General features: G+C 67.3%; 53 protein-coding genes and 1 tRNA gene (1 of these 54 running past the window's edge). 25 read left to right on the forward strand and 29 right to left on the reverse strand.

The features are described from left to right. From AAC997_RS19455 to AAC997_RS19470, 4 genes are all read left to right on the forward strand, one after another. The coding region (locus tag AAC997_RS19455) for a hypothetical protein (protein ID WP_340645304.1) at positions 1 to 115 on the forward strand (115 nt) is incomplete at its 5' end. Positions 116 to 169: 54 nt separating this feature from the next. After that, positions 170 to 1,669, forward strand: coding sequence for a PAS domain S-box protein (locus tag AAC997_RS19460; protein ID WP_340647360.1), 1,500 nt, complete (start codon positions 170 to 172; stop codon positions 1,667 to 1,669). Continuing rightward, positions 1,659 to 2,267, forward strand: coding sequence for a response regulator FixJ (gene fixJ, locus AAC997_RS19465; protein WP_340647361.1), 609 nt, complete (start codon positions 1,659 to 1,661; stop codon positions 2,265 to 2,267). Before AAC997_RS19460 ends, fixJ begins: the two co-directional genes overlap by 11 nt. Before the next feature lie 78 nt (positions 2,268 to 2,345). Next, positions 2,346 to 2,723 carry a response regulator gene (locus AAC997_RS19470; protein ID WP_340647362.1) on the forward strand — a complete coding sequence of 126 codons (378 nt, stop codon included), beginning with the start codon at positions 2,346 to 2,348 and terminating at the stop codon, positions 2,721 to 2,723. An 18-nt stretch (positions 2,724 to 2,741) separates the two neighbouring features. Here the strand turns inward: AAC997_RS19470 and hemN are convergent, their stop codons facing one another. The 9 genes from hemN to ccoN all read right to left on the reverse strand — a co-directional run bounded on the left by hemN (position 2,742) and on the right by ccoN (position 11,761). Further along, positions 2,742 to 4,079: an oxygen-independent coproporphyrinogen III oxidase gene (hemN, locus tag AAC997_RS19475; RefSeq protein ID WP_340647363.1), complete on the reverse strand. Its 1,338-nt coding sequence runs from the start codon at positions 4,077 to 4,079 to the stop codon at positions 2,742 to 2,744. 86 nt (positions 4,080 to 4,165) lie between these two features. Continuing rightward, positions 4,166 to 4,357 (reverse strand): cbb3-type cytochrome oxidase assembly protein CcoS, encoded by a 192-nt coding sequence (gene ccoS / locus AAC997_RS19480; RefSeq protein ID WP_340647364.1) that lies wholly within the window; start codon positions 4,355 to 4,357, stop codon positions 4,166 to 4,168. Next, positions 4,354 to 6,483, reverse strand: coding sequence for a heavy metal translocating P-type ATPase (locus tag AAC997_RS19485; protein WP_340647416.1), 2,130 nt, complete (start codon positions 6,481 to 6,483; stop codon positions 4,354 to 4,356). Before AAC997_RS19485 ends, ccoS begins: the two co-directional genes overlap by 4 nt. 32 nt (positions 6,484 to 6,515) lie before the next feature. Beyond that, positions 6,516 to 7,001 (reverse strand): FixH family protein, encoded by a 486-nt coding sequence (locus AAC997_RS19490; protein ID WP_340647365.1) that lies wholly within the window; start codon positions 6,999 to 7,001, stop codon positions 6,516 to 6,518. Then, positions 6,998 to 8,494, reverse strand: coding sequence for a cytochrome c oxidase accessory protein CcoG (gene ccoG / locus AAC997_RS19495; RefSeq protein ID WP_340647366.1), 1,497 nt, complete (start codon positions 8,492 to 8,494; stop codon positions 6,998 to 7,000). Before ccoG ends, AAC997_RS19490 begins: the two co-directional genes overlap by 4 nt. Before the next feature lie 6 nt (positions 8,495 to 8,500). Then, entirely contained in the window at positions 8,501 to 9,367 is an 867-nt protein-coding gene (gene ccoP, locus AAC997_RS19500) for a cytochrome-c oxidase, cbb3-type subunit III (RefSeq protein ID WP_340647367.1), read from the reverse strand. After that, a complete protein-coding gene (locus AAC997_RS19505) occupies positions 9,354 to 9,533 on the reverse strand; it encodes a cbb3-type cytochrome c oxidase subunit 3 (protein ID WP_340647368.1) in 180 nt (59 codons plus the stop codon). Before AAC997_RS19505 ends, ccoP begins: the two co-directional genes overlap by 14 nt. Further along, positions 9,530 to 10,273, reverse strand: coding sequence for a cytochrome-c oxidase, cbb3-type subunit II (gene ccoO / locus AAC997_RS19510; protein WP_340647417.1), 744 nt, complete (start codon positions 10,271 to 10,273; stop codon positions 9,530 to 9,532). The genes AAC997_RS19505 and ccoO overlap by 4 nt, the downstream gene beginning before the upstream one ends. A 6-nt stretch (positions 10,274 to 10,279) precedes the next feature. Further along, positions 10,280 to 11,761: a cytochrome-c oxidase, cbb3-type subunit I gene (gene ccoN / locus AAC997_RS19515; protein WP_340647418.1), complete on the reverse strand. Its 1,482-nt coding sequence runs from the start codon at positions 11,759 to 11,761 to the stop codon at positions 10,280 to 10,282. 662 nt (positions 11,762 to 12,423) lie between these two features. On the opposite strand from ccoN, the gene AAC997_RS19520 reads away from it, so the two are divergent. The 3 genes from AAC997_RS19520 to sppA all read left to right on the forward strand — a co-directional run bounded on the left by AAC997_RS19520 (position 12,424) and on the right by sppA (position 15,783). Then, positions 12,424 to 13,122, forward strand: coding sequence for an alternative oxidase (locus AAC997_RS19520; protein WP_340647369.1), 699 nt, complete (start codon positions 12,424 to 12,426; stop codon positions 13,120 to 13,122). Positions 13,123 to 13,378: 256 nt separating this feature from the next. Continuing rightward, on the forward strand, positions 13,379 to 13,843 hold the full coding sequence (locus AAC997_RS19525; RefSeq protein WP_340647370.1) for a chemotaxis protein CheW: 465 nt from the start codon (positions 13,379 to 13,381) through the stop codon (positions 13,841 to 13,843). A gap of 158 nt (positions 13,844 to 14,001) precedes the next feature. Then, positions 14,002 to 15,783 (forward strand): signal peptide peptidase SppA, encoded by a 1,782-nt coding sequence (sppA, locus tag AAC997_RS19530; protein WP_340647371.1) that lies wholly within the window; start codon positions 14,002 to 14,004, stop codon positions 15,781 to 15,783. Between the two features lie 8 nt (positions 15,784 to 15,791). Here the strand turns inward: sppA and AAC997_RS19535 are convergent, their stop codons facing one another. Continuing rightward, positions 15,792 to 16,874 (reverse strand): retroviral-like aspartic protease family protein, encoded by a 1,083-nt coding sequence (locus AAC997_RS19535; RefSeq protein WP_340647372.1) that lies wholly within the window; start codon positions 16,872 to 16,874, stop codon positions 15,792 to 15,794. Positions 16,875 to 17,005: 131 nt separating this feature from the next. Between AAC997_RS19535 and AAC997_RS19540 the strand changes: the two genes are divergently transcribed. Further along, positions 17,006 to 17,803 (forward strand): hypothetical protein, encoded by a 798-nt coding sequence (locus AAC997_RS19540; RefSeq protein ID WP_340647373.1) that lies wholly within the window; start codon positions 17,006 to 17,008, stop codon positions 17,801 to 17,803. A 26-nt stretch (positions 17,804 to 17,829) separates the two neighbouring features. On the opposite strand, the gene AAC997_RS19545 is transcribed toward AAC997_RS19540, so the two are convergent. Further along, the gene (locus AAC997_RS19545; protein WP_340647374.1) at positions 17,830 to 19,482 is read right to left on the reverse strand and encodes a peptide ABC transporter substrate-binding protein; all 1,653 of its coding nucleotides are present in this window, start codon (positions 19,480 to 19,482) and stop codon (positions 17,830 to 17,832) included. A 10-nt stretch (positions 19,483 to 19,492) separates the two neighbouring features. Between AAC997_RS19545 and AAC997_RS19550 the strand changes: the two genes are divergently transcribed. After that, positions 19,493 to 20,026 carry a hypothetical protein gene (locus AAC997_RS19550; protein ID WP_340647375.1) on the forward strand — a complete coding sequence of 178 codons (534 nt, stop codon included), beginning with the start codon at positions 19,493 to 19,495 and terminating at the stop codon, positions 20,024 to 20,026. Between the two features lie 44 nt (positions 20,027 to 20,070). Here AAC997_RS19550 and AAC997_RS19555 read toward each other — a convergent pair whose 3' ends face one another. Further along, positions 20,071 to 20,931: an ABC transporter permease subunit gene (locus AAC997_RS19555; RefSeq protein WP_340647376.1), complete on the reverse strand. Its 861-nt coding sequence runs from the start codon at positions 20,929 to 20,931 to the stop codon at positions 20,071 to 20,073. Between the two features lie 44 nt (positions 20,932 to 20,975). After that, positions 20,976 to 21,899 carry an oligopeptide ABC transporter permease OppB gene (gene oppB, locus AAC997_RS19560; RefSeq protein ID WP_340647377.1) on the reverse strand — a complete coding sequence of 308 codons (924 nt, stop codon included), beginning with the start codon at positions 21,897 to 21,899 and terminating at the stop codon, positions 20,976 to 20,978. A gap of 113 nt (positions 21,900 to 22,012) precedes the next feature. On the opposite strand from oppB, the gene AAC997_RS19565 reads away from it, so the two are divergent. Beyond that, complete coding sequence (locus AAC997_RS19565; RefSeq protein WP_340647378.1) at positions 22,013 to 22,426, forward strand: TIGR01244 family sulfur transferase; 414 nt, start codon at positions 22,013 to 22,015, stop codon at positions 22,424 to 22,426. A 279-nt stretch (positions 22,427 to 22,705) separates the two neighbouring features. After that, positions 22,706 to 23,605 carry an MBL fold metallo-hydrolase gene (locus AAC997_RS19570; RefSeq protein ID WP_340647379.1) on the forward strand — a complete coding sequence of 300 codons (900 nt, stop codon included), beginning with the start codon at positions 22,706 to 22,708 and terminating at the stop codon, positions 23,603 to 23,605. A gap of 38 nt (positions 23,606 to 23,643) precedes the next feature. On the opposite strand, the gene AAC997_RS19575 is transcribed toward AAC997_RS19570, so the two are convergent. From AAC997_RS19575 to pdxH, 7 genes are all read right to left on the reverse strand, one after another. After that, complete coding sequence (locus AAC997_RS19575) at positions 23,644 to 24,639, reverse strand: calcium/sodium antiporter (protein ID WP_340647380.1); 996 nt, start codon at positions 24,637 to 24,639, stop codon at positions 23,644 to 23,646. A 153-nt stretch (positions 24,640 to 24,792) separates the two neighbouring features. Then, positions 24,793 to 27,534, reverse strand: a complete 2,742-nt coding sequence (locus tag AAC997_RS19580) for a long-chain-fatty-acid--CoA ligase (RefSeq protein ID WP_340647381.1) — start codon at positions 27,532 to 27,534, stop codon at positions 24,793 to 24,795. Between the two features lie 113 nt (positions 27,535 to 27,647). Next, the gene (locus AAC997_RS19585; RefSeq protein ID WP_340647382.1) at positions 27,648 to 29,087 is read right to left on the reverse strand and encodes a sulfatase-like hydrolase/transferase; all 1,440 of its coding nucleotides are present in this window, start codon (positions 29,085 to 29,087) and stop codon (positions 27,648 to 27,650) included. 71 nt (positions 29,088 to 29,158) lie between these two features. Then, positions 29,159 to 29,596: a response regulator gene (locus AAC997_RS19590; RefSeq protein ID WP_340647383.1), complete on the reverse strand. Its 438-nt coding sequence runs from the start codon at positions 29,594 to 29,596 to the stop codon at positions 29,159 to 29,161. Positions 29,597 to 29,629: 33 nt separating this feature from the next. Further along, on the reverse strand, positions 29,630 to 30,022 hold the full coding sequence (locus tag AAC997_RS19595) for a hypothetical protein (protein ID WP_340647384.1): 393 nt from the start codon (positions 30,020 to 30,022) through the stop codon (positions 29,630 to 29,632). A 93-nt stretch (positions 30,023 to 30,115) separates the two neighbouring features. Beyond that, entirely contained in the window at positions 30,116 to 31,609 is a 1,494-nt protein-coding gene (locus tag AAC997_RS19600; protein ID WP_340647385.1) for an AAA family ATPase, read from the reverse strand. Next, the gene (gene pdxH, locus AAC997_RS19605) at positions 31,606 to 32,271 is read right to left on the reverse strand and encodes a pyridoxamine 5'-phosphate oxidase (protein WP_340647386.1); all 666 of its coding nucleotides are present in this window, start codon (positions 32,269 to 32,271) and stop codon (positions 31,606 to 31,608) included. The genes AAC997_RS19600 and pdxH overlap by 4 nt, the downstream gene beginning before the upstream one ends. 105 nt (positions 32,272 to 32,376) lie before the next feature. Here pdxH and AAC997_RS19610 point away from each other — a divergent pair, with 105 nt between their 5' ends. The 4 genes from AAC997_RS19610 to AAC997_RS19625 all read left to right on the forward strand — a co-directional run bounded on the left by AAC997_RS19610 (position 32,377) and on the right by AAC997_RS19625 (position 35,212). Continuing rightward, a complete protein-coding gene (locus AAC997_RS19610; RefSeq protein ID WP_340647387.1) occupies positions 32,377 to 33,063 on the forward strand; it encodes a DnaJ domain-containing protein in 687 nt (228 codons plus the stop codon). A gap of 33 nt (positions 33,064 to 33,096) precedes the next feature. Further along, positions 33,097 to 34,218 (forward strand): chorismate synthase, encoded by a 1,122-nt coding sequence (gene aroC, locus AAC997_RS19615; protein WP_340647388.1) that lies wholly within the window; start codon positions 33,097 to 33,099, stop codon positions 34,216 to 34,218. Between the two features lie 191 nt (positions 34,219 to 34,409). Then, positions 34,410 to 34,919, forward strand: a complete 510-nt coding sequence (locus tag AAC997_RS19620; protein WP_340647389.1) for a response regulator — start codon at positions 34,410 to 34,412, stop codon at positions 34,917 to 34,919. Between the two features lie 77 nt (positions 34,920 to 34,996). After that, on the forward strand, positions 34,997 to 35,212 hold the full coding sequence (locus AAC997_RS19625) for a hypothetical protein (RefSeq protein ID WP_340647390.1): 216 nt from the start codon (positions 34,997 to 34,999) through the stop codon (positions 35,210 to 35,212). Here AAC997_RS19625 and AAC997_RS19630 read toward each other — a convergent pair. Beyond that, positions 35,209 to 35,829, reverse strand: coding sequence for a TetR/AcrR family transcriptional regulator (locus tag AAC997_RS19630; protein WP_340647391.1), 621 nt, complete (start codon positions 35,827 to 35,829; stop codon positions 35,209 to 35,211). The two genes, AAC997_RS19625 and AAC997_RS19630, sit on opposite strands and share 4 nt — an antisense overlap. Positions 35,830 to 35,941: 112 nt before the next feature. Here AAC997_RS19630 and AAC997_RS19635 point away from each other — a divergent pair, with 112 nt between their 5' ends. After that, the gene (locus AAC997_RS19635; RefSeq protein ID WP_340647392.1) at positions 35,942 to 36,358 is read left to right on the forward strand and encodes a GFA family protein; all 417 of its coding nucleotides are present in this window, start codon (positions 35,942 to 35,944) and stop codon (positions 36,356 to 36,358) included. A gap of 16 nt (positions 36,359 to 36,374) precedes the next feature. On the opposite strand, the gene AAC997_RS19640 is transcribed toward AAC997_RS19635, so the two are convergent. The 3 genes from AAC997_RS19640 to queC are packed head-to-tail and all read right to left on the reverse strand — an operon-like array spanning position 36,375 to position 38,136. Further along, the gene (locus tag AAC997_RS19640; protein WP_340647393.1) at positions 36,375 to 36,749 is read right to left on the reverse strand and encodes a 6-carboxytetrahydropterin synthase; all 375 of its coding nucleotides are present in this window, start codon (positions 36,747 to 36,749) and stop codon (positions 36,375 to 36,377) included. Positions 36,750 to 36,784: 35 nt separating this feature from the next. Then, positions 36,785 to 37,417, reverse strand: a complete 633-nt coding sequence (gene queE / locus AAC997_RS19645) for a 7-carboxy-7-deazaguanine synthase (protein ID WP_340647394.1) — start codon at positions 37,415 to 37,417, stop codon at positions 36,785 to 36,787. Beyond that, positions 37,414 to 38,136 carry a 7-cyano-7-deazaguanine synthase QueC gene (gene queC, locus AAC997_RS19650; RefSeq protein WP_340647395.1) on the reverse strand — a complete coding sequence of 241 codons (723 nt, stop codon included), beginning with the start codon at positions 38,134 to 38,136 and terminating at the stop codon, positions 37,414 to 37,416. The genes queE and queC overlap by 4 nt, the downstream gene beginning before the upstream one ends. Before the next feature lie 381 nt (positions 38,137 to 38,517). On the opposite strand from queC, the gene AAC997_RS19655 reads away from it, so the two are divergent. From AAC997_RS19655 to AAC997_RS19680, 6 genes are all read left to right on the forward strand, one after another. Continuing rightward, positions 38,518 to 41,265, forward strand: coding sequence for a TonB-dependent receptor (locus AAC997_RS19655; RefSeq protein ID WP_340647396.1), 2,748 nt, complete (start codon positions 38,518 to 38,520; stop codon positions 41,263 to 41,265). 423 nt (positions 41,266 to 41,688) lie between these two features. After that, positions 41,689 to 44,184, forward strand: a complete 2,496-nt coding sequence (locus AAC997_RS19660; protein WP_340647397.1) for a TonB-dependent receptor — start codon at positions 41,689 to 41,691, stop codon at positions 44,182 to 44,184. A 206-nt stretch (positions 44,185 to 44,390) separates the two neighbouring features. Further along, positions 44,391 to 45,500, forward strand: a complete 1,110-nt coding sequence (locus AAC997_RS19665; protein WP_340647398.1) for a response regulator — start codon at positions 44,391 to 44,393, stop codon at positions 45,498 to 45,500. A gap of 217 nt (positions 45,501 to 45,717) precedes the next feature. After that, positions 45,718 to 46,341 carry a class I SAM-dependent methyltransferase gene (locus tag AAC997_RS19670; protein ID WP_340647399.1) on the forward strand — a complete coding sequence of 208 codons (624 nt, stop codon included), beginning with the start codon at positions 45,718 to 45,720 and terminating at the stop codon, positions 46,339 to 46,341. An 87-nt stretch (positions 46,342 to 46,428) separates the two neighbouring features. After that, positions 46,429 to 48,021: a M10 family metallopeptidase gene (locus AAC997_RS19675; protein WP_340647400.1), complete on the forward strand. Its 1,593-nt coding sequence runs from the start codon at positions 46,429 to 46,431 to the stop codon at positions 48,019 to 48,021. Further along, the gene (locus AAC997_RS19680) at positions 48,021 to 48,533 is read left to right on the forward strand and encodes a GNAT family N-acetyltransferase (protein ID WP_340647401.1); all 513 of its coding nucleotides are present in this window, start codon (positions 48,021 to 48,023) and stop codon (positions 48,531 to 48,533) included. The genes AAC997_RS19675 and AAC997_RS19680 overlap by 1 nt, the downstream gene beginning before the upstream one ends. Here AAC997_RS19680 and AAC997_RS19685 read toward each other — a convergent pair. The 3 genes from AAC997_RS19685 to AAC997_RS19695 form a co-directional block, all read right to left on the reverse strand. Beyond that, positions 48,500 to 49,000 carry a hypothetical protein gene (locus tag AAC997_RS19685; RefSeq protein WP_340647402.1) on the reverse strand — a complete coding sequence of 167 codons (501 nt, stop codon included), beginning with the start codon at positions 48,998 to 49,000 and terminating at the stop codon, positions 48,500 to 48,502. The two genes, AAC997_RS19680 and AAC997_RS19685, sit on opposite strands and share 34 nt — an antisense overlap. Before the next feature lie 81 nt (positions 49,001 to 49,081). After that, a complete protein-coding gene (locus AAC997_RS19690; RefSeq protein ID WP_340647403.1) occupies positions 49,082 to 49,525 on the reverse strand; it encodes a hypothetical protein in 444 nt (147 codons plus the stop codon). 132 nt (positions 49,526 to 49,657) lie between these two features. Then, positions 49,658 to 49,734: transfer RNA gene (locus AAC997_RS19695), tRNA-Met, on the reverse strand. A 96-nt stretch (positions 49,735 to 49,830) separates the two neighbouring features. Here AAC997_RS19695 and AAC997_RS19700 point away from each other — a divergent pair. The 3 genes from AAC997_RS19700 to AAC997_RS19710 are packed head-to-tail and all read left to right on the forward strand — an operon-like array spanning position 49,831 to position 53,807. Further along, on the forward strand, positions 49,831 to 50,856 hold the full coding sequence (locus tag AAC997_RS19700; protein WP_340647404.1) for a glycosyltransferase: 1,026 nt from the start codon (positions 49,831 to 49,833) through the stop codon (positions 50,854 to 50,856). Continuing rightward, positions 50,856 to 52,544 (forward strand): asparagine synthase (glutamine-hydrolyzing), encoded by a 1,689-nt coding sequence (gene asnB, locus AAC997_RS19705; RefSeq protein ID WP_340647405.1) that lies wholly within the window; start codon positions 50,856 to 50,858, stop codon positions 52,542 to 52,544. Before AAC997_RS19700 ends, asnB begins: the two co-directional genes overlap by 1 nt. A 39-nt stretch (positions 52,545 to 52,583) precedes the next feature. Next, on the forward strand, positions 52,584 to 53,807 hold the full coding sequence (locus AAC997_RS19710) for a PQQ-dependent sugar dehydrogenase (protein WP_340647406.1): 1,224 nt from the start codon (positions 52,584 to 52,586) through the stop codon (positions 53,805 to 53,807). A gap of 44 nt (positions 53,808 to 53,851) precedes the next feature. Here AAC997_RS19710 and AAC997_RS19715 read toward each other — a convergent pair whose 3' ends face one another. After that, on the reverse strand, positions 53,852 to 54,856 hold the full coding sequence (locus AAC997_RS19715; RefSeq protein WP_340647407.1) for an LLM class flavin-dependent oxidoreductase: 1,005 nt from the start codon (positions 54,854 to 54,856) through the stop codon (positions 53,852 to 53,854). A gap of 31 nt (positions 54,857 to 54,887) precedes the next feature. Further along, positions 54,888 to 55,922 carry the 3' portion of an NAD(P)/FAD-dependent oxidoreductase gene (locus AAC997_RS19720; RefSeq protein WP_340647408.1) on the reverse strand. The gene runs 78 nt beyond the window's last position, so only the last 1,035 of its 1,113 coding nucleotides appear in the window; the start codon falls outside the window, past its right edge — the gene reads right to left on this strand; it ends in the stop codon at positions 54,888 to 54,890.

Here is a 55,922-nt window from a genome sequence, read left to right on the forward strand (position 1 = left end):
GCGCTTCACCCCATCACCGGCTCACACCGACGCCATGATGGACGACCTGGCCGCGACCCTGGAAATGCTCTGGGCCCACTGCAACATCAAGCGCGTCGGCGGCTACGCCGCCTGAGCGCAGGCTCAGTTGGCTCTTGCGTGTGCCAAGAGGGCGGCCTAGCCCAGAGGAATGCGGACCTCGCTTCCCGTCGCCGTCTCTACGCGCTCCATACGCGCGACTCTGACCGGCTACGGCGCCGCGGTACTGCTGTCGGCTCTGGCCATTGTTGTTCGATGGGCCCTGACGCCCATCTTTCAGGATCGTCCATTCTTTCTGTTGTTTATGCCCGCCGTCATCCTGAGCGCCGCATTCTGGGGGCCCGGCCCCGCCCTGCTAGCCACGGCGCTCACCATTGGGTTTGGCCTCGCCCCAAGCGGTTTCATCCTGCTCTCTCATCCTGCAGATCAGGTGAACGCCTTGCTGTTTCTGGTGATGGGCTTGGCCATCGCTTACGGAGGCTGGCGCCTACGCCGCCAGAGCGACCACACGGCCGACGCCCTCACGCACCTCGGCGAACGTGAGGCCCACCTGAGGTCCATCCTCGACACCGTACCTGACGCCATGGTGGTGATCGATGAGCAGGGGACGATGCAGTCCTTTAGCACCACCGCCGAGCGGTTGTTCGGCTGGCGAGCAGACGAGGTGATCGGGCGCAATGTCAGCATGCTGATGCCGCAGCCTTACCGCGACGCTCACGATAGCTATCTGCTGCGGTACCTGACCACCGGCGAGCGGCGCATCATCGGCATCGGTCGGGTTGTGGTGGGCGAGCGAAAGGACGGCTCCACCTTTCCAATGGAGCTTTCGGTGGGGGAGATGCAATCCCGATCCGAGCGCTATTTCACCGGCTTTGTCCGCGATCTTTCCGAGAGCCAGGCCACCGAGCGGCGGCTGCAGGACCTGCAGGCAGAGCTTGTGCACGTCTCCCGGCTAACCGCCTTGGGCGAGATGGCCTCGGCCCTGGCACATGAGCTGAACCAGCCGCTGTCGGCCATCGCCAACTATGTAAAGGGGTCGGTCCGGATTCTTGACCAGGACCAGCCGGATGTCGCCAAGGCTCGCAACGCCCTTGTGCTTGCCGGCGACCAGGCCCTGCGTGCGGGGGAAATCATCCGCAGGCTTCGTGACTTTGTCTCCAAGGGCGAAACCGAGCGGCGGGTCGAGCCTCTGGCCAAGTTGATAGAGGAAGCCGGCGCCCTAGCCGTGATCGGCGCCAAGGAAAGTGGTGTCCGGGTCACTTTCCAGATTTCTCCTCAGACGCCCTTTGTGCTGGCCGACCGGGTACAGGTGCAGCAGGTCCTGCTAAATCTCATGCGCAACGCCATGGAAGCGATGCAGGAGAGCCCTCGCCGTGAATTGACCGTCACCTCGGCTCCCGCAGAGGACGATACCGTCCTCGTACAGGTGATAGATACCGGCCCGGGCCTCATTCCGGAGGTTGCCGCGCGCCTCTTCCAACCCTTTGTCACCAGCAAGAACAACGGCATGGGAGTCGGACTTTCCATTTCCCGCACGATCATCGAAGCTCATGGCGGTCGCATCTGGGCTGAGGCCGCGCCTGAAGGCGGGACGATCTTCTCGTTTACGCTGCGAACGCTCCCCGAGGAGGACCTGAACGGTGGCGTCTGAGGCTCTCGTGCACGTGATCGACGACGATGACGCCATGCGCGACTCCCTGGCATTCCTGCTGGAAAGCGCAGGCTTCGAAGCGCGCACCTACGATTCGGCCACCACCTTCCTTGAAGGTGTCACCCGCTTGTCGGGGAGTTGCATCGTCACGGATGTGCGGATGCCGGGGATGAACGGCCTGGAGATGACCCGTCATCTGAAGGGCCTCCATGTCGACCTGCCGATTGTGATGATCACCGGCCACGGGGACGTACCGCTGGCGGTGGAGGCCATGAAGGCCGGCGTCGCCGACTTCCTAGAAAAGCCCTTCGACGACGAGGCCCTGCTACGCGCGATCCGCGCCGCAATAGACCAGGCTCGACCGGGCGCGGTCCGCGGCGGCGCCGAACCCTTCCACGCGCTCCTGGCTAGCCTGTCGCCACGGGAGACCGAGGTTCTTCGCGGTGTGGTGGATGGCAAGGCCAACAAGGTCATCGCCTTCGACCTGGGGATCAGCCCGCGCACGGTGGAGGTGTACCGGGCCAATGTCATGACCAAGACAGGCGCCTCAGGCCTCTCCGAACTGATCCGAATGGCGCTGATTGCCGGGTTTGCCTGACCGCCGGCGGGATTGCGCTGGATCAATGCGCCTCTCGAGGCCGCCGTCTAGGCTCGCCAGACTATCTGGAGCCTGTCCTTGTCATCGCCCCCACCCTTCGCCCGCAACGTGGTCCTCGTCGACGACGACAGTGCGTTGCGCATGGCTCTGACCTTCATGTTGGAACTTGACGGATTCGCCGTCACCGCCCTTGAGAGCGGCGAAGCTCTGCTTCAGTCGGCTCTGCCCGACGCACCCGTCTGCCTGGTCCTGGATCAGAACATGAGGGGGCTCACTGGCCTGGAAGCTCTGGCGGTCCTGCGTGCCAACAACCAGCATCTGCCCGCCCTGTTGATCACCAGCCACCCCCGCGCGAGCGTCAGGGACGCCGCCGCCGCCTTGGGCGCGGTGATCGTCGAAAAACCTCTGCTGGGCGACTCCCTCAACGCCGCGATCAACGCGGCGCTGCTGATCTGATCGACGATCCCTGGCCTCTTAGAGCGCCTTGGAATGCCGCCCGGCGTCGGGCGCGAAATAGGCGTCAAACACCGCACAGACCGATCTGACCACGAGGCGACCGACCTCAGTGACTGTCAGCCTATTGCCCTCCAAAACCACAAGCCCATCGTTGGAGAAGTCACCCAACGCGGCGATTTCGCTGGCAAGTTCGTGCAGCGTGCGGCCGTGGTCTCCGCAAACCGCCGCCAGATCGACGGACAGGTCGCACATCAAACGCTCGATGATTTCGGCCCTGAAGCGATCTTCGTCCGTGACCACGACGCCACGGGCGACGGGCAAGTCCCCTTGGTTTACGGCGCTACGCCAGGGCAGCTCTTGAGCGATATTTTGCACGAACCCTTGGGGCAAGCTGCCGATCGAGGAGGCCCCCAGGCCCAGCAAGGTCTGCGCGCTGTCGGTGGTGTAGCCTTGGAAGTTGCGCCGCAGGCGACCCTCCCGCTGGGCGACAACCAAGCTGTCGCTCGGCAAGGCGAAGTGGTCCAAACCGATGCGGACATAACCTTCCGACACGAGGCGTTCGGCGGCGGCCTCGCTCTGGTCCAGACGTTCCGCGGCGCCGGGAAGAGCGGCCTCGTCGATCAACTGTTGGTGGGCCTTCATCCAGGGCACGTGGGCGTAGCCGAACAAGGCGATCCGTTCGGGCCGCAGGATCAGGATTTTGTCGACGGTCGCCAGGGTGTTGCCCGTTGTCTGGTGCGGCAGGCCGTACATGAGGTCCAGGTTGATTGAGGCGATCCCAAATTCCCGCAGCCAGGCCACGCACTGCGCGATCTCCTCGAAGCTCTCCTGACGATTTACCGCCGCCTGAACTTCGGGCGTCAGGTTCTGTACCCCCAGGCTGCCGCGTGAAAGGCCGTGGGAAGTCGCGGCGCGGACCCATTCCCGGGTAAGGACTGCGGGGTCGAGTTCGGCGGCGATCTCGGCCTCTGGAGTGACCTGGAAGATGCGCCGAAGCGCGCCGAAGATGACGTCCATTTCCTCCGGGGCCAGCATGTTGGGCGTACCGCCCCCCAGGTGTATGGCGTTGACCGGCAACCGTCCCGGCAATGCGCCCTGCAACAAGGCCGCCTCGGCCAACAGATGATTGACGTAGTCGCCTACCGGCTCATGACGGTTCACCGCCCGGGTGTTGCAGCCGCAGTACCAGCAGAGGCGCGCGCAGAAGGGGATGTGGAGATACAGCGACACCGGCTCGGTCCGCGGAAGCGCCGCCAGCCAGCCGCGATAGGTTTCCGCGTCGACCTGCGGCGTGAACTGCACAGCGGTCGGATAGCTCGTATAGCGCGGCGCGCGGCCGTCATACTTGGCGATCAACTCGTCCAGGGCCAGGGTGACGGGCTTGGGAGCGTGCAGGACGGAGGGTGAGGTCACGGCGGGATCTCCAGAAGCGATCGGGCCATTCAGCTCGGATCGGCCTCCCCTGCCCTGACCTGGATCAAAGCCGGCGCGTCATCGCCATCGGCAATCAGGATTCGGGCGGCGTCGCCGGCCGGGTCGTCATACTGGCCGCTGCGCACCGTCCACCAGAACCCTCCGAGTCCCAGCAAGGCCAGCAGCAACGAGAACGGCGCGAGCAGGAAGAAGATGGTCATCGGCCGGCTCTGTGCATGCGCAGGGCGTTCAATGTCACCACCAGGGACGAGCCCGACATCGCCAAGGCCGCGAGGAAGGGGTTGATCAGACCGAACATGGCCGCGGGCGCGGCGATCAGATTGTAGAGCGCTGAGAAGCCGAAGTTCTCCAGGGCCCGCCGCCGAGCCGCCCGCGCCACGTCAATGGCCGCAACCACTGAGCCAAGCGCGTCGCCGGAGAACACCAGGTCGGCGGCGTTCTGGCTGGCGTCCAGCGCGGTCCCAGGCGCCATGGCGGCGTGAGCGACAGCCAGCGCGGCCGTGTCGTTGAGGCCGTCCCCGACCATCAGAGACCGATGCCCCACCGTCGCCAGGCTCTGGATCCAGGCCGCCTTGTCAGCGGGTGTCATGCCACCGCACCACTGTCGCACATCGAGCGCCTCCGCCACGGTGCGCACGGCCTGCGGCAGGTCACCCGACAGTATCTCCACACTCAGTCCTCTGGAGCGTAGAGCCTCGATCGTCTCACGGGCGTCAGGTCTGATCCTGTCGGCGAAGCGAAAGCGGATCTTGATGTCGTCGTCGAAGCCGAACCAGAGTTCAGTCTCCGAGCCCCTGGTGTCATCGCACCCGACAAAGGATGCACGACCGAGACGGGCGCGTCGCCCCTGGATGACGCCTTCGACGCCTTGGCCCGCCGTCTCCACCACGTTCAGAGCCAGGTCCGTCCCCGCGTCCTCCGCCACGAGGGCCCGGGCGAGGGGGTGAGACGACGCTCGCGCCAGCGGCGCGGCCAGGGCCACCGCGTCAGGGTCGGGGTCGATAAGCGTCGGACGGCCAAGGGTCAGAACCCCCGTCTTGTCGAAGACCACGTGGGTCACCTCAGCAAGGCGCTCCAGCGCCGCGCCGGACTTCACCAGGACCTGCCTGCGGAACAGCCGCGCCGAGGCCGCGACCTGTACCGCCGGCACCGCGAGGCCCAGCGCACAGGGACAGGTGATGATCAGGACCGCGACCGCCCGAAGCAACGCCTCGCGAGGCCCCAGGCCCAGGCTCCAGCCAAGCACAAACGTCAGGGCCGCGGCGGTATGGACCACCGGCACGTAGACAGAAGCGGCGCGGTCGGCCAACCGGACATATCGCGACTTCGATTGCGCCCCGGCTTCCACGAGCCGCGCGATGGCGGCCACAGCGGAGTCGTCTGATCGGGCCTCGGCCCGCACAGTGAGCATCCCCGACAGATTCAACGCTCCGGCACGGCAGAGTTCGCCTATGGCGACGCGTACCGGGCGCGACTCCCCGGTCAGCAGAGCGTTGTCGAGTTCGGAATTGCCAACCTCGACCCGTGCGTCCACCGGCAGTCGTTCGCCAGGCCGCACCAGGATCAGGTCGCCCACCTCGATCTCGGCGAGGGGGCGGCGATGCTGAACGCCGTCGGCGGTCAGGACCGTTGCTGCTGGCGCCTGCATGGCCAGCAGGTCGGCGGCGGCGCCCCGCGCCCGGCTGCGCAGTTTGTGATCCAGCCAGCGGCCGATGAGCAGCAGGAAAAGCAGGGAGATGGCGGCGTCGAAATAGGTGTCCTTCCCGTGTAGCAAGGTCTCGGTGAAACTGATCCCTAGGGTCAGGATCACCCCGATGGAGATCGGCACGTCCATATTGGCCCGGCCCACCCGAAGCGATCGCCACGCCGACTGGAAAAAGGGCATGCCTGCATAGAGCGCGCAGGGCGTGGCGATCAGACCGCTCGCCCACTGCATCATGGTCAGCGCCGCTGGACCCAGTTCCTGGCCAAACAGGCCCGCCCAGATCGGCACCGAGAACATCATCGCGTTGCCCGCGCCGAAGGCCGCGACCCCCAGGGCCAGGGTCAGACGCCGGCCCTCGCGATCCTGGGCCGCCGCCGCCTGGCTGGGATCATAGGGCGCGGAGTCATAGCCCAGCTTCTTCAGGGTCGACATTATCAGGCCGGGATCGCCCGAGCGGCTCTCGAAGGCCACTGAAAGCTTGCCGCTGGTGAGGTTGAGGCGGGCGTTGCGGACCCCCGGCAGCGCGGCGACTCCGGTCTCGATCTTGGCCATACAGGCGGCGCAGCGTGCGCCCTTCACCAGCAGGTCGAAGGTGGCCCCACCGTCCTTGGCGAGCTTCAGGAAGGCCGAATAGTCGGGCGCAGCGTCATAGGTCAGGGCCACGTCAACCTCCGCTCAGCCTCGAAGCGCGCGCCGGCGGCGTCATGGGCGACCAGGCTCAGGTCCCACGCGCCGCTGAGGCCGCCAAGCCGCGCCGAATAGGCCCCGGGCGCGGTCTCCGGCAGGAAGGCGTTCTTGCGACCCGTTTCAGTGGCCGGACGCTCCAACTTGGCGGCGACCTTGAGGCCCGTTACTGGCCGGCCGGCCCGGTCGAGGAAGGTGACCATCACCGCACCGTCGTCGCCCGCCCGCGCAGCCGCGCGCCAGCCCAGCCGCGCCTGAGCATTCAACTGGGCGAGTTTGGCGTTGTAGGCGACCCCGTCCTCATACGGCGTCCGCGACACCTGGCCGGGATAGGTACGGATGGCCATGACCGTGAAGGCGACATTCACGACGATGACCACCAGGAAGAAGCTGACGAAGAGGCTCAGGACATGCCAGCCGTTCAGCTCGAAGTTCTTGTTCGGGACGTCAGTCATGGCGCGTTCGCGGCTCCCGAAAGGAAGTTGGTCTTCACCGTCATGGCGTCACGCCCGGCCCGCAACGAGAAGACGGCGGGCATGTTGGGCGCCTCGATGGCCGCGGCGGCGACGGTGACGAAGACCCGCACAGCGCGGACCTCGTTGGGCTCGACGCGCACGCTCAGGGTCTCGCCAGTCGCCTTGGCGCCGGGGGTGCGCAGCTTCGCGCCGCGCGGCCCCTTGAACGTCACCTGGACGTCCTCGGCCTCGAAGCCCCGGTTGGCGATCTTCAGCGTGTAACCGTCGCGGATCGCGCCATCGTGCAGCCGGACGAACATCGGATTGCGGTCGCGCAGAACGTGGACGTCCAGAGCGCTTCGGTGGGTCAGGCCCCAGATCATGAGGCCGCTCACCAGGGTCAGGGCCACGGCGTAGTAGGCCGTCCTCGGACGCAGCAACTTGTAGATGGGCGGCTGCCGCTCCTCGCGGGCGGCCACCGCCGCATCGGTATCATAGGCGATCAGCCCCCTGGGCCGCTCCACCCTGTCCATGATCTCGTCGCAGGCGTCGATGCACAGGCCGCAATTGATGCATTCCAGCTGCGAACCGTCGCGGATGTCGATGCCCATGGGACAGGCGACCACGCAGGCGTTGCAGTCGATGCAGTCGCCGCGCCCTTCCCAGGTCTGGCCCTTCTTGTGCGGCCCGCGGGTCTCGCCCCGGTCGCGCAGATAGGTCACCTGCAAGGAGTGCTGGTCCAGCATGGCGCCCTGGATGCGCGGCCAGGGGCAGAGATAGATGCAGACCTGCTCGCGCATGAAGCCGGCGAAGGCGTAGGTGGTCACCGTCAGCAGGGCGCAGAAGATGTAGGCGGTGGCCGGGGCCTGTCCGATCCAGAAGTGGGTGATCAAGGTCGGGGCGTCGTGGAAGTAGAAGATCCACGCCCCGCCGGTGCCGAAACCGATGCCCAGCCAGACGGCGTGCTTGCCGATCTTGCGCCAGGCCTTGTCGAAGGACCAAGGGGCCGCATCCAGCTTCATCCGAGCATTGCGATCGCCCTCGAAGGCGCGCTCCACATAGATGAAGAGATCGGTCCAGACCGTCTGGGGACAGGCGTAGCCGCACCACAGACGGCCGAACAGGGCGCTAACCAGGAACAGGGCAAGGGCGGCCATCACCAGCAGGCCGGTGATGAAATAGACCTCCTGCGGCCAGAGCTGGATGCCGAAGAAGTAGAACCGTCCGCCGGCGAAATCGACCAGCGCCGCCTGGTCCGGCAAGGCGCCTGGCCGCTCCCATCGGATCCAAGGCGTGACGTAGTAGATCGTCAGCATGACGATCATCAGGATCCACTTGATGCGCCGCCACTGGCCATGGACCAGCTTGGGATAGATCGGGGTCCGGGGCTTGTAGAGGCCCAGGGTGAAACCCTTGGCCCGAACCCGGGCCGCCGCCGAGACGGGTCCCGTCTTCGGGGCTTCAGGCTTGGTCCGATCGATGACGACGGTCATGGGGTCCTACTGACCGCCGGCGTTGGCGTGGACGTAGACCGCCAGGGCCTTGATGGTCTCCGGACTGAAGCGGCCTTCCCAGGTGGGCATGACCCCGCCGCGGCCGTTCCAGATCTGCTCGCGGATGTCGGCCTGGGTGGAACCGTACAGCCAATCGGCGTCGGTGAGGTCGGGCGCGCCCAGGGTGACATTGCCCCTCCCCTGCGGACCGTGGCAGACGGCGCACTGCTCGGCGAACATCGGCGCGCCGCGCGCCACGGCGGCGGCCCGCGCGGGACGCCGTGAGAGGGCGACGACGTACTCGGTCAGATCGTCGATCTGGGCCGGCTTCAGGATCTGGTCGCGGCCGAAGGCCGGCATCTGCGACTGCCGGGTGTGAGGATTGTCCGAGCGCACCCCGACCTGAATGGTGTGCTGGATGTCCTCCAGGCTGCCGCCCCAGAGCCACACATCATCGCGCAGGTTGGCGTAGCCCTTCGACCCCGTGCCCCCGACGCCATGACAGGTGGCGCAGTTGTCGCCGAACACCGACTGGCCGACGGCGAGCGCATAGGCCTGGAGCTTGGGATCGGTCTCGATGGTCTCCAGGGAGGCGCTGCGCAGCATCGCCCCCTCGGCGCCGCGCTGTGTCTGCAGGGCCTCCAGCTGCTTGGCCACGTCGACCCGGTCGGACTGGTTCAGCACCCCCTTGGCGTAGGAATTCACGCCGGGCCAGGAGGGCATGAACACCCAGTAGATCGCCGCGATGACGATGCTGCCGTAGAAGATGTAGAGCCACCAGCGCGGCAGGGGATTGTCCAGCTCGCGGATGCCGTCCCACTCATGGCCGGTGGTCTCGACGCCGGAATGTTCGTCGGTTTCACGATGGGACATGGTCGTCCTCGCAGTCCTCCAGCGGCAGGGCCGCCAGGCGTTTGAAGGTCTCTGTGTGGCGGGGCCAGAGGGCGTAGATCACACCGGCGAGGAAGAGCAGGCCGAAGTAGACGGTCCCTCCCTGCTGGGCGAAACGGGCGACCGCTTCGTAGGAGAGGCCGCTCATCGCTGGTTCTCCGGGGCGTCGGCGCGATAGGTTCGGAAGTCCACCAGGCCGCCCAGCATCTGCAGATAGGCGATCAGGGCGTCCATCTCGGTGACCCGATCCGGATCGCCGTCGAAGTCCCGCTGGGCCAGCTTGGCGCCGTAGCGCTTCTTGAGGGCGGTGGCGCGGCTGTCGAAGGGATCGGCCTGGGCTTCCAGATCGTCCTTGGCGTGGTCGATCTGATCCTGGGTGTAGGGCACCCCGACCTTGGTCATGGCCGACAGCTTGGCCTGCACCTCGCGGTAGTCGAGATCCTTGTCGCGCAGGAAGGCGTAGGGCGGCATCACCGATTCCGGCACTACCGAGCGGGGGTCGGTCAGGTGATCCTTGTGCCAGCTGTCGGAGTACTTGCCCCCGACCCGGGCGAGGTCGGGCCCCGTACGCTTGGAGCCCCACTGGAAGGGATGGTCGTACATGCTCTCGGCGGCCAGGCTGTAGTGGCCGTAGCGTTCGACCTCGTCGCGCAGCGGGCGGATCATCTGCGAGTGGCAGGTGTAGCAGCCCTCCCGGATGTAGATGTCGCGGCCTTCAAGCTCGAGGGGCGTGTAGGGGCGCATCCCCTCCACCTTCTCCACCGTGCTCTCCAGGTAGAAGAGCGGCGAGATCTCCACGAGACCGCCGATGGAGACGACGATGACGATGCCGATGATCATCCAGAGCGAGTGACGCTCGAACTTGGCGTGTTTGGTCCACATGGTCAGGGCCCCCTACTCAGCCGCCGCGAGGGCGGGCAGGGAACTCAGGCCTTGAGGCTGGGCCTCATGACCCGGCATCCTGACGGTCCGCCACAGGTTGTAGGACATGATCACCGCGCCGGAGAGGTACATGAGCCCCCCCACCGTGCGGATGATGTTCTCGATGTGCTTGGCCGCGACGGTCTCGACGAAGCTGTTGGCGAGGAAGCCCTGCGGCGTGTACTCGCGCCACATCAGGCCCTCCATGATGCCCGAGACCCACATCGCGGCGATGTAGAGCAGGATGCCCGTCGTCGCGATCCAGAAATGCCATTCAATCAAGGCGTTGGAGAAAATCTTCTCCTTCTTCCACAGCCACGGGACCATGCAGTAGACCGCGCCGAACGAGATGAATCCGACCCAACCCAGAGCGCCGGAATGGACGTGCCCGATGGTCCAGTCGGTGTAGTGGGAGAGCGCATTGACCTCCCGCAGGCTCATCAGCGGGCCCTCGAAGGTGGACATGCCGTAGAAGGCCAGGGCCACCACCATCATCCGGATGACCGCGTCAGTGCGCAGCTTGTCCCAGGCGCCCGAGAGCGTCATCAGGCCGTTTATCATGCCGCCCCAGGAGGGCATCCAGAGCATGATGGAGAAGGTGGCCCCGAGCGTCTGGGTCCACTGCGGCAGGGCCGTGTAGTGCAGGTGGTGCGGACCCGCCCAGATGTAGATGAAGATCAGCGACCAGAAGTGGACGATGGACAGTCGGTACGAATAGACCGGCCGCTCGGCCCGCTTGGGCACGAAGTAGTACATCATCCCCAGGAAGCCGGCGGTGAGGAAGAAGCCGACCGCGTTGTGGCCGTACCACCACTGCACCAGGGCGTCCTGGACCCCGGAATAGACCGAGTAGCTGCGGTGGTTCAGCAGCCCCACCGGCAGGGCCATGTTGTTGACGATGTGCAGGATCGCCACGGTGATGATGAAGGCCAGGTAGAACCAGTTGGCCACGTAGATGTGGGGTTCCTTGCGCTTCCAGATGGTGCCCAGGAAGACCAGCAGATAGGCGACCCAGACCACGGCCAGCCAAAGGTCCACGTACCATTCCGGCTCGGCGTATTCCTTCGACTGGGTGATGCCCGCCAGATAGCCGGTGGCCGCCAGCACGATGAAGAGCTGGTAGCCCCAGAACACGAACCAGGGCGCGACGCCGCCAGCCAGGCGTGCGCGGCAGGTGCGTTGCACGACCCAGAAGGAGGTGGCGATCAGGGCGTTGCCCCCGAACGCGAAGATCACGCCTGAGGTGTGGAGCGGGCGCAGCCGGCCAAAGTTCAGCCAGCCGGCCTCCGGGAAGTAGAAGATGGTGGGCCAAGTAAGCTGGGCGGCGATCACCACCCCCACCAGCATGGCCACCATCGCCCAGAACATCGTGGCGATGACGCCTGCCCGGATCACCCCGTCGGCGTATCGGGTCGGTTCCGACCGGAACTTTCCGTAGCCGACGCCGGCCGTCATCACACCAGCGGCCAACACGAAGGCCGCCAGGAAAATATAGCTGTGAAAGCGGAACAGGGGATCCTGAGTGAAGGCTGCGGCAAGTAGCGCCGCGAGGGCCCCAACCCCTGTGAAGATGTAGAGCAGCACCACGTCGAATGGCGCGCCCTCATCTTGGTTGACAGACAGCTGTGTCATCGATCGCCCATCCGAACTTACGAAGTTGGGTGCGCAATGCCGGGGATCGCCGCCGGGCACATTGATGAAGATCAAGGCGGCTGAACCGTCGCATCCTTTATCGTGTGTCCCAGCCGATCTCCGGTGTGGAGCCCTGCCTATGGCGCAGCCTGACCCGTCCCATCCCTCGCCCTGGCGGGCAATGGCCCCGATCTTGGGCGCGAGCGCCCTGGCCACGGCTGCGGTGGCGGCGATGCATATGTGGACGACTGCTCACCGCGGGTTGATGTGTGGCGCTCAGCAAGCTGAGCACTGCTGGGCCTGCTATGTCGCGCCACTGCTGGCCATGGCCGCGCTCGCCGCCTGGTCGGCTCACGGTCGACATCTTGTCCCCGCCAAAGCTCGGGCAAGGTAGGGCCTCCGTAGCGACCCTTAGGTGTCACTCCCGAATTTCTGATCCACGGGGACGAGGGTAGATCTCCGTCATCTAGTTTCCGGAGCTCGTCATGACCCTCGCCACGCCGCCCCTCGTCGATCTGAGCGTTCACTTTCCGCCGACCAACATGTCCGACCGGGTTGCCCTGGGGGTCACCAAATTCCTGCGCCTATTCGCCGACACCTTCTTCGCCAAGCGCTACGGCCACCGGGCTGTGGTCCTGGAGACCGTCGCTGCGGTGCCGGGCATGGTCGGCGCCACGCTCAACCACCTGAAGTGCCTGCGCCGCATGGAGGATGACCGCGGATGGATCCGCACCTTGATGGATGAAGCCGAAAACGAGCGCATGCACCTGATGACCTTCATCGAGGTCGCCCAACCTACCGCCTTCGAGCGGTTCATGGTCATCGCCGCCCAGTGGGTCTTCTACCTGTTCTTCTTCGGCCTCTACCTCGTCGCGCCCAAGACCGCGCACCGGTTGGTGGGCTATTTCGAGGAAGAGGCTGTGATCAGCTACACACACTACCTGGCCGAGATCGACGAGGGCCGCTCCCCCAACGTGCCGGCGCCCGCCATCGCCATCCGCTATTGGAATCTGCCGGTCACCGCCACACTTCGTGACGTGGTCCTGGTGGTCCGCGCCGACGAGGCCCATCATCGCGACGTGAACCACGGCTTCGCCAATGACTTGGTGGGCTTGCCTCAGGGCGCGGTCGCCCCCTGCCCCCCGCACGTCGAACTGCAGCCCCACTGGAAGACCGCGGCTTGATCCCGCAGCGCTTGTCGTCGCGGCGGCGGTCGACCGTCGGCTCGCCGGGCGCTGTTGGTCGGCCAAAAGCTCGCGTGATCTGATCTGGCGGCCGGGCGGTCCCCGACTCGGGGCCCGGCCAGCGCGACAACGCGCCGCGCCATCCGCCGCCCCGGCCCAACGCGGGATTTCCGAAACATTAACCACAGCGGTTCAGACCTTGCGGGGTGGCGACGTGCGCAACGGCGCCCACAGGCGATCTAGCGGGGAAGTTCTGATGCAAGCGTCCGGGGGTTTGCCGCATGTCGGCGCCGAACTGATCTCCATCATGGCCGGCGGGCAGCAGTTCGCCATCGACATCATGTCGGTGCGCGAGATCCGTGGCTGGACCGCCTCGACCCCCCTTCCCCACGCCCCGAGCCATGTGCTGGGGATGATCAATCTGCGCGGCTCCATCCTGCCGGTGGTGGACCTGGCCTCGCGCCTGGGTCTGGGCATGGCGACGCCGAACCAGTCCTCGGTCGTGGTGGTGACCCAGATTCATGACCGGGAGGTCGGCCTGCTGGTGGACGCGGTCTGCGACATCCTCACGGTCACCGAGAACATGCTGCACGAGCCGCCGGACGTTGGCGCCGACCAGGTGCGCGAATTCGTCGACGCAGTGATGTCGACCGACGAAGGCATCGTCAGCCTGCTGTCCCTGGACAATGTCCTGCCCAAGAGCCTCGCGCTGGCCGCTTAACAAAATTCCGCTCATCCCGGCCTTGGCAGGGACGAGCGGGTTGGGGTGACCCGCACGCCACCCTCGCAAACCAATTCTCCCGCGCGGATTGCAGGGCCTTCATTTCAACGAAACGCGCCGCCATATAGCGTAAGGCGACTTTCTCGCGCGGGATTCCCATGAAGCAGTTTCTGATCACCGCGGCCGGCGTCTTCGCGGGCCTGGTGCTGTTCCTTGTGGGCGTGCCCTTCCTGCTGATCTCGATGGCCGCCAGCGCGACTCGGCCCGAGGCGACCCCGGCCCGCGCTGTGCTGTCCCTGGACCTGCGCAGCCCGCTGTCCGACCAGGACCCCTCCAATCCCTTCGCCGCCTTCGGCCGCCGGTCGATGTCGGTGATGTCTGTGATCGAGACCCTTCGCCGGGCGGAGACCGACGGCAAGGTGAAGGCCGTCATGGTGCGCCTGCCCGAGGGTGGCATGGAGCCCGCCCAGGCCGACGAACTGCGCCTGGCCTTCCGGCACTTCCAGGCGGCCGGCAAGCCGATCCTGGCCCATAGCCAGGGGCTCTACCCTTCGGGCGTGGTGACCGCGACCTACATGCTTGGCGCGTCCACCGGGGACCTGTGGATGCAGCCGGGCGCCTCGTTCCAGGTCACGGGCCTGGCGAGTGAGGAGGTCTTCTTCAAGCGCCTGTTCGACAAGTATGGCGTCAAGGCCGACTTCGAGCAGCGCCACGAGTACAAGAACGCGGTCAATCCGTACCTGCACGACGACTATACGGCCGCTCACAAGCAGGCCACGCAGTCCTGGATGGGCTCGGTCTACCGCACCGGCCTGACCACGGCGGCCCTGGACCGCAAGAAGAACCCCGCCACCCTGCAGGCGGCCATCGAATCCGGGCCCTATCTCGCCGAGGACGCCGCCAAGCTGGGGCTGATCGACAAGGTTGGCCAGGTGAAGGAAGCCCAGACCGCGATCCTGGCCAAGGCCGGCGACGGCGCCAAGCTGGTGGACTTCGACGACTACATGCGCGCCAGCCACGACCGCGGCGGCGGCTCGGGTCCGGCCATCGCGGTGATCGAGGGCGAGGGCGCGATCGTCACGGGCAAGAACGGCGCCCGCAATCCGTTCTCCGGCGGGTCGACCATCTATTCCGACGACCTCTCCAAGGCGATCTACGACGCCGTCGAAGACAAGGACATCAAGGCCATCGTCCTGCGGGTCTCATCGCCGGGCGGCTCCGACACCGCGTCGGAGCAGATCCTGGCCGCCGTGCGCGCGGCCAAGGCGGCCAAGAAGCCGGTGGTGGTCTCCATGGGCGCCTATGCGGCCTCGGGCGGCTACTGGATATCCTCCCAGGCCTCGGCGATCGTCGCCCAGCCCACGACGCTCACCGGCTCCATCGGCGTCTATGGCGGCAAGTTCGCGCTCGGCCCCGCGCTGGCCAGGTACGGGGTCGACGTGCGCGAGACCACGGTGGGCAGCCCCTATGCGGGCGCCTTCGGCATGGGCCAGGAGTTCTCGGCCGCCGACCGCGCGGCCTTCGCCGGCTGGATGGACCAGATCTACGCCAACTTCATCACCCGCGTGGCCGAGGGACGACGCCTGCCCGAGGCCCGGGTGCGGGAGATCGCCAAAGGCCGGGTCTGGACCGGCGCCCAGGCGCGCCAAATCGGCCTCGTCGACGAGATCGGCGGCTTCTACCAGGCGGTGGACAAGGCCAAGGCCCTGGCCGACCTGAAGGGTGACGTTCGCCTGAAGCGGATGACCAAGCAGAAGTCGCCCTTCGAGGCCCTGGAGAGTGCGCTGGGGGTGTCTGCCACCTCGCTTCAGACCCTGGCGGCCGCGGCCTGGATCATGGGCGATCCGCGGGCCCAGAGCATCCTGGACGGCCTCGTGGACGAACGCCTGCGCAGCGGCGGCAAGGCCGCCGTCCTCGCCCCTCGACCCGGCGCTTTCTAAGACCCGGCTCAGGTCGGCGGCGCGGCCCCCGGAAGTCCCACGACGGCGGGGGCCGGCTTCGCGCCGGTCTCGAAAACCACCTCCCGGCGGCCGAAGTCCAGCTCGATGGTCTTGAAGTGGCGCATGACGTCCATGCCGATCAGGATGGCCGGGCGATCCACCAGGTCCCAGATCTTGAAGGTGTGCAGGTCGGCGAAGACGCAGGACAGGTTGCCAATGCGCAACCCACCCAGCCGCAGGCCGGGCAAACGCGCCAGGTCCCCCGAGACTGTCTGGCCCGTGGCGCTGACCAGTTGAACCCGCGTCGTTCTGAGGGCCAGGCCCGGCTCCTGCAGGAAGGCGGCGTCGCGCAGGGCCAGGTTGCCCACCGTCGACTGGGCGCCTGAGTCCAGGAAGGCGGTGATGGGCAGGCCGACCCCGACCTCGGCGTCGATGATGGTGAGCTGACCGAACCGGTATCGGGCCGGAACCACCACGATATTGGGATCGACCACCGGCGCGGCCAGCCGGCCCGTGCCGCCGGTGGTGGCCGCCTGACGGAAGCTGGAATTGGAGGGGGCGATGTTGAAGCGGTTGCGCTCGAAGTCGAGCTGAACGTCACGGCGGGTGAGAACGTCCACCCCCAGAAGACCGTCGGCGCCCAGGTTGCGGCGTGACACCAGCGGCATGCGGATTCGCTTGGTCACCACGGCGCCGACGGTCAGCTGCCGTACATACACGGTCTCGGCGGGCTCAACCCCGGCGATGCCATGGATCGCCGCGCCGCCGCCGCTGGGCAGGTTCAGCCCCGCGGCGGTCTCTATGGCCAGCACCGAGTGGTTGGCGCCGGTGTCGACGACGAAGGTGAAGGGGCCCTTGCCCTCGATCATCACCGGCACGGTCATCCGCTGAACCGGATCGAACCCGGCCTGCAGCACGGCGTCGTCGGTGGGCGCCACCTTGTCCGCGGGGGCGGGAGGCAGGGGCGTGTCAGTCAGATTGACCTGGATCATGCGGCGCGGACCCGGCAGAGCCGTGGCGCAGGCGGCCAGCGGCCCGGTCGCCGCGAGACCACCGATCAGGCCCCGTCGCGTCTGGTCGAAGCCATTCATGATCTCAGCGCCGCCCCCTAGGCCGTTTGGACGAGGCTAGCGGATTTTCCGCGTGCGGAGCGCGTCTTATTTTGGGTTGCGTGAGGACCGCCCGGCGCCTAGCGATAGGGCCTGTCTCCAGGAGCGTCCCCATGGCTCAACCGGTCGCCATCATCCGCAGCAAGCCCGACACCCTGGGCCCCGAGGTGCGGAAGTTCGCCCAGGCGCCGCTGCGCCAGACCGCCTTCCTGAACAGCGTGCCGAAATGCGGCACCCATCTGCTGCGCAACATCGTGCGCATGTTCGTCCCCACCGAGCAGCACTACGACCGCGAGTTCATCCAGGTGCAGAACCTGCAGCAGCACATCGGCGCGCTGAACCCCGGCCGGCCGTCGTTCAGCGTCGGGCATCTGCTGTTCGCCGACATCTCGCTGATGGCCCTGAAGCATGCCAATCAGGTGATCCTGGTCCGTGATCCCTACGACTATGTTCTGGCCCGGGCGAGGTTCAGCCTGTCGGACCAGCTGGATCACCCCGAGCTGAACCCCCTGAAGAACGGGGCGGTCACCGTCGAGCAGATGATGAACATGATGATCTTCGGCATCCCCGGGAAGGCGCCGGCGCTGCGGGAGGCCTTCACCTTCCATGCCGTGGCGTGGCTGGGGACCGGGGCGCACTTGGTGCGCTACGAGGACATCGTCGGCCATCTGAAGGATCTGGACGCCCAGGCCGCGGAAACCTACTTCGCCGATCTGCTGGCCAAGTTCGGGGTCGCCGTCACCGATGACTGGCGCGACCGCGTGCGGGTGGGCTCGGCGCGCGAACACAGCGCCACCTCGCGCGAGAAGCTGTCGGTGGGCATGGCCCTGCCCGAGGTTCTGCCGGACGCGCAGAAGCGGGCCGTGGACTTCATGGCGCCGGGTCTGCGCGAGTTGCTCGGCTACGCCTGAGGCGCGGCGCGGCCGACCGCCCCCGATCAGCCCCCTGCGCGCGGCATGCAGAGGAATCGCGAGCGGTGATGATCGACGAGGTTGTCTTTCCAGCCCGTGATCTTCGGCGAGACCAGGTTCTTGTTCACGTAGAAGTAGATCGGGGCCACAGTGGCGTCTTCCAGCATGATGTGCTCGGCCTGTGCAAGGTAGCCCGCCCGCAGGTTGACGTCCGGCTCGTTGTCGGCCCGGGCCAGCAGGGCGTCGAACACCGGGTTCTTGTAATCGCCGTAGTTCTGCGACCCCGTGGAGGACTGCTGCAGATAGAGGAAGCTCATGGCGTCGTTGTAGTCGGCGATCCAGGCGGCGTCGGCCACCTGGAAGTCCCGTGAGCGATAGGCCGCATAGGCGATCTGGGTCTCGTTCTGCATCAGGGCGGTCTCGACGCCGATCTCCTTCCAGTCGGCCTGGACGGCCGGCATGAACAACATCGGATCAGGACTGTTCCGGTGCTTGATCTCGACTTTCAGCGGATTCTTGGGGCCATAGCCCGCCTGGGCCAGGAGACGGCGGGCCTCGGCCTGGCGCTGCTCCAGCGTCCAGGTGGACCAGACCGGCGGCGCGGCGGCGGTGTAGTTGGCCACGCCCGGCGGCACGAAGGTATAGGCCGGCGTCTGGCCGCCCCGCAGCAGCTTGCCGGTGATGAACTCCCGGTCGATAGCCATGTCGAGGGCCAGGCGCACGCGCTTGTCCTTGAAGGCCGGGATCGCGGAATTGAAGGCCAGATAGGCGACACCGAGATAGGTGTGGGTGTGGACGTATTCCGGCATCCGCTCACGCAGGAAGGCGATGCGGTTGGACTGGATGTCGGCGTTCATATCGAGCTCGCCGCGGCGGACCCGACGCTCGGCGCCGATGGCGTCATTGGTGGGATAGTAGTTGATCTGGTCGATGCAGACATTCTTGGCGTCGTAGAAGCGCGGATTCTTCACCACGCCCACATGGTCGCCCAGGGCCCAGCTCTTCAGCATGTAGGGGCCGTTGGAGACGTAGTGGGCCGGCTGGCTCCAGGCGTCGCCCCACTTCTCCACAACGTGCTTGGGCACCGGCAGCATGGTCTGATGCTTGGCGACCTCGGTGATGTAGGGCGCCGGATGCTCCAGGTTGATCTCCAGCACCTTGGGGGTGACTGCCCGCACGCCGAGCTCCGTCCCCGGAATCTTGCCCTCGTTCACCGGCTGGGCGTTCTTGATGAAGTAGATCAGCGAGGCGTATTCCGCCGCCGTCTTGGGATCGAGGATGCGGCGGAACGCGAAGACGAAGTCGTCGGCGGTCACAGGCACGCCGTCGGACCACACCGCGTCGCGCAGATAGAAGGTCCAGGTCTTGCCGTCGGCGCTGCTGGTCCAGCGTTCGGCCATACCGGGAATCGACTCGCCCTCGGCATCGGAGGTCAGAAGTCCCACGATCATGTCCGAGATGATCCGGTCCTCCCAGGTGCCGGTGGACTTGTGCGGATCCAGGCTGGCGGGCTCGGAGCCATTGCCCACCTGCAGGCAGACCTGGCCGGCGGGACAGGGCGGACGCGAGGCCTTCTGCGAACACCCGGCCAGAGCCAGGAGCGAAAAGGCGGCGAGCGCCAACATCATCGGCTTGCCGCGCGACCGCAGCGCCTTATCAATGCGAGATATCGAGATCATGGGGTCACGGATGACACAGTTTTCCACGCGCTTAAAGCTGGCCGCCCTGGCTGCGTGCGCCATCACCAGCACAGCGGTCGCCGCCGAGCCCAAGGTCGAGGCGCGAACGGCGGTCTTCCAGAACCTCATCGACTGCAAGGGCAAGACCGAGGCGGCTGAGCGGCTCGCCTGCTATGACGCCGCCGTCTCCAGCCTGGATGTGGCCGAGAAGAAGGGCGACATCGTGGTGGTGGACCGTGAACAGGCCCGCGCCGCCCGCAAGCAGGCCTTCGGCTTCACCCTGCCCTCGATGGCCATGTTCGATCGCGGCGAGAAGCCCGAGGACCTGGACCGCGTCGCCACCACCGTTGTCCGCGCCTACCAGGGCGGCGACCGCCGCTGGACCGTGGAGCTGGAGGGCGGCGCTGTGTGGGCCCAGAACGACGATGAGGCCGTGTCCCGCGCCCCCAAGGCCGGTTCCAAGGCCGAGATTCGCAAGGCCGCCATGGGCTACTTCATGAACCTGGACGGCCAACGCGCGGTGCGGGCGCGGCGGGTGAGGTAGGGACCAAGGCGTTCCGTCTCCCACCAGGGGAGACGGAATTTCGACTATCTGTCCTTTGGGTCGATGGCGTCGCGCAGGCCGTCGCCGATGAAGTTGAAGCTCATCAGGGTGACGACCATCGTCAGCGACGGGAAGAGCAGCAGCCACCAGGCCAACTCCATGTCCTGCGCGCCCCCGGCGATCAGGGTGCCGAGCGAGGCCATGGGGGGCTGAACCCCCAGGCCGAGGAAGCTGAGGAAGCTCTCGGCCAGGATGACCGCCGGGATGGTCAGGGTGACGTAGACGACCACAGGGCCCAGCAGATTGGGGACAATGTGCTTGGCGATGATCGACCCTTGGGTCAGGCCCGCCGCCCGCGCCGCCTCCACGAATTCCTTGTGCTTCAGGGACAGGGTCTGGCCCCGCACGATCCGGCTCATGGTCAGCCATTCCACCGCCCCGATGGCGATGAAGATCAGGATGATGTTGGAGCCGAAGGTCACCATCAGCAGGATGACGAAGAAGATGAAGGGCAGCGAATAGAGGACGTCGACGATGCGCATCATCACCTCGTCCACCACGCCGCCGACAAAGCCCGCCACCGCGCCCCAGACGACGCCGATGACCAGGGAGACCAGGGTGGCGATCAGGCCGATGGCCAACGACACCCGCAGGCCCATCAGCAGCCGGGCCAGCAGGTCGCGGCCCAGCGAGTCGGCGCCCAGCAGGTGGCCGCCGGTGAGCGGGGCGGCCCAGACGTCACCCTTGTTGATCTGGTCATAGGCGAAGGGGACCACATAGGGACCGATGACCGCCACCAGGACCAGGACGGCCAGCATGATCATGCCGCCGACCGCGCCCCCGTTGCGCATCAGGCGACGGCGCGCGTCGTCCCAAAGGCTGCGGCCCTTGACGGCGGTTTCCATGAGGGCGGCGCCTTCGCGCGAGCCGGGAGCGAGAATAGGAGTGCTCACGACAGCCTCACGCGGGGATCAAGGACCGCATAGAGCAGGTCGGCGACCAGGTTCAGGAACAGGATCAGGGTGGCGTAGAAGATCACCATGCCCATGACGACGGTGTAGTCTCGCTGCAGGGCGGAGATCACGAAAAACTTACCCAGGCCCGGCAGGTTGAAGATCTTCTCCACCACCAAGGAGCCGGTGAGCAGGCCCGCGCAGGCGGGGCCGAGATAGCTCACCAGGGGCAGGATAGCGGCGCGCAGGGCGTGCTTGAACACCACCCGGTGGGCCGGCAGACCCTTGGCGCGCGCGGTGCGGACATAGTTGGACTGCAGGACCTCGATCATGCCGGCCCGGGTCAGGCGCGAGATGATGGCGATCTGCGGCAGGGCCAGCACGGTGATCGGCAGGATCAGGTTCTGGATCGCCCCGTCGTTCCAGCCGCCGTTTGGCAGCCATTGCAGGATCGACCCGAACAGCAGGACCAGCAGCGGGGCGGTGACGAAGGTGGGGATACAGACCCCGATGATCGCCACCCCCATGACCCCGTAATCCACCCAGCCGTTCTGTTTCAGGGCCGCGAGCACGCCCAGGGTCACGCCGATGGCGCCCGCCAAGGTGATGGCCGAAAGGCCCAGGGTCAGGCTGACCTTGTAGTTCTCCTGCAGGATCTGCAGGACGGTCTTGTCCTTGTATTTCAGGGACGGCCCGAAATCGCCGTGCAACACGCCCTTCAGATAGTCGGCGTACTGGGCGCCGAGGGGCTTATCCATCCCGTACTTGGCCATGACGTTGGCCTCGATCTCAGGCGACAGCTTGCGGTCCATGTCGAAGGGACTGCCAGGCGCCGCGCGCATCATGAAGAAGGCCAGCGTGACGACAAGGAACAGCGTCGGGATGGCCACGAGGAGTCGTCGGCCTATGAAACGCAACATGGATTTGGGAGCTCAAGGTAGAGGGCCATTTGACGGCCGGGCGTTGCGAAAGTTTCATCGCCCCCCGATGATGTCAACGAAGGGCCTCCTCCCAGCTTAAGTGAAGTCAGACCATGACCGAATTTCGACGCGTCACAGACCAGCTCTCCGTCAGCCCGCAGATCACCCTGGAGGACCTGCAAAGGGCCGCCGACCTGGGCTTCAAGCTGGTGATCAACAATCGCCCGGACGGCGAGGACCCTGCCCAGCCCACCAGCGCGGCGGTCGAGGCCGCAGCCAAGGCGGCCGGCCTCCAGTACGCCTACGTCCCGGTGCGCGGCGGTCCGACCCAGGACCAGGTGACCCAGGAACGGTCGATCCTGGAAAATTCCGAAGGGCCGGTGCTGGCCTTCTGCCGGTCTGGCACCCGCTCGATCATCACCTGGTCGCTGGGCGAGGCGATGGACGGCGCGCGATCCCGCGACGAACTGGTCAAGCTGGGGCTTGAGGCCGGTTATGACCTCAACGGCGTCCTGCCGGCATCCTGAAGGGCGTGCGATGGCCGCCAAAACCGGCGACCACGTTTGGCTATCGCACTAACTGGGGTAGGAAATGGGCACGCGGACCGCGCCCAGCAGGGCCGGTTCGTCGGGCTCGCAACTGGCCATGGTCAGAATCAGTTGCGCCGTCATGAGACACATCAAGGCGAAGACCACCCGCTGAAGTCGTTTTGAAACAAACATCGCCGCCTGCGCCGCCATAACCGCCTCACAATCCTGAACTGAGGGGTCACAGCGCAAAGACCGCGCCGGAAAAAGGATAGCCCGATGATTCCCTATGTCCGCGAGATCAAGTTCGAATACGGCAAGGTGGACCAGGTCTCGCCGCTGATCCGGCGGGTGGTGGCCAACAACCCGGGGCCCTTCACCTATCTCGGCACCGGCACCTACATCATCGGCCGCGGCGAGGTGGCGGTGATCGATCCCGGCCCCGACATGGACGACCATCTGGAGGCGATCCTCGGGGCGCTGGAGCCCGGCGAGAAGATCACCCACATCCTGATCACCCACCACCACTCCGACCACTCGCCGCTGGCCGGACCGCTGAAGGCGCGGACGGGGGCGACCATCTACGGCTGCGCGGTGGCCGAGATCCCCGTGGACGACAGCGGCGTGCGGATGGAAGCCGGCGCCGACTTCGGCTTCGCGCCCGACGTCAGCCTGTGCGGCGGCGGCCAGGTGCTGGAAGGCCCGGGTTGGACGATGGAGGCCATCGCCACACCAGGGCACACCTCCAACCACATCTGCTTCGCGCTGAAGGAAGAGAACGCCCTGTTCTCCGGCGACCACATCATGGGCTGGTCGACGACGGTGATCACGCCGCCGGACGGCGACATGACCGACTACATGGACAGCCTGGACAAGGTGAAGGCCCGCGCGTTCTCGATCCTCTGGCCGACCCACGGCCCGCCGATCACCGACGTGACCCCTTTCATCGACGCCTATATCGCCCACCGCCGCGCCCGCGAAGCCCAGGTGCTGAAGGCGGTGACGGAGGGCCACGGCAAGATCCGCGAGATGGTGCCGGTGCTCTATGCCGACGTCGATCCCCGCCTGCATCCGGCTGCGGCGCGGTCAGTCCTAGGCCACATGATCGACCTGGTGCGGCGGGGGTTGGTGACCACCGACGGGACGCCGGGGCCAGAGAGCGAGTACCGGGCGGCCTGAGGGACTTGGGTCTATGACTTGCTCATTGGTGACACCCGTCAGTTGAACAGGGCCGATAGGCTGCCGCCTTCGAAGACACCTGCGTTCCAGAGGAGCCAGCCCAGATAGGCGAGGTATCCCATCACCAGGGCCAGGCCCTGCAGGCGGTAAATCTTCATGCCTCTGATGGCGAAGAAGGTCATCGCCGCGGTGGCGGCGGCCAGCACCCAGATATCCACGGCGACGATCTCGGGGGGAACGGCGAGGGGCTTGACGACCGCTGTCACGCCAAGGATTCCGAGCAGATTGTACAGGTTGGAACCGACGATATTCCCAAGCGCCACGTCGCCCTGCCTGCGAAAGGCCGCCACGAGACTGGTGGCCAGTTCAGGCATCGAGGTCCCGACCGCCACCACCGTGAGTCCCACCACGGTGTCGGAAACCCCCAGCGCCCGGGCCAGCCCCACCGCCCCCTCGACCAGGATATGCGCACCGGCGACGGTTATGCCGATCCCCACGAAGGCCAGGATTACGGCAAGCCAAACCTGTCCGCGCCAGGCGGACTTCATGTCGGCCCGGCCTTCGATCCGCTTGCCTTCGGGATCGGAGGCGCCGCGCTCAAACAGCCAGACCACCACGACATAGGCCGCCAGCACGCTCACCGCGACAAGTCCGATAGGGCGGGTGAGTTCGCCTCTCAGGAAGACCCAGACCGTGGCGCCGGTGACCAGGGCCAGCATCGGAACGACCCGTATGAACGCGCGGCGATCAATGGCGATGGGCGCGACCAGCGCCGTCAGTCCCAGAATCAGCAGGCCATTGGAGATGTTGGATCCCACCACCCCGCCCACCGCGATGCCTGGCGAGCCCTGAAACGCCGCCTGAAGGCTGGTGACCAGCTCGGGAGTCGAGGTGCCAAAGCCCACCAGGGTCAAGCCGATGACCAGCGGGCTGACCCCCATCCGGCGCGCTGCGCTCGACGCCCCGCGCACAAGAACCTCGCCACCGACAATCAGCAGAACCAGGCCCAGGCCGATGGAATAGAGGATGGTCACTGCGCCTACCGTACGGGAATGATCAACGCCCCGTTCGCCCCAGGGCCTGCGCTTTCAGCCTCGGGCGGCCGGAAGGGCGACCCCGGGGAGCGAGCGCGAACCGCCCCCCCTCAGAGCCTTGGGTCCAACACGGCGCGGGCCAGATCCGGGATATCAGCTCCGCATCGCCCCAATGAGCCCGGTGACCCGGGCGCAGTTCGCGCCGAAGTCGGCGACCGGGACGCGGCCGATGGCGCGGACATCGATACGCGAGCCTTGCGGCGCCGGCAGGACGCGGACCACGACGTCGTTCTTCAGACCGAAGGCCAGGCTGCGGCCGGTGGCCTCCAGGCGCCCCGTGGCGGGATCGTCGGTCACCAGAGCCAAACCCGCCTGCTCTATCGCCGCCTTGGCCTGGACGTAGGCCGCGCCAGGCGCCTGGGCCAGCATCAGAGGCCTGGCGTCGGCGCAGGTCTCGGCGTTGATGTCGGCGATGCGGCGGCCGGAATAGGCCGCTGAATCCAGCGGTCGTATCGGATCAGCCTCAACCATGATCGCCTCAGGGCCCCGTTCGCGCATCATCTTCTGGGAGAAGGTCAGCGGCATGGTCCAGTCGGTGGAGACGTCGTTGATCGGCGGGTTGGTGATCTGCGCCTGGCGGGCCCAGATATAGGCTCCGAAGGTCGCGCCGCAGAGGATCAGCACCATCAGGGCGCGGGCCCAGAACCGGCCGAACCCGGAGAAGAGCGCGATGATCACGCCCAGCAGGCCGGCGGCCACGGCGATCAGCGCCACCTTGGGCGCCCATTCCAGCGCGATGACGCCGAGGCCGGTTTTCCAGTCCATCAGGCCGTAACGGGTGCCCAGCATGCCGGCGCCCACCATCAGGGCCGGCGCCAGGGCCACCAGGGTGGCGAGGTTGAGATAGAAGCCCGCGAAGCCGTCGCCCTTGCGCTTCCGGGTCTTGGGCCGCGCGAACGGCAAGGCCAGGGGCTCGTCGTCCGGCGAGGTCTCCGCGGCCCTCAGAGGCGCAGGCGTCTCGGCCCGCGGTTCAGCGTGAAAAGGGACCAGGGGCTCCGCCACGGCCTCCGCGGCCGGCGCGTCGGCCAGGGTGGGCGTCACCACCGTGAGGCCGGAATGGCTCTCCTCCTGGGTGGGATTGGCGGCCGGCGACCAGCCGGCGTGGTCGGGTTCCGCATGAGCCTCGGGCTCAAAGGGCGCCTGTAGCTCCGGCGCATAGATCTTGGGCTCGGGCGGGGCGGCCAGGGCGATGGTCGAGGCCGCCGCGGCCGTGGCTGTCGGCAGAACATAATCAGCCATCCGAGTGCGGATCAGCTTCTTGTCGATCTTGCCGGTGGCGCCCAGCGGGATGTCGTCGACGAAGACCACATCGTCAGGCGTCCACCACTTGGCGATCTTGCCTTCCAGGAACTGCAGGAACTCTTCCTTGGTAGCCTCTTGGCCGGGGCGCAGCTTGACCAGCAGCAGCGGCCGCTCGTCCCATTTGGGGTGAGCCATGCCGATGACGGCGGCCAGTTCGGCCTTGGGGTGGCCGGCGGCGATGTTCTCGATCTCGATGGTGCTGATCCACTCGCCGCCGGACTTGATGACGTCCTTGGCGCGGTCGGTGATCTGCATGAAGCCGTGCTCGTCGAGGGTGGCGACATCGCCCGTGTCGAAGAAGCCCTGGTCGTCGAGGATGTGGCCGCCGTCGCCCTTGAAGTACTCGCCCACGACGAACGGGCCCTTCACCAGCAGCTTGCCGAAGGTGTGGCCGTCGCGGGGCAGGTCCTCGCCGGCGTCGTTGGTGAGGCGCAGGTCGATGGCGAGCGGCGGACGGCCCTGCTTGAGCTGGAAGCGAAGCTGATCCTCGTCGCTCATGGCGGCGATCTTGTGGTTCGGCGTCGCCTGGGTGCCCAGAGGCGAGGTCTCGGTCATGCCCCAGGCGTGGGTCACGGCCACGCCGTACTCGTCGCGGAACGCCCGCACGATGGCCTCGGGCACGGCCGAGCCGCCGATGACCACGCGCTTGAGCGTGGTCAGCTTGCCGCCGGTGTCGCGCAGGTGGGTCAGCAGCATCTGCCAGACCGTCGGCACGGCGGCCGAGAAGGTGACTTGCTCGCTTTCCAGCAGTTCATGGATGGAGGCGCCGTCCAGCTTGGCGCCCGGCATCACCAGCTTGGCGCCCACGGCCGGCGCCGAGAAGGCCACGCCCCAGGCGTTGGCGTGGAACATCGGCACGACGGGCAGGACGGTGTCGAGCGCCCCGATGCCGAGGACGTCGGCGCCCATGGTCACCAGGGTGTGCAGGAAGTTGGAGCGGTGGCTGTAGAGCACGCCCTTCGGATTGCCCGTCGTCCCCGAGGTGTAGCAGAGGCCGGCCGGCAGGTTCTCGTCGAAGCCGCCCCAGACGGCGTCCTCGGAAACCTGGCTGATCAGGCTCTCATAGGCATGGGCGCCGGGCAGGTCGGCGGTCATGTGGGCGTCGTCGGTGAAGACGATGATGTGCTGAACGGTGGGGATCTGATCGCGGATGCCGGCCAGGATCGGCAGGAAGGTCAGGTCGGTGAAGATGACCTTATCTTCGGCATGGTTGATGATGTAGACGAGCTGCTCGGAGAACAGGCGCGGGTTGAGGGTGTGGCAGACCGCCCCCATTCCCATGATCCCGTACCAGGCCTCGATGTGGCGGGCGGTGTTCCAGGCCAGCGTCGCGACGCGGTCGCCCGGCTGGATGTTCAGGCCCCGCAGCACGTTGGAGACGCGCTTGGCGCGGGCATGGACCTGCGCGTAGGTGGTGCGCACCATGGGGCCTTCGACGGAGCGCGACACGATCTCGCGGTCGCCGTGCCAGGATTTGGCGTGATCGATGATCCGATCGACCGTCAGCGGCCAGTCCTGCATCCTGCCTTGCATCGAAAGCGTCCTCCAACTTCGGCCTCTGAATGGGCGCGCGACAAGCTAGGTTTTGCGAGGCCCCGACGCAACGCCACGCGCCCCTGACGCGAGGGATTTGGTTACGATTTGCGTCAGGCGTGCGCCGCCGGCCAGCGGCCTGTGCCGCCATTGTCGATCAGCAGGCCGGTGAGGGTGCGGTCGGTGTGTTGAGCGCGCCAGGTCAGCATGGCCTGGGCGTGGGTCAGCACGACACCGGTGTCAGTCACCGGGGTGCGCCAGGTGGGATCGGCGGCGAGGTCGAAACAGAGCCAGGCGCCGTCGCCGAACTGGACATAGGCGGCGGTCTCCGAGCGCAGCACCGCGAGATTCTGCTGCTCCAGCCGGCGGTCCCAGGGCCAGGCCTGGGAACCCTTGGCGATGTTGGAGCCACGCCAGTCGAATTCCCAATGGGCGGCGGCGCGCCAGTGCGGCGGCTCCTCACCTCTCAGGAAGGGCGTGAGCGGCAGGCCGTCGCACTGGTCGGGCACGGGCAGGCCCATGGCCTCGCAGAGGGTCGGCAGGACGTCGACATTCTCGGTGAAACGGTCGACCACCGTGCCGTGGGCCTGGGTCTGACGGGGGTCTCGGACGATGCCCAGTATATGGTAGCTCTCCTCGAAGAACCCCGCCTTCTGGATCAGGCCGTGATCGCCGAGCTGCTCGCCGTGGTCTGCGGTGACGAGGATGAAGGTGTCGCGCCACTGGCCAGACGCCTCCAGAGCCGCCCAGAGTCGGCCGAGCTGGTGATCGACCTCGCTGACCATTCCGAAATACTGGGCCTGGAGCTGGGCCATCTCGAAGGCGTCCTCCGGCGCGCCGATGGCCCGCAGCAGGCCATCGTGCAGGCGGTGACGGTCCTGTGACGGGGCTATGGGCGGCGTCATGTCTGCTGGATCGTACATCGTCGCGAAATGGCCCGCCGCGCCATAGGGCGGGTGCGGGCGAAGCTGACTGAGATGGGCGAACCAAGGGCCTTCCTGGGCGGCGATCCAGTCCAACAGGACGTCGGTGTGATAGGCTGAGAGGCTATGTTCGGGGGGCCGTCCAGGCTCGCCGCCCACCGCCCCGTCGTAGTCGTCGGGGACCTCGTGCCCCAGGCCGCGCAGCCAGTCGATCCAGACCTGGGGATTGTGGGTGGCGAAGTTCAGGCCCACCTCGAAGCCCGGCAGCACGCCCTCCCAGGACTTGAAGCGGGGATCGTCGAGTCCGGCGGTGTCGCGGGGATCCACCGCCTGGTCGGTGTAGCCGAACAGGGTGGGCTGATAGCCCGCCCGCCGCGCGGCCTTGGCCACATTGTCCCAGCGCCGGTCCAGGGGGGTGCCGTTGGCCACCACCCGGTGATTGAGCTGGTAGGTCCCGGTGTAGAGGCTGGCCCGTCCCGGACTGCAGGGCGCCGCCTGGCTGTAGTGCCGCGCGAACCTCACGCCCTCGCGGGCCAATCGGTCCAGGTGCGGCGTCCGCACCGTCGGATGTCCGGCGCAGGCGAGCGCGTCGCCACGGAACTGGTCAAGGGTGATGAAGAGGATGTTCACGGCGCCCACAATGGACGCAGCTTCAACCCCAAGGGAAGCGGAGGTTATGCGGCGCGAGACCGCCCGCGGCGTTAAACCATCGCTGTGCGGGGGGCCGGAACGGCGGGCGGCGGGCTGACCGGAGCCTGACGGCGGAACTGGCGGGCGACCCGCTCCAGCACATCGGCGCCGCTGAAGGGCTTGGTCAGGCAGTCTCGGGCGCCCAGCTTCACCGCCCGCTGGATGTCCTCGGCCGACAGCTTCTTGCCCATCACCAGGACGGGGAAATGGATACCCTCACCACGCGGGTTGAGCGCGCGCAGCACATCGAAACCATCCAGGTCGGGCAGGTTGAGTTCCAGGAGCAGAGCCGCCGGGCGCGCGGACTTGATCGTCTCCAGGGCCGAGCTCCCCGTGCGGGCCACAAAGGCGTGGCAGCCGGCCAGGTCGAAGCGAATCTGCAACAGTTCCAGCACGGTGCGATCGACGTCGCAAATCAGGACCCTGCGGCCCTGGCTTTCCAGGTTCATCGGGCGGCCCCGTTGCCGATGGCGTGGGTGGGTTCAGAACAGGTCAAGGTCGCCCGCCTCGTCCCCGTCATTGATGCCCTTTTCCTCGCCGCCCAGCGCACTGAACATCCGGTCGGCCAGGGCGCCCAGAGTCATGCCGCCCAGGGCGTCCTCAACCGAGGCGGTCACCTCCTCCGGGATTCCGGCGCTGAGCTGACGGGCGAAGGTGGAGAGACTCGTGAGCTGCTGGCCCAGCAGATCCACCGTGTGCATACCCTCCACCAGTTTCTCGCGATGTTCCGGGGGCAGGATGGTCATCAGGTGGCCGATCAGGGCGTCGAGCTTCATGCAGCGCGCGCCGGCCAGTTCGATTTCCCAGGCCAGGACGCCCACCATGCTGGACACGCTGGCCTCCAACACCTCCGTGGTCTGCGGTTGCGCGCCCATAACACCGATCTCCGAGTTGTTCGGTGACCTTGGTCGCTCGTGACTAATAGAGAATGAACCCCGGGCCGCTTGCGACAACCCAACCAGCTGCGGTCAACCCCGGGCGTAGCGGATCGACCAGGCCTCCGCGGAGTCCTCGGCGGGGCCGGAGGCGTCGACATGGGTCCAGCTGACCTCGCCGATGTCGCGGTCCAGCTGCATCTGCAGCGTGGCCTGGGTGGCGTCTGAGGCGTCCCCCGTGCGGCCATCGATGCGGCCAGCGAGAATCTCCGGTGCGGCCTCCAGCCAGACGCCGTGGAAGGTGACCCCCAGCTCGGCGGCCAGGGCCTCGGCGCGCGCGCGCAGCTCAGGCTGGATAAAAGTGGCGTCCAGCACCACCGCGCGTCCGGCGGCCAGCAGGGCGCGGGCGTCGGCGAACATCGTGTCGTAGACCTCGGCATAGAAGGCGGGCGAGTAGACGGCGGTGGAGAGGCGGGCGTCTGGGGCGACCCCCAGCAAGCGTTTCCGAACCTCATCGGTGCGCAGCACGACCGCGCCGGGCGAGGCGCCGAGACCGGGCGCGATCAGGCGGGCGAAGGTGGATTTGCCGGTCCCGGAGAGGCCGCCAACCGCCGCGAGACTTGGCGCCACCGGGGTCAGGTGGGCGATGGCGGCGTCGAGATAGGCGACGGCGCCTTCGTCGTCACCGCTGTAGGCGCAGACGTGGGAGCGGACGGCGGCGCGCACCGACAGCATCAGCGGCAGGGCGGCCATGCCGGCGCGCAGCTCCTCGCCCCAGTTCCGGGCGGCCTGGTCGAGATAGGCCGACAGCGCGCGGACCGCGGCGTCGGATCGCCTACGGAACTGCAGGTCCATCAGCAGGAAGGCCAGGTCGTATTGGACGTCGATCTCCGACAACACATCGTTGAACTCGATGCAGTCGAAGAGGATGGGGCGGCCGTCCTCCAGCAGGATGTTCCCGAGATGCAGGTCGCCGTGGCAGTGGCGGCCGAAACCGGCGGCGCGGCGGGCGTCCAACAGGGGTTCGAGGCGGTGATACTCGGCGTCGGTGGCGGTGACAGCCTGCTCGACGCGTTCGGCGCCCAGCCGCGGCGCCAGGCCCCGCAGCAGATCGGCGTTGGAGTCGATGGTGTATTTCAGCGCCTTGCCGCCGCCGCCGTTTGGGCGAACCGGCGCGCCTACGTGGAAGCCGGCGACCGTGCGGCCCAGCGCCTCGGCGAGTTGGCCGTCCACCGCCCAAGGCTGGGCGGCCAGGACCGCATGCTCGTCGAAGCGGCGCATCTCCAGGGCGAACTCGACGGTCTCGCCGGCGCCGTCCAGCTCCAGGCCGCCATCCGGGGCGCGGGTCACCTTGCGGACCGCGCGATAGATGTCGGAGGCCGCGGCGCGGTTGAAGCTCAGCTCGCGTTCAAGCGCCCAGTGGCGCAGGTCCAGGGTGGAATAGTCGAGATAGCCCAACGCCACCCGGCGCTTGATCTTGAAGGCCTGTTCGCCGGCCAGATAGACCCGGGCGCAGGCGGTCTCAATGGCGCGGTCTGCCCTGGCCTCGAACCAGGCCGCGACCTCGGCTTCCTGCGGGTCGGTCAAGGATAGAGCCGCTGGGTGGTCCAGCCCGAGCCATCGCGCACGAACACCAGGCGTTCATGCAGGCGGAAGGGCCGGTCGCGCCAGAACTCGATGACGTGGGGCGTGATCCTGAAGCCGCGCCAGTGCGGCGGGCGGGGAACCTTGCCCAGGCCGAACTTCAGGCCGTACTCGGCGATGCGCTTTTCCAGGGCCAGGCGGTCCGGCAGGGCCTGGGACTGCTGCGAAGCCCAGCCGCCGATCTGGGCGGGCCTGGCGCGGGTGGCCCAATAGGCGTCCGCCTCGGCCTCGGTCACGTGGGAAACGGGCCCCCGGACCCGGACTTGGCGGCGCAGGGATTTCCAGTGGAACAGCAGGGCGGCCTGGGGGTTGGCGACGATCTCCTGGCCCTTGGCGCTTTGTTCGTTGGAATAGAAGACGAAACCGCGCTCGTCGGCGTCCTTCAGCAGCACCATCCGCACATCGGGAAGGCCGCTCTCGTCGGCGGTGGCCAGCGCCATGGCGTTGGCGTCATTCGGCTCCTTGGCCACCGCTTCCGCCAGCCAGGCGGAGAACAGGGCCATGGGGTCGTCCTCCGACAGCAGCGGCAGGGGGGCGGCTTGCGTGACGTTGCGGACGTAATCGTCCTCGGTCGGCGAGGCGGGAATGGCGGGCTTGTCGCTCATGGTTCCGCATATAGCGCAGCGGCCGCCCAAGCGTCAGGGGCTTAACTCCGCATTGACCGTGTCTTCCTAAGACTGTGTCCAATGGCTGGTGAGACCTCCACGACGATGAGCGCAAAGCAAGCGCGCGAGGTGCTGGGCGCTGGCCCCCTCGCCGGCCCCGCCGAGCTGCGCCGCGCCTTCCGCGAAGCCGCCAAGCGCGCCCATCCTGACCGAAAGGGGGGTGACGCCGAACGCTTCCGCCAGGTGGTGGAGGCCTACCATATCCTGCAGACCACCCCGGCGCCCCGCGACCGGATCAGCCAACCGCCGGCGACGGTCGCCAGGCCGATGGCCGCCTCCGCCACCCTGTCGGTGCCGCCCCTGGTGGCGATGATGGGCGGCAAGGTCGAGCACCGACTGCCCGACGGCCGCCGGGTGAAGATCGACCTGCCCGCCGGGATGCGAGCCCGCGACACCGTGCGGGTGGCCGACGCCGAGCTTGAGGTCGCGATCCGTGGCGACGGCGAGATGATGGTGCGCGGCGACGACCTGTGGATCACCGTCAAGATCGAGCCCCGTCTCCTGGCCGAAGGCGGCCGCATCGGGGTGGAGACACCGTTGGGCCGCCGCGTCGTCTGGTTGACCAAAAAGGCCGGAGAGCGCGGCCTGATCCGGCTGGTGGGCCAGGGCCTGCCGACACGGGGCCGACACCGCCAGGGGCACCTTTTCCTCAGGCTCGCCGCCGACAGCGCGACGGGCGATTCCGCCGCCCGCGCCCAGCTCCGCCGGTTCGCCGCAGCCTGGGCGGCCTAGCCTAAGCGCCCTTCCGCGTTTAGAAGCGCCGGCATGTCGCACAACAGCTTCGGCCATCTGTTCCGCGTGACCACCTGGGGCGAGAGCCATGGTCCAGCCCTGGGCTGTGTCGTCGACGGTTGCCCGCCGAATATTCAGCTCACGGCCGAGGAGATTCAGGTTTGGCTGGACAAACGCCGGCCGGGCCAGGGCAAGTTCGTCACCCAGCGCCAGGAACCGGACGCGGTGAAGATCCTGTCGGGGGTGTTCTCCGACGAACGCACCGACGGCCAGGTCACCACCGGCACGCCGATCTCGATGATCATCGAGAACGTCGACCAGCGCAGCCGCGACTATTCGGAAATCGCCCAGGCCTTCCGCCCCGGCCATGCCGACTACGCCTATTTCGCCAAGTACGGGGTGCGCGACTATCGCGGCGGCGGCCGGGCCTCGGCCCGCGAGACCGCCGCACGCGTCGCCGCCGGCGCCGTGGCCCGCAAGATTCTCCAGGGCGTGACGATCCGCGGCGCCGTGGTGCAGATCGGCCCGCACGCCATCGACCGGTCGCGATTTGACTGGGACCAGACGATCGAGAACCCGTTCTGGTGCCCGGACGCTGAGATGGTCTCGGTCTGGGAAGAGCATCTGGAGGCCGTCCGCAAGTCCGGCTCCTCCACCGGCGCCATCGTCGAGGTCGAGGCGACGGGCGTGCCCGCCGGCTGGGGCGCGCCGATCTATGGCAAGCTCGACGCCGAATTGGCCGGCGCCCTGATGTCGATCAACGCCGCCAAGGGTGTCGAGGTTGGCGCGGGCTTCGCCTCGGCCGCCTTCTCGGGCGAGGAGAACGCCGACGAGATGCGCATGGGCAATGAGGGCCCGATGTTCCTCTCCAACAGCGCCGGCGGCGTCCTGGGGGGCATCTCCACAGGACAATCGGTGGTGGCGCGCGTGGCCTTCAAGCCGACCTCGTCAATCCTGTCCCTTCGGCGCTCCATCAACGAGGCGGGCGAGGAGATCGAGCTGCGCACCAAGGGCCGCCACGACCCCTGCGTGGGCCTGCGCGCCGTGCCGGTGGTGGAGGCGATGACCGCCTGCGTCCTGGCCGACGCCTTCCTGCGGCACCGCGCTCAAACGGGTGGCGGCGCGCACTTACCCGGTAAAGTAGCAGACCGCTGACGCTTAGCTTGGCAAGAGCGCCCCGGGCCAAGCGTCACCACGCCATTTGTTCTGATCGGTCAGGGATTTTGGCCGTTGACCGAGCGCGTTCAACGCCGGTATCTGACCCCCTTCCGCGCCGTCGGCCACGACACTCTCCACCGACGCAGCGCCCGTTTTCTCGGTTAGATTGTAGGGCGAACTCCACCTCCGTGCGGCTTGAAGTCCTCAAAATCCTGATCGTCGACGACAACCACCACATGCGGGTGCTGTTGTCCGAGGTCCTGCGTGCGGTCGGCTTGCAGAACATCTACGAAGCCGGCGACGGAGCCGAGGCGCTGCAGCAGATGCGCGCCCATCCCATCGACATCGTCATGACCGACCTGGCCATGGAGCCGCTGGACGGCATCGACTTCGTGCGGTTGCTGCGCAATTCCCCCGACAGCCCAAACCAGATGGCGCCGGTCATCATGATCACCGGCCACTCCACCATGCGCCGGATCAGCGAGGCCCGTGACGTGGGGGTCAACGAATTCCTGGCCAAGCCGCTCACCGCGCGCGGCGTGCTGGACCGGCTGCAGAAGATCATCGACCACCCGCGCCCCTATGTGCGGACCGATGACTATTTCGGCCCTGACCGCCGACGCAAGGTGGACCCCAACTATGACGGCCCTCGCCGCCGGTCGGCCGACGGACCGACGCCCCGCGCGCTCAAGCTCTAAAAGGCCGCAGGGCTCCGTCCGCCATCTTTTGGTATCGTTTGCGGGTTAACCCTGCTCGACCATCCGGGGACCCCAGCATGACCATCGCCCGCGCCGCCGCCACGGCGGCCCTGATCGCCGCGCTTGGCATATCTCAGTCCGGCTGCATCGCCATGGCCGCGGGCGCCGTCGTGGGCACCGCCGTCGGAGTCACCGCCGGCGCCGTGGGCGTGACCGCCAAGGGCGTGGGCATGGCGGGCCGGGCGATCATCCCAGGTGACAGCCGGGACGACGAAGGCCGCGACGATCGCTAGCTCGCCTTGCGGCGCGCCGTCTTGTCCATGTTGTCCGGCAGCATATCCAGCGCCTTGGCCAAGGCGGCTTCCCGAACCTCCAGCCCCAACGCCGTATCGGGGATCGTGCGGGCCAGGACCATGCCTCCTACGCTCATAGCGGCGAGCGCCAGGGCTGTCTGGCGGCGGTCGCAGTCCTGGCCGGCCAACGCCCGCTCATAGAGACTCACCATCGCGGCCAGCAGCGTTCCATAGGCCTCCCGCACCCCCGGTTCGGCGCGGCCGACATCGGACGGCAGGGCGATCATCGGGCACTGCCCTTCCACATCGCCGAGGTGATCGGGCGACAGATAGCTGCGCAGCATGTGGCCCGCATCCTCCACCGCCGGGTCCATGACGTTGACCCCGGCCTCGGCCCGCCACCGGGCGCCGCGCCCCATCAGAAAGGCGGAAACGGCGGCGGCGAACAACGCCTGCTTGTTGGCGAAGTGATTGTAGAAGCCGCCTCGGGTCAGTGAGGCGGCCTCCATCACCATGTCGATGGTGACGTTGTCATAGCCATGGCGATTGAAGAGCATCCGCGCATTCTCGACGATCCGGGCGCGGGTCGCCGACTTGTGGTCCGAGCGATAGGGCAATCTGCGGGCCTCCCCCGGCAAAGCCTAGACGACGACAGAATATGATCTTGAACATATTCTGGCGGGAGGCATCAGTGGGCTCCGCCACCAAGCCTTCCTCAAGGAGCCAGACTTGACCAAGCCATTCACCGGAGGGTGCCTGTGCGGCGCCGTGCGCTACAGCTGCGATGGCGAGGCCATGATGATGGGCCACTGCCACTGTGAGGACTGCCGCCGCTCCAGCGGTACGGGCCATGCCTCCCTGCTCGCCGTGGCGGAGGACACCCTCACCCTGACTGGCGAGGTGAAGGGCTACGACCGCCCCTCCGACAGCGGCAATATGGTGACACGGGGCTTCTGCCCCACCTGCGGCTCGTGGATCTATTCAAGAAATGTGGCGATGCCCGGGATGACCTTCCTGAGCGCCGCCAGCCTCGACGACCTGGAGGTCTTCCAGCCGCAGATGCACGTCTACCGGATGCGCGCGGCGAGTTGGGACGCGCCCTCGGAGGGCGTTCCGATGTTCGACAAGATGCCGCCGGGGATGTGAGCCTGCGGCTCTGCGACTAACCCACCGCCATCGAGCAGCTCTCGCTGATGGTGGGTCGCGAGACCACGATGCGGCAGAGGCCGGGGAACGGGGCCTTCAGGCGCTCGGCGAAATAGAGGCAGAGATGCTCCAGCGTCGGGCGCTCGAGGCCTGGCTTCTCGTTGAGCAGGCCGTGGTCAAGTTCGGCGGCGACGGCGCGCAGGGCCTGATCCAGGTCGGCGAGGTCGGCGACCCAGCCCACCGGCTCCTGCGGCGTCCCGCGCACGGTGGCCTCCACCTTGAAGGAATGGCCATGCAGGTTCGAATAGGGCCGGTGCTGCGGCCCCTCTTCAAAGAAGTGCGCCGCGTCGAAGGTCGCGGCCTTGGTGATCTCGAAAATCGGGGCGGTCATGAGCTGTCTTTGGCGTCGCCAAGCGCTGGCGCGGCTTAGGGAATACCGAGGTATTTGTGGGTTTGGACGCTTAAACGCCACTGGGGGTGGGCGAGGCAATAGGCGATCGCCGCCTGGGTGTTTTCGACGCGCGCCGGACCGTCCATGGGCTGCAGCAGGAAACGCTCGAAATCCCAGCCCTCGAACGCCGCCGGATCGACGTCGGTTTGCGGGAAGACCAGTTTCAGTTCCTGGCCCGTGCGCTGGACGACGGGGGCGGCGGCCTTGGGGCTGACGCAGATCCAGTCGACGCCGGCCGGCGCCGCCAGGGTGCCGTTGGTCTCCAGGGCGATGGTGAAGCCGCGCGCGTGCAGGGCGGCGATCAGGGCGGGGTCCAGTTGCAGCAGCGGCTCCCCGCCGGTGCAGACCACCAGGCGGTTGTCAGGCCCGCCCCGCCACTTGCCCGCCACGGCGTCGGCCAGGGCGTCAGGAGTGGTGAAGCGCCCGCCACCGGGCCCATCCATGCCCACGAAATCGGTGTCGCAGAAGGTGCAGACGGCGCTCGCCCGGTCCTGCTCGCGGCCGCTCCACAGATTGCAGCCGGCGAAGCGGCAGAAGACGGCAGGCCGGCCGGCCTGCCCTCCTTCCCCCTGCAGGGTCAGGAAGATCTCCTTGACCGAGTAGCTCACAGGGCCAACTCCGGACGGCCGGCGGCCACCCATTCGTTCCAGCCCTTCACCCGCAGGCCGCAGGCCGGGCAGTCGCCGCAGCCGTGGCCCCAGGCGTGCAGGTCGCCGCGCTCGCCGCGGTAGCAGGTGTGGCTGTCGGCGACGATCAGCGCCACCAGGGCCTCGCCGCCCAGGGTCTTGGAGAGCGCCCAGGTTTCCGACTTGGTGAGCTTCATCAGCGGGGTCTCGATGACGAAGTCCTGGGCCATGCCCATGTTCAGCGCCGTCTGCAGGGCGTCCAGCGTGTCACGGCGGCAGTCGGGATAGCCGGAGAAGTCGGTCTCACACATGCCGCCCACCAGGAAGCGGGCCTTGCGGCGGTCGGCCAGGGCGGCGGCATAGGTCAGGAACACCAGGTTGCGGCCAGGGACGAAGGTGTTGGGCAGCCCCTTCTCCGTCACCTCGAAGGCGCGCTCAGTGGTCATCGCGGTCTCGCCGACGGCGCCGAAGCCGGTCAGGTCGATGACATGATCGTCCCCCAGCTTGCTGGCCCAGTGGGGAAAGCGCTGCGCGATGGCGGTGCGCACCACCTGCCGCTGGGCCATCTCCACGGCATGGCGCTGGCCGTAGTCGAAACCCACGGTCTCGACATGGTCATGACGCTCCAGGGCCCAGGCCAGACAGACGCTGGAGTCCTGGCCCCCGGAGAACAGCACGATGGCGCGCGATGCTTGGCTCATGGCCCCATATGCGACAGGCGGGGGAAAATCGGAAGGCTTGGACGACCCGGCGCGGCCTCTTGGCGCGGCGCACCGACCACAGAGGTGATGCACATTCGCCGATGACGCGATCCCCCGATCGCCTACACCTTGTGCGCCCGAGCGTTATTGCCCCTAGGGAAGCCTGAAAGACCCTTGGTATTTGGGACACATGACATTGAAAAGATGCTGAGTGAACGTCGTTCACCTATCGGCGTGCGTTGACAGACTCTAGCTACAGGCGTGACCGTAACGGCTGCTGGGGCAGTCCGCCGCGGGTTCCCGGCCAAACAATGCGCGCGGCGAATGCCGACAGACCGGACCGACGTAGAAAGTCCGGCTGTCCCTGGGAGGAAAAGTAGAATGTTGAAAACTCTGCACCTGCGGAGCCTGCTGGTCGTAGGCGCGAGCGCCGCGGCCCTGGCCGCGATGAGTTCGCCCGCCTTCGCCCAAGGGGGAACGACGACGATCGAAGAGTTAGTGGTGACCGCCGAAAAGCGTGAACAAAGCCTCCAGGACGTTCCCGTCGCCATTTCCGCCTTCACCAGCAAGCAGCGCGACCTGGTCGGGATCAACACCGTCCAGGATCTCACCAACTTCACGCCCGGCTTCGTCTACTCCGCGGTGAACGACCGCGCGAGCATGCGTGGGGTCGGCCGTCTGACCAACATTCACTCCGTCGACGGCGCCATCGCCATCTATATCGACGGCCTCTTCACAACCTCCACCGTCTTCGCCGGCGCCCCGCCGCTGATGACCGACCGGATTGAAGTGCTGCGCGGTCCGCAGGGGACCCTGTACGGCCGCAACTCGATCGGCGGCACGGTCAACATCATTTCCAAGCGCCCGACGGACGAGGCCTACGCCGAATTCCGCGCCGTGGTGGAAAACTACGGCTACACCAACTTCCAGGGCGCGATGTCGGGGCCCATCACTGAAAACCTTCAGTATCGCCTGTCGGGCTACAAGCTCGACCAGACGAAGGGCTACTACGAGAACGTCAACGCCAACATGCCGACCGAGGGCTCGGTGCGGGATGAATACGCCATCGAACTGCAATTGCAGGGTCAACTGGGCGAGAACGCCGATTTCTGGGTGAAGTACGGCGTTCTGAAGTGGGATAACCGCGGCGGCCCTGGCGCCCGCTCAGGCTATCTCGCCGATCCCTATGAGACCGGCCGTCAGGACCCGAACTTCTCGGTCATCTATAACCCGGTTCACGGCTACAGCCCTGAGACGGGTGTGAACGGCATCGTGCCGGGCAGCCTGCAGCAGTTCAACGGCGGGACGACGAAGACCAATCCGGCGATCGCCGACTCGCACAAGATCAACACCAACACGCCGATCTTCGTCGGCCTGACGGATGTTCACCTCCTCACGACGACCTTCAACTACCACTTCCCGACCTTCGACGTGAGGTACGTCGGCGGCATCCAGAACTACGCCTACAACACCACGGGCGACCTGGATAACTCCAACGTCAAGTCCTACCAGATCCCGCTGCAGCCCGGCTCGATCTGCGGCACCATCGGCGCCCTGTTCGGCGCGGGACTGTCGCCGGTCAACTGCGGGCCTCTGACAGTGGACGCGACCGCGACCTACCACTATTTCGAGAAGCCGAAGTGGTACAGCAACGAGATCAACATCGCCTCCACCACGGACTCGCCGTTGCAGTGGATTCTGGGTCTGTATCAGTTCGAGGAGAGCTATTCGGCGACCAATACGCTGAACGGCTTCAGCAGCCAGCCCCAGATGAAGACTCCGGTCCTGGGCGCCGCCCCGAACCCGACCGGCGCCTTCAGCATCTCGGAGTACGACCTGATCACCAAGAGCAAGGCCATCTTCGGTCAGCTCGACTGGGAAGCCAGCGACACTCTGAAGTTCACTGCGGGCCTCCGCTTTACCAAGGATGAGAAGGAAGGCGTCGAAAACCGCCGCGTTGTCTGCTTCTCCGACGTCTGCTTCCCAGGCCTCTATCCGGCCCTGGGCCTTTCCGGCTTCGGTCCCGGGACCGCCGCCAACTGGGGTAGCCTGCTGGGGAACATCAACGCTGTCGGGTCCCTCGCCGGAACCTTCGGCGTTCCGGCCCTCGCGGGCCTCTCGGGTCTCGGCAACGGCGCCTTCGACCTGACCACCGCGCTTGCGCCGACCACCACCGCGGCCGGCGCCAAGGGCGTCACCGACCCCGTCGTCGCCACCTCGACCCCGGGCGTCTATACGCAGTACAAGATCGCCAGCAACGGCAACATGGTGCGCCACCTGGGCGGAAAGTCCGACGCGGTGACCGGAACCCTGGGCGCCCAGTGGGAGCCTGACAGCGACACCATGGCCTATGCCCGCTACAGCCGCGGCTACAAGGCCTTTGGTCTGTCGGCCGGTGGTGGGCTCGTGGCCCCCTACGCCGATCCGGAGTTCGTCGACTCGATCGAAGTGGGCTTGAAGAAGAACTTCCAGACACTGCAGATCAACGCCGCCATCTACAACTACAAGTACACCGATCTGCAGGCCCCGGTGACCGTGCGGGTGGGCGCGACCAACGTGACCCAGTTCATCAACGTTCCGGAATCGCGTTCGCGCGGGATCGAACTGGACGCGATCTGGGCTCCGACCGAGGCGCTGCGGCTGATCGGGTCCTACTCGTTCAACGACACCGAAATCACCGAGAGTGGGCTCTATGTCGACGTGAACGACAACATCACGACCGGCGCGGTAAGCGTGAAGGGGAACGCCTTGCCGCAGGCCCCGCGCAACAAGTTCGCGCTGAACGCCAGCTACTCCTTCTTCATGGAGCCTGGCACCCTGACCCTGGGGGCCACCTACGTCTGGCGCGACAAGGCCTACTCGACCATCTTTGAGCAGCCCTGGAACGAAGCTCCCACCTGGGATCAGATCGATCTGCGCGCCAACTGGAACTCGGCCGATGGCCGCTACGCCATCATCGGCTACGTCAAGAACGTCGCCGACACCGAGGGCTACGACGCCGCCGTCTCCGGCTCCAACCGGAACCGGAACCCGGCGATCGCCAGCGACAACTTCGCGAACGGCGCCAGCAACCTCGGCCTGACGCCGCCGCGGACCTACGGCGTCGAATTCCAGTACAGGTTCTTCTAGGACCGACACTCACGACAAGCCTCCCACGCGGAGGCGCCTCTTGAGGGCGGCGGGGAAACCCGCCGCCCTTTTTCTTCGCCGCAATGCGGAATCCCCGGAACGAACCCCTCAAGTCGAAGCAATTTCGGGGTGCGGTATGAGGCTGGGCCGCGTCTAGTCAGCGGAATGCTCAAGCTTTCTCGGGAATTAACAGGGCGACCAAAGAACGCGGGTCATTTTTGTACCGCCGGTTTGAAACTGCGGTACTTCGGCCACATCGACCGGAAAGCGTGACCGAAAGCCGGCCCCTTTCGGCGCCGCACATTGACGCCGCCGGGCGCGCGACCGAGGTATCGCGCGCTTCGGCGCCTCCCCGCGCCCAGGCTTCATCAGATTCGTACATGCAGGCGGACAGGGGCGAAGCCCCGCCGCCCGGGAGGATACATGTCTTCAATCAACCGTTTTCGGCTGCGCACCGTTCTGGCGCTCGGGGTTTCGTCCCTGACCCTGGCGGCCATCGCCGCCCCCGCCTTCGCCCAGGACGCCGACGACTTCACCATCGAAGAGCTGGTGATCACCGCCGAAAAGCGTGAACAGGCCCTGCAGGACGTTCCGGTCGCCGTGTCGGCCTACACCTCCAACCAGCGCGACGTCATCGGGATGAACAACATCCAGGACTTCGTGAACTTCACGCCCGGCATGAACTATTCCGGCACCGACCGCGTGTCGCTGCGCGGCGCCGGCCGCAACACCTTCTACGTCGGCAACGACCCGGGCGTGGCCGCCTATACGGACGGCTTCTACTCCGCCTCGTCGTCGGAGCTGTTCAAGTCGCCGCTGTTCGTCGAACGCACCGAAATCCTGCGCGGCCCCCAGGGCACCCTCTATGGCCGCAACGCCATGGGCGGCGCCATCAACACCATCTCGCGGCGCCCGGCCGACGATTTCGGCGGCGAAGTCCGCGTCGCGGTGGGCAGCTACGAGCGCACCAAGCTTGAGGGCCTGGTCTCGATCCCGGTGGCTGAGCACCTGCGCTTCAGCATCGGCGGCAGCCAGGATTGGCAGCGCGACGGCTTCATCAAGAACATCGGCCCGGCCAATGACGGCGGGACCATCAAGCGCACCTATTTCGAAATCCAGGCCGAGGCCGAACTGGGCGACAACACCACCGCCTGGCTGCGCTATTCGCGCTCGAACTGGGATGACACCATGGGCGTCGGTGACCGACTGTCCAACCTGGTGACGCCCTACGACACCACCCGCATCTTCCAGCCCATCGGCGGTCTGCTGCCCAACCCGGCCTACAACTATGGCGTCGCCAACCCGGGCGTGGCCGATCCCTACAAGCAGAACACCAACCGCGACGGTTACGGCTATCTGCGTGGCAACCACGTGCTCACCGCCCAGGTCACCTACGACCTGGGATGGGCCGACCTGAAGTACATCGGCGGTTTCCAGCAGTACAACTATCAGACCGGCGGCGACTATGACGGCACCAGCCGTACCGGCGCCATCGCGATCCCCGGCATGGCGGTTCCGTTCTTCCCGGACCTGACCACCGACTTCAACGAGAACAAGCGTTACTTCTCGAACGAAGTGAACCTCACCTCGAACAGCGACGGTCCGCTGTCCTGGATCCTCGGCCTCTACCAGTACCACGAGGAATACAAGCAACGGATCCAGCTCGGTTCGCCGCAGCAGTCGCAACTGGCCACCCCGCTGACCCTGGCCGGCACGCCCGCCGCCCCGAACCCGCTGCGCAACTTCGTCGACCAGCAGGCCACCCTTGAGTCCAAGGCCTGGGCGGTCTTCGGCCAGTCGACCTACAAGTTCAACGACGCCTGGGCGATCACCGGCGGCCTGCGCTACACGGTCGACGACAAGGACGGCTTTGAAAGCCAGCGCCTGATCATCCAGTCGCCCTCCATCGCCTCCGGCGCCGCGGCCTTTGACGTCTCCAGCGACATGGATCCGCTGACCCCCGGCGTGCAGAACTTCCGCAGCCTGTCCGACAGCTGGAGCGCCGTCACCGGCACCCTGAACCTGGACTGGACCCCGGACACCGACACCCTGGGCTACGCTAAGTACAGCCGCGGCTATAAGTCGGGCGGCTTCCTGCTGGGCACGCTCGCCCCGCAACCGAAGGCCGACCAGGAGTCCGTCAACGCCTACGAAATCGGCCTGAAGAAGACCATCGGCCGGCGCCTGATCCTGAACACCTCGGTCTTCTACAACGACTTCAAGGACCTGCAGCTCAACCTGTCGCAGCTCAACGCGACCGGCACCGCCGCGGCCTCGAACTTCGTCAATGTCGACGCCACCGCCTGGGGCGTCGAGCTGGAAGCCCAATGGCGTCCGATCGAGCCCCTGCAGATGATCGCCTCCTATGGCTATCTCAACACCGAGATCACCAAGGGCTGCTGCTTCTACGACCCTGCGGACCCGTCGGCCCTGCTCCCGGGCGCCCAGCCCAAGGGCGGCACGGCCACGACCAACGGCGTGCTGCTGGTCTTCCAGGACCTGAAGGGCAGCCAGCTCTTCCAGTCGCCGGAGAACAAGTTCGCGTTCAACGCCAACTACACCTTCGACTTCGCGCCGGGCTCGCTGATCCTGTCGGGTACCTACACCTGGACCGACTCCACCATCTACCAGCCCTTCAATGACCCGGCGTTCGAGGTTCCGGCCTACGGCACCGGCGACCTGCGGGCGCTGTGGAAGGACGCCGACGACAAGTACACGCTCATCGCTTCGGTGAAGAACGTGACCGACGAAGAAGGCTTCACCTCTACGGGCTCCACGAACCCGACGGCGGTGTTCGGCAACCCGAACCCGGGCCTGGTCGTGGGCGGCACGCCGTACCTGCGCCAGACCGGCGTGGCGATTTCGCGCGGCCTGATTCAGCCCCGCACCTACAGCCTGGAACTGCAATACAAGTTCTAAGGCCTGCGACCCGGCTCCCCGGAGCCGGGTTTCTGCAAGAATATCAAGGGCGGCGGAGCAATCCGCCGCCCTTTTTTCTGGGCGCGCCAGAAACGTCCAGGACCCCGCGCCCTGTGGCGCTGCGCACTATCAACAGTTTGCCGTTTTAACGTCTCTGCAAGCGCTTAGGCGCATTCTGGGGATAGTTCCCCCCGTCCTGGCTGTTCATGTCCCTGCCTGACTTCTTTTTCGAACGGGTCACCAGCGAAATCCATCAGCAGATGGAGGGCGTGCTGGCCCTTGCCGAGCGTCTCGCGCGCCACCCCCTGGGCGCCGACGCCCAGGCCTGCGTGGCCGGCGTCAGCGAGGCTGCGGCCTGTGTGCGCCAGATCCTGGCCTCCAGCGCCGACCTGAAGGACGCGGCCACCCGGGGCATGACCTTCGAGCCCGCGCCGAAACGGCTGCGAGACCTTGCCGACGAGATCGAGGCCCGCTGGGGTCAGAAGGCGGCCAAGTCTGGCATCACCCTGCTGGTCTCCTATGACGGCGCGCCGGAGATCACGGCGTTGATCGATTCCGAGCGGGTCATGCAGGCCTTCGACGGCTTCATCGCCCAGGCCCTGGCCGGTGTGCGCCACGGCGCGGTGGAAGCCACCCTGCGCGCCCACCCCTCCGGCGACATGGTGCGGCTTGAGGGGCGTGTGCGCGGCGGCGGCAAGCGCGCCATTGGCGACGCCCTGGACATCCAGGAGATCGAAGCCCTGTTCGGGTTGGAGACCGCCCTGGCCGTCGCGGTCGGCCGCCAGATCATCACCGCCCTCGGCGGCGATGTGCTCACCGAAGCCAACGCCGGGGCCGGCGAGACCCTGGTCTTCGAATTCACCGCCCCCCACGCCGTGGAAGCCGGCGACGAGGTGGAGGCCGACAATCTCGACGCGCCCCAGCGGGCCGCCCACATCCTGGTGGTGGACGACAACGCCACCAATCGCATGGTGGCCGAGACCCTGTGCGAGATGTTCGACTGCACCTCGGAGTCCGCCGTCGACGGCGTGGAAGCTCTTGAAGCCGCCCGCACCGGCCGCTTCGACCTGATCCTGATGGATATCAAGATGCCCCGCATGGACGGGGTCACCGCCACTCAGGAAATCCGCGCCCTCCCCGGCGCGGCCGGTCTGGTGCCGATCATCGCCCTGACGGCCAACGCCGACCCGGAGGACGCCTTGGGCTACCTCGCGGCCGGCATGAACGGCGTGGTTGAAAAGCCCATGAAGCCCGAGAACCTGCTCAGAGCCCTGCAGGAGAACCTCGGTGGCGGCGAAGAGTCCGTCGCCGCCTGAGTTAAGTCGTCCTCCGGATAATGGGCGAGATCTCGTCCAGGTGATTATGCCCGCCTGCGAGCCTGCTCCTGCGCACGGCCTGTCGACGTCGGAACACGTGCGGCGCCATCGCGCTTGGAGGAAGCGGCCCGAGGGGCTCTAACTCCAGGACGATGAAGCGCCTCGGACAGGTTGACCGCCTTCCACCGGTTCCAGAGGCGCTCTGGGGAGAGACGCCATGACATCCTTCTATGACCGCAAGATCCTGCCGCGCCTGCTGACCTGCGCCTGTACGTCGCCGCCGATGATGAAGCAACGCGCCAAGGTCGTGCCCCGCGCAACCGGCCGGGTTCTGGAGCTGGGGATCGGCATGGGCCTGAACCTGGCCTCCTACAATCCCGCGGCGGTGCAGGTGGTGGTGGGGGTCGATCCGTCGGCGGAACTTCGCGCGCTGGCCCAGGCCGCGCCCAAGCCGGACGGCCTGAAAGTGGAGGTCCTCGACGGGACCGCCGAGGCCTTGCCCTTTGAGGACGCCAGTTTCGACACCGTGGTCTGCACCTTCACCCTCTGCTCGGTCCATACGCCGTCCGCCGCCCTGGCCGAGGCGCGGCGTGTGCTGAAGCCCGGCGGCGGGTTCCTGTTCTGCGAGCATGGCCTCGCGCCCGACGCCGACGTCGCCAAATGGCAGAGGTTCTGGGACCCGTTGTGGAGCGCGATGGCCGGCGGCTGTCACATCACGCGCCCGGTCGCCTCGACCCTGCCTGCCGCGGGCTTCAAGGTCGACTGGCTGGAGACCATGTACCTGCCGGGCACACCGCGTATCGCCGGCTGGAACGAGTGGGGCCGCGCGACCACCGCCTGACTTTTTGGGCTTGTATCGCACCCGGGGGATCGCGCTAGGGTAGAGCCTTTAGTGACGCGTACCGGCGTCAGCCTATGGGGGGCGAAGATGGCGGCGCCGAGCATTTCCGAGATCATCAGCGTCCTGCTCTACGACGAGGGCAACGCCTGGAGCGGGAACCAGATCACCTTCAGCTTCCCCAAGGCCGGCAGCCAGTGGCCCAGCTACCCCGCCGAGGGCGAGCAGTCCAACGCGGGCTACGGCCCGCCGACAGATATCCAGGCCGCCGCGTTCCGACTGGCGCTGCAGGCCTGGGACGACCTCATCGCCCTGCGCCTGGTGGAAACCGATGACCTCACCGCCCCCGGCCAAATTCGGATCGCCTTCACCGACGTGAGCGCCCACACGGGCAGCGACGAGGCTTCCGCCTACGCCTACCGTCCGCCCACCCCGGGGTTCAGCGAGTCAAGTCTGAGCGGCGATATCTGGCTTGACGACTCCTTGAAGGCGTCGGCCTTCACCCCCGGCGCGGGTGACTTCGAAGTGCTGCTGCACGAGTTGGGGCATGCCCTGGCCCTCCAACACCCCTTCGGTCCCGGCGCTGTGCTGCCGGAGGGCTACGAGAACCTCCGCTACACCATCATGGCGTACGAAATCTATGAGGACTCCGTCGCCTGGACCGTCGAGGAGACGGCGGAGGGCGGGCGATTCAAGGGGCAGTATGTCGAGCCCGCGACCCCCATGGTCTTCGACATCGCCGCGATCCAGTCCCGCTACGGCGCCGATCCGGCGACCGCCGCGGGAAACACCACCTATACCTACGATCAGAACACCCCCTTCATGCGAGCGATCTATGACGCCGGCGGAACCGACACCATCGACCTGGCCGGCCACACGCGGTCATCCATCATCAACCTGACGCCCGGCGCCTATTCGTCCATCGCCTACTATTCGCGGGCCGCTCAGGAAGCCTACTGGACCAGCCTCTACCCCGGCGGCGCCAGCGTGATTCATGAGACCCTTTCGGCCACCGACACCTACACCTGGTCCAACAATCTGGGCATCGCCTACGGCACGGTGATCGAGAATGTCCTGGGCGGCTCGGCCAGCGACACCATCCTGGGCAACGACGCGGCCAACTATCTCAGCGGGGGCGCGGGGGACGACTTCCTGCGCGGGTTCCTCGGCGACGACAGCATCGTCGGCGGGGCGGGCTTCGACGACACCCACGGCAACCAGGGCAATGACACCGTGCGCGGGGGGGACGGCCCCGACTGGGTGGTGGGCGGCCAGGGCAATGACATGCTGTTCGGCGACGCCGGCGACGACGTGGTCTACGGCAATCTGGGCGCCGACACCCAGGAGGGCGGCGACGGTGTCGACTGGGTGCGTGGCGGTCAGGGCGACGACAGCCTTTCGGGCGGGGCCGGCGACGACTGGCTCTCCGGCGACCTCGGCGACGACACGATCAGTGGCGGGGCGGGCGCGGACACCTTCCACACCTGGGGCGCGGCGGGGATCGACCGGGTCACCGACTTCAACCGCGCCCAGGGCGACCGGGTGCAGCTCGACGTCGGCACGGCGGCCACCGCCAGCCAGGTGGGCGCCGACACGGTCATCGACATGGTCGGCGGCGGCAAGATGATCCTTGTGGGCGTCACCCTCGCCAGTCTCGACGGCGGCTGGATCTTCGCGGCCTGATGAGCGTCTTCGAAACCGAGCGTCTGGTCCTGCGGCCGCGCGGCCTGGAGCACCTGGAGGCCTGCGTCGCCATCAATAGCGACCCCGAGGTGATGCGCTATGTCGGACCGGTTTGGCCGCCGGCCCACCAGCGGGCGCATCTGACCCGGCAGTTCGCCACCGACAGGGGCGAGGGCCTCGGACACTGGGCGATCTTCCGCAAGACCGCGCCGGAAGAGATGCTGGGCTGGGTTCTGCTGGTCCCGCTGGAGGGCACGGACGCCATCCAGATCGGCTACCGCCTGAAGCGCGCGGCCTGGGGCGACGGGATCGCCACCGAGGCGGGGCGCAGGCTGGTGGACCACGCCATCGAGACGCTGGGCCTATCGGGCCTGGCGGCCTGGACGCATCCGCAGAACACCGGCTCGAAGGGGGTGCTCACCAAACTCGGGTTCCGGCCGGACGGCCAGTACGACGACAACGGCCAGGTGCAGGACCTCTACCGGCTGACACCCGCCGCCCGGCAGCCCTGAGCCAGGCGCTCCAGTAGGGCTGGCGGCGGGGCCTCATAGGGCCCGAACTGCGTGGCGCCATAGGAACCTTCGATGACCCTGGCGGTCTGCAGCATGACCAGCAGGTCCTGGGTGATGGGCCCAGCCGCCTCGATCCCCTCGGGCGCCTCCAGGGACTCCGGCGTCACCGCCAGAGCGAAGGGCGCGCCATCGAAGCCCACCGACAGCCGGTCCTCGCTGGAGATCGGGATGATCTTGTCCACCGCGACCTGGAACACAGCCGGGTCGCGGGCGCAGCCCAGCCGGATCGGCGGGGTCTGGGCGCTGGGGCTATCGGGCGCGTAGGCCAGGGCCACCCCGGCCCCCGTGACGATGGTCGACCATCGCGATGGCGCGGCGGGCGAGGCCGGGGGTCCGGCGGGCGGACTGCCGCCGCAGGCGGTCAGGGCGAGCAGGGCCAGGACGGAAAGCAAACCAGAGACACGCATGACTCTGCCATAGCACAACCACGCCTCGTCGCGACGGCCTGCACGCCCGACGGGATCACGCCCAGCCCCGGCGCCTGCGCCTCAGGCGTCTTCGAGCCGCCACCACTGGTTCTTGCCGCCGTTCCAGGGGAAGGACAGGATCTGGCGGCCATCCTCCATGACCCCGTGATCGATATCGATCACCTGCTTCTTGTCGTTGTTGTTGATCGCCACCCAGGGCGCGGGATCCAGCCCGTCCATCTTGCACTGGAACAACAGCAAGTCGCGGGCGTCGCCGCGCTTATTAATCATGGCCAACTGAAGACGCCAGTGGACCAGATAGAGGCCGCTGGCCTCGTGGCGGAAATAGTAGGCTCCGTCGTCGTGCGCGTCCTCCATGACGAAGACGGTGCCGGCGCGATGGTTCTTGGCGCGAAGCACCGGCCGCTGATCAAGATGAACTGTGTATTCGGTGGCGCCGACCACCATCTCGGTGGGCGCGCCGGAGGTTTCGTAGGCGACGATATGTACGCGGCGATCGGTCATGATGCGGCCTCACGGGTGAGAGACTGATTTCCTCAACCCAAGATTACACAGACAGCCAAGCTGCGCCATGAGGAACGGCGCGCGACCGGCGACCGGTTCCTGAAGAGGTGTTCGGGAGGAATTGTCCGCGGGTGGTAGCTGGAGGCGGGCTCGAACCGCCGACCTGTGGGTTATGAATCCACCGCTCTAACCAACTGAGCTACCCAGCCATGGGCCACCCGCGGAGGCGCGGGTTATAGGGTGGGAAGTTCGTCGCTTCAAGCGGCTTGGGTGCGGCGCAAAGCCCGGCTAGAGTTGCAGCTCATATGAGCGTGCTCCACCTCCTTGGAACGGCCGGCGAAGGCGGCGCGGAGACGTACTTCGTCGACCTCGTCGCCGGGCTCGCCCGCGCGGGCGTATCCCAGGCCGCCGCCATCCGTCCAAACGCCAATCGGCAGGCCGCGCTCGCCGCCGCCGACGTTCCCACCGCCGCCTTTCGATTCGGTGGTCCCGTCGACATCCTGACCAAGCCCAAGGTGGCGGGCTTCGCCCGCAGGCAGGAGGTGAAGCTGTCGCTGGCCTGGATGAACCGCGCCGCGCGGCACACGCCCAAGGGTCCGGCGCGGATCGGCCGGCTGGGGGGCTACTACAATCTCAAATACTATCGTGGCTTCGACGAGCTGGTGGCCAATACCGAGGACATCGCCGACTGGATCGTCGGCCAGGGCTGGCCGGCGGGCAGGGTCCGCCACATCCCCAACTTCGCCGCCGCGCCGCCAGAGACCGCGCCCGCCGAGCGCGGGCCGCTGAACACGCCGGCCGATGTGCCCCTGCTGCTCTCCATGGGCCGCCTGCACGACGCCAAGGCCCACGACGTCACCCTCCAGGCCCTGGCCCAGATTCCCGAGGCCTACCTGTGGATCGCCGGGGTGGGGCCGCAGGAGGCCAAGCTCAAGGCCCTGGCCGCCGTGCTGGGCGTCGCCGACCGGGTGCGGTTTCTGGGCTGGCGCACCGACGCCTCGGCTCTCTACCGAGCCGCCGATGTCTGCGTCTTCCCCTCGCGCTACGAGCCCCTGGGCAATGTGGTCATCCAGGCCTGGGCCCACGGCCTTCCGGTGGTGGCCGCCGCCAGCCAGGGCCCCGCCGCCCTGATCCAGGACGGCGAGGACGGCCTGTTGGTCCCCGTGGACGAGGCGCAGGCGCTGGCCGCCGCCATCGCCCGCCTGCTGGCCGACCCCATGCTTCGCATCCGCCTGGTGCAGAACGGCTCCGACCGGGTGGAGGCGGAGTTCTCCGAGGCCGCCGTCGTCGCCCAATGGCGGTCGCTGTTTTCCGACTACGGAGCCGCCTGATGTGCGGCATCGCGGGCGTGCTGCACGGGACGGCGTCCGCGCGTCCGATGATCGACACCCTGACCCATCGCGGCCCCAACGGGGTGCGGACCGAGCAGGTGCGCGGCGGCTCGGTGGCCCATGCCCGGCTGTCGATCATCGACCTGGAGGGCGGCTGGCAGCCCCTGCACGCCGCCGGCGGCACGGTCATCGGCAATGGCGAGATCTATAACTATGTCGAACTGACCGCCGAGTTCGGGCTGGAGCGCGAGCTGTCCACCGGCTCAGACTTCGAGCCCCTGCTGCACCTCTATGCGAAGGAAGGCCCAGCGGCCTTCCAGCGGCTGCGGGGCATGTACGCCTTCTGCCTGATCGGCGGCGACGACCGCACCTGGCTGGTGCGCGACCCTTTCGGCATCAAGCCGCTCTATGTGCTCGAGCAGGACGGGGCGGTCTATTTCGCCTCCGAACCCCGCGCCTTCGCCGCCCTGCTGGAGGCCGAGCTGGACGAGGACCGGGCCCGCGAGTTGCTGGCCTTCAACTACACCCTGACTGGCGACACCATCTTCAAGGGCCTCAAGCGCCTGGCCCCCGGTGAGATCGTCGAGGTGATCGACGGCAAGCTGCAAGCGCCGACGCGTCGCGGTTTCGTCTCCTCCCCGCCCGCGCGCGCCACCAGCGACGAGGCGGCGCTGATCGACCAGCTGGACGCCGTGCTGGAGGACAGTGTCCGGGTCCACCAGCGGTCGGACGTGCCTTATGGCCTGTTCCTCTCCGGCGGCATCGATAGCGCCGCAATCGCCACCCTGATGTCACGGCTGAACGAACGGCCGGTCACCGCCTTCACCTGTGGGTTCGAGGCGCCGGGCGCCAAGGACGAGCGGGGCCAGGCCGAGCGGGTGGCCAGGGCCCTGAACCTCGATTGGCGCGAGACCCGGTTTGACGAGGCCGACTTCTGGCGCATCCTGCCGCAAGTCGCCTGGGCCCTGGACGACCCCACCGCCGACTACGCCACCCTGCCCACCTACAAGCTGGCCGAGGCCGCCAAGGGGACGCTCACCGTCGTGCTGACCGGCGAGGGCGGCGACGAGCTGTTCGGCGGCTACGGCCGCTATCGCAAGGCCCTGCGCCCCGCCTGGCTGGGCGGACGCCCCGCCGAACCCCGCCCTGACGACACGGCCGCCCTCGCCCGCTGGCGCGCGGAGGCCAGGCCGCCCGCCGGTCTCACCCGCCTGCAACAGGCCCAGTGGGCCGACCTCGCCACCTGGTTGCCGGGCGATCTGCTGCTGAAGCTGGACCGCTGCCTGATGGCCCACGGTCTGGAGGGCCGCACGCCGTTCCTCGATCCCCGCGTCGCCGACTTCGCCTTCCCCCTGCCCGACCGGTTCAAGGTGCGGGGGCGCTATGGGAAATGGCTGGTGCGAAAGTGGCTGGAGCGGGTCTGTCCCGCCGCCGATCCCTGGGCGCGCAAACAGGGCTTCACCGTCCCCGTCGACGCCTGGATCGCGCCCCGCGCCGCCGACCTCGCCGAACGGATCGGCAAGCTGGAGGCCGTGCGCCGCGTGCGCACACCCGAGGCGGTTCGCGCGACCTTCGAGGGCGGCGGCGCCGAACGCTGGCCCCTGCTGTTCTTCGCCGTCTGGTCGCTGATCCATCTGGAGGGAGCCGCCCCGAAGGACGCCTTGCGCCAGGTCGTGGGAACGATCTGATCTGACCTGCTATTGTCTGGAAAACCTCGGGAGAATCTCATGCGCCGTCTGCTCTTCACCGCCACCGTGGCGGCTCTTGTCTCCGCATGTGGCCCGACCCAGGCCGCCCCGGGTGCGCCGGTGGAAACCCGTGCTGCCAACGGCAAGGACCAGGCGCCCGCCTTCACCAACCAGACCCGCGCCCCCGAGGTGAAGGCTGGGGTCGAGTATGAGGTCACGACCGTCGCCGAGGGCCTGTCCAACCCTTGGGGCCTCGCCTTCCTTCCGGACGGCAAGCTGCTGGTGACCGAAAAGCCCGGCCGGCTGCGCATCGTCGGCCTCGACGGCGTGCTGAGTGAGCCGGTCGAGGGCCTGCCCGCTGTCTACGGCAAGGGCCAGGGTGGCCTGCTGGGCCTCGCGATCGACCCCGACTTCGCCCGCAATGGCCTGATCTACTGGAGCTTCGCGGAGAACCCCGCCGAGAAGATGACCAATACCGCCGTCGCACGCGGCAAGTTGGTGGTGGCTGCCGACGGCAAGGCCAGGGTGGAGGCTGTGCAGGTGATCTATCATCAGGCGCCCGCGCTGGAGTCGGTGCAGCACTATGGTGGTCGACTGGTCTTCGCCCGGGACGGCAAGCTGTTCGTGACCCAGGGCGACCGCTCCGTCCTGCCGGGCCGCATCCAGTCCCAGAAGATGGACAGCGGCATCGGGAAGCTGGTGCGGATCAATTCGGATGGCGCCATCCCGAAGGATAACCCCTTCGTCGGCAAGGCCGGCGTCCGCCCGGAAATCTGGTCCTTCGGCCACCGCAATATCCAGGGCGCAACCCTGCACCCGACCACCGGCAAGCTGTGGACCACCGAGCATGGCCCTCGCGGCGGTGATGAACTCAACATTCCCGCCGCCGGCAAGGATTACGGTTGGCCCACCATCACCTATGGGATCGAGTATCAGGGCGGTCCCATTGGCGCCGGCCTCACCGCCAAGGAGGGCATGGAGCAGCCCATCTATTACTGGGACCCGGTGATCGCGACCTCGGGCCTGGCCTTCTATGACGCCGATCTGTTCCCGAAGTGGAAGGGCAGCCTGTTCGTCGGCGGCCTGGCGGCCAAGTCGTTGACCCGCCTGACTCTCGACGGTGAGAAGGTGGTGGGCGAAGAGCGGATCGCCACCGAGCTCAACGAACGCATCCGCGACGTGGTGGTCGGCCCCGACGGCGCCCTCTACATCGCCACCGACAGCGCTGAAGGCCGAATTCTGAAGCTGGTTCCGAAGGGGTGATCCAATCTGCTCATCCCGGCGAAGGCCCCGATGAGCGGGAGTGGCTAAGCCGCAACCTGCGCCAGTTCGTCCCGCGCCTGCGCCGCGATCTGGAAGGAGCGCAGGCGGGCGGTGTGGTCGAAGATCTGTGAGGTGACCATCAGCTCGTCGGCGCCGGTCCGCGCCACGAACTCGGCCAGGCCCGCACGCACCGTATCCGGCGAGCCCATGATCGCCTGGGAAAGGGCGGAGGCCAGGCCCGCCTGGGCCAGGGGATCGAGCCGTTCGCCATAGCCCTCAACGGGCGGCGGCAGGGGACCGGGCTGGCCGGTGCGCAGGTTGACGAAGGCCTGCTGCAGGGAGGTGAACAGGAACCGCGCCTCCTCGTCGCTCGGCGCGGCGACGATGTTCAGGCCCAGCATGACGTGGGGCTTGTCGCTGTAGTCCGACGGCCGGAACTGGGCGCGGTAGAGACCGATCGCCTGCATCATCTGGGCCGGCGCGAAGTGGCTGGCGAAGGCGAAGGGCAGGCCGAGCGCCGCGGCCAGTTGCGCGCCGAACAGGCTCGACCCCAGGATCCAGACCGGGACGCGGGTCCCTTCGCCGGGCACCGCGCGGATCGCCTGGTTGGGCGCGGCGGGCTCGAAATAGTGCAACAGCTCCATCACATCCTGCGGGAACTGGTCGACGTCGCCGGTCAGCGTGCGGCGCAGGGCCCGCGCGGTCAGCTGGTCCGAGCCCGGCGCGCGTCCGACCCCCAGGTCGATGCGGCCGGGATGCAGGGCCGCGAGCGTCCCGAACTGCTCGGCGATCACCAGCGGCGCGTGGTTGGGCAGCATGACGCCGCCGGCCCCCACCCGGATGGTCTTGGTCCCGGCCGCGACGTGGGCGATGACCACCGAAGTCGCCGCGCTGGCCACCCCGCGCATGTTGTGGTGCTCGGCCAGCCAGTAGCGATTGTAGCCGAGCGCCTCGGCGTGGCGGGCGAGATCCAGTGTATTGCGCAGGCTCTGGCCGGCGTCGCCGCCCTGCAGGATCGGCGAAAGGTCGAGGACTGAAAGCGGGGTCATGGTCCCCATATGGGAAGCCTTGCCGCCCGCGTTAGAGGCCAAGGCGCCCGGCCACCTCTTCGCCGATGGCCAGCGAGCTGGTGAGGCCCGGACTCTCGATGCCAAACAGGGTCACCAGGTCGGCCATCTCGTGCTTTTCCGGCCCGTCGATGCGGAAGTCCGGCTGGGTTTCGCCAGGGCCATGCAGCTTGGGCCGGATGCCGGCATAGTCGGGTGCCAGGGCGCCGTCCGGCAGGCCGGGCCAGAACTTGCGGATATAGGTATAGAACTCAGCCGCGCGGGCCGGATCGACGCTGTAGTCCAGGCTATCGACAAAATGCAGGTCGGGGCCGAACACCGCCTGGCCGCCCAGGTCGCGGCGGTAGTGGGTGCCGAGCGCGCCGGGGATCGGCGGCGGATAGATCAGCCGGGCGAAGGGTGCCTTGCCGACAAGCCGGAAATAGACGCCCTTCCCGTAGTGTACCGGGGGGATCGCGTCCTTCGGGAAGCCCTCGATTTCGGCGGCGACCGCCTGAGCCGAGAGGCCCGGCGCGGTCACCAGCACGCGGCAGGTGAGTGTCGTCGGCTCCGCGCCGCCGGCCCGTACCGACCAGCCGCCCCCGGAAATCGGGCTTGCGCCCTCGAAGGGGGTGGAGGTCACCACCGCGCCGCCTCCGGCCTCGATCTCGCCCTGCAGGGCCAGCATGTAGCCGTGGCTGTCGAAGACACCGCTCTGCGGCGAGACCAGCGCGCCCTCGCACTTCAGCTCGGGCTCCAGGGCCAGGACCTGCGCCTTGGTCATGTGGGCCATGCCTTCGACGTCGTTGGCCTGGGCCTGTTCCAGGATGGCGTCCAACCGGCCCACCTCATCCACGGTCGTCGCCACCACGAACTTGCCGCACCGGTCGTAGGCGACCTTGTGGCTGTCGCAGAAGGCGTAGAGCGCACGCCGCCCCTGGACGCAGAGCTTCGCCTTCAGCGAGCCGGTGGGATAGTAGAGCCCGCCGTGGATCACCTCGGAATTTCGCGCCGAGACCCCCTCGCCGATGATCGGGCCGGCCTCCAGCACAGCCACCACCAGGCCGCG

It is taken from the genome of Phenylobacterium sp. (assembly GCF_037968635.1).
In the GTDB taxonomy this organism is placed as follows: domain Bacteria; phylum Pseudomonadota; class Alphaproteobacteria; order Caulobacterales; family Caulobacteraceae; genus Phenylobacterium.

What these genes read in the sequence shown, in the direction of transcription:
- AAC997_RS19550 (WP_340647375.1), top strand. Translation starts at nt 19,493, where the DNA reads ATGACACAGTTTTCCACGCGCTTAAAGCTGGCCGCCCTGGCTGCGTGC.
- AAC997_RS19610 (WP_340647387.1), top strand. Translation starts at nt 32,377, where the DNA reads ATGAGCGCAAAGCAAGCGCGCGAGGTGCTGGGCGCTGGCCCCCTCGCC.
- aroC (WP_340647388.1), top strand. Translation starts at nt 33,097, where the DNA reads ATGTCGCACAACAGCTTCGGCCATCTGTTCCGCGTGACCACCTGGGGC.
- AAC997_RS19490 (WP_340647365.1), bottom strand. Translation starts at nt 7,001, where the DNA reads ATGACTGACGTCCCGAACAAGAACTTCGAGCTGAACGGCTGGCATGTC.
- AAC997_RS19580 (WP_340647381.1), bottom strand. Translation starts at nt 27,534, where the DNA reads ATGCAAGGCAGGATGCAGGACTGGCCGCTGACGGTCGATCGGATCATC.
- AAC997_RS19690 (WP_340647403.1), bottom strand. Translation starts at nt 49,525, where the DNA reads ATGACCGATCGCCGCGTACATATCGTCGCCTACGAAACCTCCGGCGCG.
- AAC997_RS19555 (WP_340647376.1), bottom strand. Translation starts at nt 20,931, where the DNA reads ATGGAAACCGCCGTCAAGGGCCGCAGCCTTTGGGACGACGCGCGCCGT.
- ccoS (WP_340647364.1), bottom strand. Translation starts at nt 4,357, where the DNA reads ATGACCATCTTCTTCCTGCTCGCGCCGTTCTCGTTGCTGCTGGCCTTG.
- AAC997_RS19565 (WP_340647378.1), top strand. Translation starts at nt 22,013, where the DNA reads ATGACCGAATTTCGACGCGTCACAGACCAGCTCTCCGTCAGCCCGCAG.
- AAC997_RS19525 (WP_340647370.1), top strand. Translation starts at nt 13,379, where the DNA reads ATGCAAGCGTCCGGGGGTTTGCCGCATGTCGGCGCCGAACTGATCTCC.
- ccoN (WP_340647418.1), bottom strand. Translation starts at nt 11,761, where the DNA reads ATGACGGCCGGCGTCGGCTACGGAAAGTTCCGGTCGGAACCGACCCGA.
- AAC997_RS19655 (WP_340647396.1), top strand. Translation starts at nt 38,518, where the DNA reads ATGTTGAAAACTCTGCACCTGCGGAGCCTGCTGGTCGTAGGCGCGAGC.
- AAC997_RS19680 (WP_340647401.1), top strand. Translation starts at nt 48,021, where the DNA reads ATGAGCGTCTTCGAAACCGAGCGTCTGGTCCTGCGGCCGCGCGGCCTG.
- AAC997_RS19570 (WP_340647379.1), top strand. Translation starts at nt 22,706, where the DNA reads ATGATTCCCTATGTCCGCGAGATCAAGTTCGAATACGGCAAGGTGGAC.
- queC (WP_340647395.1), bottom strand. Translation starts at nt 38,136, where the DNA reads ATGAGCCAAGCATCGCGCGCCATCGTGCTGTTCTCCGGGGGCCAGGAC.
- ccoG (WP_340647366.1), bottom strand. Translation starts at nt 8,494, where the DNA reads ATGACCGTCGTCATCGATCGGACCAAGCCTGAAGCCCCGAAGACGGGA.
- oppB (WP_340647377.1), bottom strand. Translation starts at nt 21,899, where the DNA reads ATGTTGCGTTTCATAGGCCGACGACTCCTCGTGGCCATCCCGACGCTG.
- AAC997_RS19590 (WP_340647383.1), bottom strand. Translation starts at nt 29,596, where the DNA reads ATGAACCTGGAAAGCCAGGGCCGCAGGGTCCTGATTTGCGACGTCGAT.
- AAC997_RS19505 (WP_340647368.1), bottom strand. Translation starts at nt 9,533, where the DNA reads ATGAGCGGCCTCTCCTACGAAGCGGTCGCCCGTTTCGCCCAGCAGGGA.
- AAC997_RS19685 (WP_340647402.1), bottom strand. Translation starts at nt 49,000, where the DNA reads ATGCGTGTCTCTGGTTTGCTTTCCGTCCTGGCCCTGCTCGCCCTGACC.
- AAC997_RS19670 (WP_340647399.1), top strand. Translation starts at nt 45,718, where the DNA reads ATGACATCCTTCTATGACCGCAAGATCCTGCCGCGCCTGCTGACCTGC.
- AAC997_RS19640 (WP_340647393.1), bottom strand. Translation starts at nt 36,749, where the DNA reads ATGACCGCCCCGATTTTCGAGATCACCAAGGCCGCGACCTTCGACGCG.
- AAC997_RS19700 (WP_340647404.1), top strand. Translation starts at nt 49,831, where the DNA reads ATGAGCGTGCTCCACCTCCTTGGAACGGCCGGCGAAGGCGGCGCGGAG.
- AAC997_RS19715 (WP_340647407.1), bottom strand. Translation starts at nt 54,856, where the DNA reads ATGACCCCGCTTTCAGTCCTCGACCTTTCGCCGATCCTGCAGGGCGGC.
- AAC997_RS19540 (WP_340647373.1), top strand. Translation starts at nt 17,006, where the DNA reads ATGGCTCAACCGGTCGCCATCATCCGCAGCAAGCCCGACACCCTGGGC.
- AAC997_RS19460 (WP_340647360.1), top strand. Translation starts at nt 170, where the DNA reads ATGCGGACCTCGCTTCCCGTCGCCGTCTCTACGCGCTCCATACGCGCG.
- AAC997_RS19520 (WP_340647369.1), top strand. Translation starts at nt 12,424, where the DNA reads ATGACCCTCGCCACGCCGCCCCTCGTCGATCTGAGCGTTCACTTTCCG.
- AAC997_RS19625 (WP_340647390.1), top strand. Translation starts at nt 34,997, where the DNA reads ATGACCATCGCCCGCGCCGCCGCCACGGCGGCCCTGATCGCCGCGCTT.
- AAC997_RS19595 (WP_340647384.1), bottom strand. Translation starts at nt 30,022, where the DNA reads ATGGGCGCGCAACCGCAGACCACGGAGGTGTTGGAGGCCAGCGTGTCC.
- AAC997_RS19535 (WP_340647372.1), bottom strand. Translation starts at nt 16,874, where the DNA reads ATGAATGGCTTCGACCAGACGCGACGGGGCCTGATCGGTGGTCTCGCG.
- AAC997_RS19545 (WP_340647374.1), bottom strand. Translation starts at nt 19,482, where the DNA reads ATGATCTCGATATCTCGCATTGATAAGGCGCTGCGGTCGCGCGGCAAG.
- AAC997_RS19660 (WP_340647397.1), top strand. Translation starts at nt 41,689, where the DNA reads ATGTCTTCAATCAACCGTTTTCGGCTGCGCACCGTTCTGGCGCTCGGG.
- pdxH (WP_340647386.1), bottom strand. Translation starts at nt 32,271, where the DNA reads ATGAGCGACAAGCCCGCCATTCCCGCCTCGCCGACCGAGGACGATTAC.
- AAC997_RS19710 (WP_340647406.1), top strand. Translation starts at nt 52,584, where the DNA reads ATGCGCCGTCTGCTCTTCACCGCCACCGTGGCGGCTCTTGTCTCCGCA.
- asnB (WP_340647405.1), top strand. Translation starts at nt 50,856, where the DNA reads ATGTGCGGCATCGCGGGCGTGCTGCACGGGACGGCGTCCGCGCGTCCG.
- ccoP (WP_340647367.1), bottom strand. Translation starts at nt 9,367, where the DNA reads ATGTCCCATCGTGAAACCGACGAACATTCCGGCGTCGAGACCACCGGC.
- AAC997_RS19665 (WP_340647398.1), top strand. Translation starts at nt 44,391, where the DNA reads ATGTCCCTGCCTGACTTCTTTTTCGAACGGGTCACCAGCGAAATCCAT.
- AAC997_RS19675 (WP_340647400.1), top strand. Translation starts at nt 46,429, where the DNA reads ATGGCGGCGCCGAGCATTTCCGAGATCATCAGCGTCCTGCTCTACGAC.
- sppA (WP_340647371.1), top strand. Translation starts at nt 14,002, where the DNA reads ATGAAGCAGTTTCTGATCACCGCGGCCGGCGTCTTCGCGGGCCTGGTG.